Below are 50,986 nucleotides of genomic sequence, written 5' to 3' on the forward strand. Positions count from 1 at the left end.
TGATTTCATTATAAGTCCATTTTTCTTCGCCATAGGGTGGCGCCCAGGACAGGCATGCACTCGACGCGCCGCTGAAGCAGGCGTTTTTTCAGCTCGCGCTCTGCCGTCCGAATGTTCACCTTGTAGATGGCGGCGATTTCCCCGGTTGTCAGAGAGTCATATCTCCTGAACAATTCATCGAGGGACGGGGGGACGGACTTCTCCATCTGCTCCCCGAGCAGTTCTTCCAGGACTTTTACATAGATTTCATAGTCGTGGATGCCTTCCACCATGAGCCCTTCATCTTCAAAGTTGTTGTTGAAGAAGACGAAGCTCGGTGCCTGTTGGACTTCCATCTCCCTGGAGATATAAAGGTCGCACTGGAACGATTTGGCGGCATTGACCGAGCGGAAATCCTGTGTGAACTCGGCTGTGTCGATTCCGACCAGTTCGGCAATCTCCAGAAGGATTTCCGGTGTCGTGACATCGCGCCCTTTCAGGAACCTGTAGTCGAGCAGTCGGGACAGGTACTTGAAACCGGCCCGCTTTCCCTGGAACTCAGCCGCCTTTACGGCCACTGCCGGAAGGGCAGGATGCGGAACCCGTGTATCATGCGGATTCTGGCAGAGGGTCTTCTGTGGTGAGAGGCAGGTCTTCATGATGATGCGGTAGGTGAAGTACTGCTCATACTCCACCTGCAGGCGGCGGAGGATCGGGACCAGTCCATAGCAGTCCGCATCAGTCGGATCGATGAAGACGTACAGTTCAAGCGGTTTGGCCGAGTTCTCCGTTTCCGGCATCTCCGAAGTATTCGGCAGGAAGCTCAAGCGGACCCCTCCTCATCCGGCCCGGTCCTGTTGACCATGTGGTTTGCGGTCAGGATCAGCCGGTTATAGAAGTCTTCACGGACTTTTCCTTCCAGGCCGACCTCGTCCATCGCTTCGGCCATGCACTCGAGCCAGGCCTGTGCGCGGTCATAGGTGATCGGGAACGGCATGTGCCGCGCCCGCAGCATCGGGTGTCCGTGTTCTTCGGTATATAGATTGGGACCACCCAGAAACTGGGTGAGAAACTGTTTTTGCTTTCTGGCGGTTTCAGTCAGGTCATCTGGGAAAATGGGATAGAGCATCGGATGCCGGGCGACTTTCCCGTAGAATGTGTCGACGAGATCGGACAGCAGCTCCGGGCCGATCTCTTCAAAAGGAATGATGGGTTTCCGGGTCATGGTGCATGCTCCTTTGCTAACTCCATTGCCTGTGATTGTAGACTCATTCTATCAACCGGATTCCGGTTCTACAAATAAATCGATTTCTGTCCGGACGGCGGGGACTTTTGTACCCGATAGGAACTGCGTGCGGATTCAGGCTGTGATAGACTGAAGAAAGATGATTTGTATGCAGAGAAAGGACGAAGAAATCGTGACCAATCAGCCAATCGTGCAGAGCGCCGGAATTTCCGGCGATGTTACCGAATTTATCCTGCGGGAAGGGAAGGAGCTTTCCGGATTGCAGCCTGCGGGAAGAATGATTACGGATACCGACTCCGGAACGTTCGTCTATTTGCTGGACGACGGAGAGCGGTTTGTCCATGTTCATTTTCCTGAAGAAATCTGGCCGCAGATGGCCATCGCACTGCAGAACGGACAGACTCCTGTCCTCTCCGCCGGGGAACACCGGATCGAACTCGTAAACTTTGCGGACGAGCTGGAAATGCTGGTCTTCAATATCGAGGGCAACGACAACTACGGCTCGGCTTTCTCGACAGCGGTCGAGGAGGCATTCAGTCAGATCCTGGGCGCCTGAACCGCGCCCGGCCGAACGGGGGATTGACCAATGGGACAATGGGAACGGTTTCTCGAACCGTACAAGCAGGCGGTCGATGAACTGAAGATAAAACTAAAGGGCATGCGTGCGCAGTTTGCAACCGAGATCGAGCACGCGCCGATCGAGTTTGTCACGGGACGGGTCAAGCCGCTCGCCAGCATTTACGACAAAGCGCTTGAAAAAGGGATACCGTTTGAACCCTCAGAGCTGCTGGCGGAAGAGATTCCGGATATTGCGGGCATGCGCATCATGTGCCAGTTTGTGGATGACATCGGAGCGGTCGTCGAAAGCATCCGCCGGCGCAAGGACATGGCCGTAGCGGAAGAGCGCGACTACATCTCCAAGAATAAGCCGAGCGGCTACAGGTCCTATCATATGATTGTCGAGTATCCGGTCCAGACGATCCACGGCGAGATTGTGATTCCCGTCGAAATCCAGATCCGGACGCTCGCGATGAACTTCTGGGCGACAATCGAGCATTCGCTTAACTATAAGTACAAGGGAGATTTCCCCGAGGAGATCAAAGTGCGGCTGCAAAGCGCGGCGGAGGCGGCATTTTCTCTTGATGAAGAGATGTCTAAAATCCGGGATGAAATCCAGGAAGCCCAGCGCTATTTCAGCACTTACAAAGGTGATTCGAGGGATGATCTCGGAAAGTCCGGCAAAGGAGGCGGCGAGCGATGAGGTATTCGATCCAGTCGAGGGGCGATGATCTGTCCAATGATCTTGCAGCCCGCGCAAAACAATACCTGAACGACTTCGGTCTTGTGTACGACGAAAAGGAACCGGACATCGTCCTGACAATCGGAGGAGACGGGACGCTTCTCCATGCTTTCCACAGATACCGGGACCGGCTTGCAGACACGGCATTTGTCGGCGTGCATACCGGTCATCTCGGCTTTTACGCCGATTGGCAGCCTCCTGAAATCGAAAAGCTGGTCATCTCGATCGCGAAGCACGACTATGATGTGATCGAGTACCCGCTCCTGGAAGTGGCCATCCAGTATCGGAATGATATGAACGATGCCGTTTATCTGGCGATGAACGAGTCGACAGTCAAATCTCCTGACGTGACCCTCGTCATGGACGTTGAGCTGAATGGGATGCCGTTCGAGCGCTTCCGTGGTGACGGGCTATGCGTCTCGACGCCATCCGGCAGCACAGCCTACAACAAATCACTGGGCGGGGCGATCATCCACCCTGCGCTGCCGGCCATGCAGCTGACGGAAATGGCATCGATCAACAACCGGGTGTTCCGGACAGTCGGTTCGCCGCTTGTATTGCCGGCCCATCACACTTGTGTGCTGAAGCCGGTGAAGGGGCCGGACTTCATGGTGACGGTCGACCACCTGCATCTCCTCCACAAGGACGTCAAAACGATCAGCTACCGGGTTGCGGACGAACGGGTACGCTTTGCGCGCTTCCGCCCGTTCCCGTTCTGGAAGCGGGTCCATGACTCCTTCATCGACAGCGATGTCCGCTGACAACAGATTCCGTCTTTCGTTCACCGCGGAAGCGGATGGTGTCGGATTAAGGGACTTTCTGGCGGAGAGCGGCATTTCACGCAGGACCCTCACCGCCGTCAAATACAAGGGCGGCGAGATTCTGGTGAATGGCGAGGAAAAGACAGTGAGGCATGACCTGCGCGCCGGGGATGTGGTCACCATCATTTTCCCGCCGGAAAAACCTGCGGAGGGGCTGTTTCCCGAGGAGGGAGAGCTCTCGGTGCTCTATGAGGATGAGGCGCTGCTGATCCTGGACAAGCCTGCCGGACAGGCGACCATCCCTTCAAGGGATGCGCCGTCGGGCACGCTTGCCAACCATGTCGCCGGAAAGTTCCGGACCGAAGGGACGCCGGCGACCGTACATATCGTCACCCGGCTTGACCGTGAAACGTCCGGGATTGTCTGCATTGCAAAAAACCGCCACATCCATCATCTCATGTCGGAGAAGATGAAAGAGGGCGGTGTACACAAACGGTATGAAGCAATTGTCCGCGGCAGCTTCAGCAGACAACACGTTTTCATCGATGAACCGATCGGACGGAAGGAAGGCAGCATCATCGAACGGATGGTGCGCCCTGACGGCCAGCGGGCCCTTACGGAAGTCAGGGTGCTGGAAACAGCCGGAACTCCCGGGGAAGAGGTTTCCAGGCTCTCGGTGATCCTGCATACGGGAAGGACCCATCAGATCCGTGTTCACCTTGCCCATATCGGCCATCCGCTTGAAGGGGATACGTTATACGGCGGCACCACGGAGCGGATCGGCCGCCAGGCGCTCCATTGCGTGGGGCTTACATTCAATCATCCGCTCACAGATGCGCCAATTGAGGTCAAGAGCCCGGTTCCTGATGACATGCTTGCCGTTGCCGGCTTCCGAAGGTGAATGGGAGGGTCAGTTGAATTCACTGAACTTTTCCGGCTGGAACGGCTGCCGGGAAGGGACGCTCACCACCGTTTTTTCGGGGTAGCGGAGAACGCTCAGTTTGCCGCCGAACACACACCCCGTATCGATGTTGACAGTGCTGTTGATGAACCTGCATTCGGAGACGGGCGTGTGTCCGTAGACAATAAAGGGTTTCCCCTTGTATTGTTTTGCCCAGTCCCGCCTGACGGGACGTCCGTCCGGCAGGGTTTCTCCGGTGATGTCCCCGTACAGGACGAATGTACGGAGGCGGCTGCCTTCTTTCCTGCCGATCAGGTCTTCGCGGATTCCGGCATGGGCGATGATCAGTTTTCCATCATCCAGCATCTGATAGAGCGGGAGCGATTCGTAAAAGCGGATATAACGCTTGCGGATATGCTCCCGCTCCTTTCCTGAGAGGGCCCCCAGTTCTGCGACGGTCGTCTCAAGCCCGTGCTTTTGCTGGACATTGTTGCCAAGCATATAACGGTATAGTTTGTTGCAATGATTTCCCGGGGAATAAATCAGCTGCCCGGCATCCTGCAGCTGAAAGAGGAATTTCAGCATTTCGACCGACTTCGGCCCGCGGTCCGTCGCATCCCCGACGAAAGCGGGCAGCCGGCCTTCCGGATGGACGCAGCGGCCGTTTTCCATACGGTAGCCGAGTTTTCCGAACAGTTCTGTAAACTCATCGTAGCAACCGTGAAGGTCGCCGAATATATCCAATTTCAACAAGAAAACACCCCATTCCGCACTGATTTTCAAAAGTCGCTTTAACTTGAGTCTACCCCGCACAGCCATTCTCCAACACGGCTGCGTGAGATTTGGGAATGGATTGACCGAAAGGAGGGCCCGGCATGCCGGAAGCATTGAATGAGCAGGAAGAGACCTATATAGATGAGGATCTGGTCACCCGATTATTGGAGGAGGGGGACCCCGAGGCATTCAGGGAAGAATTCCTCGCAGGCCATCCGTACGACCAGGCGAAATACTATGAAAAAGCCGGGCCCGAACTTCGCCGGAAAATGTATGAATTTCTGTCGCCGAAGGAACTGGCGGAGATATTCGAAGTGTCCGAGATTGCGGATGACGAGTTTGATGTGTACCTGAACGAAATGGATACCCGGTACGCCGCGGATATGTTCGCCGGCATGTATGCGGACAACGCAGTTGACGTGCTGAATGAGCTCGATAAATCCAAGGTCCTGACTTATCTGACCCTGATGGACGACGAGGACGCGGGCGAGATCAAAGACCTTCTGCATTATGAAGAGTATACGGCCGGCGCGATCATGACGACGGAATATGTCACGATTCCTGAAAATTCGACGGTCCGGTCTGCCATGACCATCCTCCGGAACGCAGCGCCGGAAGCGGAGACCATCTATTATATTTTCGTGACGGATGATGAAAACCGCCTGGCGGGTGTCGTGTCGCTGAGGGATATGATCATCGCGGATGAAAACGCGATTGTATCGGATATTATGAATGAACGCGTCGTCAGCGTTTTGGTCAGCGACGACCAGGAAGAAGTGGCACGGACCATGAAGGACTATGATTTCCTGGCGATGCCGGTGGTCGACTTCCGGCAGCATCTTCTCGGGATCATCACGGTCGATGATATCATCGACGTCCTTGAAGAAGAGGCTTCCGATGACTATTCCAAGCTTGCGGGTGTGTCGGATATGGACACGCTTGACCGAAATCCCATCACAGCGGCCAAAAAGCGCCTGCCCTGGCTGATTCTGCTGACTTTCCTCGGAATGGTGACGGCCAACCTGATGGGCCGGTTTGAACAGACCCTTGACCAGGTAGCCCTCCTCGCGGTCTTTATCCCGCTTATTGCGGGGATGGCAGGTAACAGCGGGACACAGGCCCTGGCTGTCGCTGTCAGGGGGATTGCGACAGGTGACATCGAGGAAGAAAGCAAGATGAAACTGCTCGTGAGGGAAGCGGGGACCGGTCTCATCACCGGAACGGTCTGCGGGATCTTCGTTGTCGGGCTGATTTATTTCTGGAAACATGAGCTGGTCCTCGGACTCCTGGTGGGCGTGGCAATCGTCGGGTCGATCTTTGTGGCCACACTTGCCGGTTCCTTTATCCCGCTTTTGATGCACCGCCTGAAAATCGACCCTGCGGTTGCATCGGGCCCGTTTATCACGACGCTGAACGATATTATCAGCATCGTAATTTATCTGGGGCTTGCCACGGTCTTCCTTTCCCAGTTGTGACCAATGTGCACCACCGGGCATACGATGGGGAAAAAGGATGTGAGCCCATGGCAGAACGGGACGGAGGGCCATTGCTGTTCGTGAACGCACCGCCTGCTTATTTTGTAACGGAACCGGTCTACAGCCGGGAGGCGGTTGAGGGTGAAGTTCAGGAAGCGGCGGACGGGGATGAAGAAAGCACATCGGTCTATGAGCTGCCGAAGCGGCCGGAAGAAACGGCCAGACTGCTCACGCAGCTGCGCTTTTTGTCGCGCCCCTTCCAGCGGGAAGTGTACCGCCCGATTCAGTTCCGGCTCAAGAACGGAACCGAGGTGACCGGTGAAATTGAGCAGCTGGAAGACGGCAGGCTCTTCATCAGGGAACAGATCGAGGATGAACAGCATCGGGAGCTGTCCGTTGACGAGTTGGAGGCCATCTGGTGGAAAGGCAAGCCGTTTCCGTATGAATCATGAAAAACCGAACAACCTGAAAGCTGACGGTCATTGAATCCGTCGGCTTTTTTATCTTGTCCATAATTTTTTACACAAATAAAAACACCGCCCGGACAGTTCCGGACGGCGGGACACTCCATGCGGCGGCGATCAGTCGTACGGACACAAGTCAACAAATGCATCGGCGACGCAGATGATGCCGGCGAAGGAGCGGATATCGACAGTGACGCAAAGTCCAGTCGATTTCCAGGTATAACCGTCTTTAAAGACCGCACGAAGCATCACACAGCAGTCACCAATGATTTTCTCAACCCGGAAGCAGGTGAAGTATGGTGGGTCGTACGATGGAGAATCCGTCTTTTCACACATCGGCTTATGGACCTTAAATGCATCTCCGGTCTTCGTCAGCAGGTTGATGACCCGGGTATTGAAAGCGGTAGGGCTGCCGAGACCACCGAGCGGCTTTGTGAAGCAGCTGGTCGGGCAGTCGTCGCAGTAATCATCCGTACCGGCGTCCTGGATGTGCTTTACGGCTTTGACTACGTCGCACAGGCAGTGATCGAAGGAAGAGGAATCAAAATCTTTCTTTCCGCAACAGCTCATTTCTGAACACCTCCTCCCTGTTGGTCTCTGTCTACCATATGCGCCACCCGGGCAGGTGACCGGGCGAACGCACAGATTGCATAGGCATCTGCAGTGGCGGACATACTGAGTAATAAATGGGAGGTGGCGCCTTGAAACGGATGATTGCAATAGCGGGGGCCAGCCTGCTGCTTGCGGGCTGCGGTGCCGGTACCGGAGAGATCCGTGTTTCGGGCGGAGAGCCCGAGGAAAACCAAAAGGTCGAGGAAGTGCTCAAAGAAGAGGACGGCAGAATCGTCTCGGCCGTCGCGGTTTTCGTGGAGGAAGATCTTTTGGTCGGTGTACAGGTTAAACCGCTTAGCCGGTTCTCCAAGACCAAGATTGAAGAAGAGCTCACCAAAGAAATGGAAAAAGCGTTCCCGGAAGAGACTGTCACCTTGTCGGCTGATCTGAAGATTTTTTGGGAAACAGATAAGCTGGACGAGCTCGAGGAGGAAGAAAAGTTGCATAAAAAAGTGGAAACGATCAAATCTCTCTCGAAGGAAGAAACCTGATGGACCGCCAGGCATACTCGCAGCTGGAACAGCAGATCACGCCCAAACCTCCTTTGGCCGTGAATCTGGTGAAGGCATTCGTGACAGGCGGAATCATCTGTGCCATCGGACAGGGAATCATGTACTTCTATATGTATTTCTTTGACTTCACGGAGCGCACTGCAGGCAATCCGACAGTAGCCACGATGATTTTCATCGCCATGCTGCTGACCGGTTTTGGAAAATACAAGCGGATCGCACAGTTTGGCGGAGCCGGGTCCGCCGTGCCGGTGACCGGATTCGGCAATGCCATGATTTCGGCAGCAATCGAGCACCGGACGGAGGGCTACGTGCTCGGGGTCGGCGGCAATATGTTCAAGCTGGCCGGTTCGGTCATCGTGTTCGGTGTCTTTTCCGCCTTTATCGTGGCCCTCATCAAGACGATTCTCGTAAAATTCGGGGTGGTCGGATGGTAGCAAGGGGCGTGATCCGTTTCGGAAGCAGACCGACCATCCGTGCCGCTGCTGTGGCAGCAGGTCCGGCGGAAAAGAAAAACAGTCCGTTCAGCTCTCAGTTTGACCGCCTGTACGATTCGGAGCTGTGCGGCCAGAAGACCAATGAACAGGCCCACCGGCAACTGATCGAAGATGCCTGCGACCTGGCACTGAACAAGGCAGAAAAAACGATCAGTGATGCGGATTATCTCGTTTGCGGAGATCTGGTAAATGAGATGACGCCATCGAATTTCGCGGCCGCTTCAACCGGCCTGCCTTACGTGGGCCTGTTTTCGGCATGTGCAACCTCCACATCGGCGCTCGCCTATGCTGCGCTGCTGACGGAAGCGGGTGCCGCTTCACTGGTGTTGGCAGGAGCGGCTAGCCAGCACAGCGCCATTGAACGGCAGTTCCGGTATCCGATCGAATACGGGTTCAAGAAACCGGAGAATGCGCAGTGGACGGTGACGGCTGCCGGTATTGCCGCCGTCACTCCCCACGAGCAGGGCTATCCGTCGATCAGTCAGGCCACTGTCGGCAGGGTTGTCGACTATGGCCTGACCGACCCGCTGAATATGGGGGCTGCCATGGCACCGGCGGCATTCGACACATTCAGAAGGCATCTGGAAGCGGCCGGAACGGAGCCGGAGGATTATGATGTCATCATCACCGGCGACCTCGGGGCCATCGGGACCGAGCTGTTCAGGAAGATGGCAACAGAAGCCGGGTATTCAGTAGAAGAGGATCGCTGGAGGGATGCCGGAAAAGAGTTTTATGGAGGGGATCCGGCTTTCTTCGCCGGTGCTAGCGGAGCGGGCTGTTCCGCAGCCGTTTATTTTTCAGACGTGTACAACCGGATGATGGAAGGGGAGTACAGGCGTGCGCTTCTGATGGCGACAGGTGCCCTTCTTTCTCCGCTCACCTTCCAGCAGGGGGAAAGCATCCCCTGCACTTGCCATGCTGTCGAGCTGGTAATGGGAGAGGGGGAAAACAGATGACGGCCTCTTTTTTGATTGCATTTGTCGTCGGCGGACTGATCTGCGTCATCGGTCAGCTGCTGTTTGATGTCGCCAAGCTTTCCCCCGGCCATACGCTTTGCCTGCTTGTCGTCTCCGGAGCGGTCCTGGACGGATTCGGGCTTTATGAGCCGCTGATCGACTTCGCGGGGGCCGGCGCGACCATCCCGATCACATCTTTCGGGAATTCACTGACCCATGGGGCCCTCCAGGAGGCGGAAAAGCATGGACTGGTCGGTGTCATCACCGGCATGTTCGAAGTGACGAGCTCCGGCATCAGTGCAGCCATCCTGTTCGGCTTCATCGCTTCGCTCCTGTTCCGCTCCAAAGGCCGTCCTTAATAAATCACCCGCTGCGAGCGTAAACGCAGCGGGTTTTTTTATGGATTCATAAACGGCCGGGCAATCGCCCTCTCACCAATCGGGTTTCCGCCATACCCTACAAGGAACAGGAAAGGGGGGAGTGCAATGTTCGGTTACGGTTACGGCGGCGGCCACGGCGGCGGCTACGGCGGTGGCTGGGGCTGCGGCTTTGGTGGCGGTGGCTACGGCGGCAAGGGCAATGGCGGCTCGATGTTCGTGCTGATTGTCATTCTGTTCATCCTGCTTATCATTGTCGGCAAAAGCTACAACTACTAAGGAGGAAACGGGATGAACGAGTCGCTTTTCAAGAAAATCGAGAACAAGACCGGCGTCTCGATGGATGAGTTGTTTGCGCTGGCCAATGCCATCCAGCATGCCAATTTTCAGGATGAGCGCCAAGTCAGGAAGATCATCCGGAAGGTCGGGAAGCTGGCGAAAAAAGATGTATCCAAGCAGCTGGAGGACCAGATCGCAGAATCCATCTTGAAAAACGGCAACTCCCTTAATGTTGGGGATATCCAACGGATGATCGATAAAAACAGCTAAGCTGCAAGATAAAAATCCGCGTCAGACAAAGTTGTCTGCGCGGATTTTTGCATTAGATCGGTTTTTCCATTACGCGGTGAGGGATGCCGGCGTCCATAAATTCCGGAGAGGTCACGGTGTAGCCGATCTTCTCGTAGAACGGAACGGCATGGTTCTGCGCGTTGAGCCGGATTTTGCTGAGGCCGGCTTTCCGTGCATGTTCTTCCAGCATAACCATCATCTGCTGTCCGAGATGACGGCCCCGATATTCCGGGAGCACACAGACCCGCTCGACTTTGCCGACGCCGTCTCCGATATCCCGGATCCTGCCGGCAGCAATCGGCCGTTCTCCGTCATAGGCGATAAAGTGGACGGCTTCCTGATCCAGATCATCCAGCTCGATATGGATCGGCACGCCCTGCTCCTCCACAAAGACCGCTTTGCGGACGGTAAAGGCATCCTCGCGCTCTGTTTCGGTCGAAGCGAGCTTCAGGCTGACCATCGGTCACTCATCTCCCGACAAAGTAAAGGTTTCGTAGACCGTCCAAGGACCATCCTCGAGCTGGTAGAGAAGATGGACACGATCAATGGTCTCCGTATGCCCGAAATTATCCATCTTGACCTGCCCGATGATGTCGTCGTGTTCACCGTCTGACATCTTTTGGGCAATCGTGATGTGGGGCACGTACTGATGATTTTCAATGTTCTTGATGAAATCGAGACTGAGGGCCTCGCGGAGTCCCAGGATTTCATCGTTCGGCTCGATCTTGAGGTAGATCGCGTTCGTGATCGGGGCAAACGTGCTGGCTCTCATCACTTTCAGCTCGAACGGTTTTTGTTTGGCTGCGACTTCCAGCAATTCGGCGGCCGCTTCCTTCATCTCCTTCCCCTCTAGCGTGAAAGGCCCCAGGATAGTCATATGGGGCGGGATCAGGGCGTAGTGTGCATCATAGCGCTTGCGGTATGTGTTCGCCCTGTCCTGCAATTCTTTGGAAGGGAATGCAACGATTCCGTATTTCATGCGAAGACCTCCTTTATATATTCTCCCATAAGGATATCAGAAAGTTCGCCGATTGGTTAATCTACTTTCCGAAAGCAAACCGGATGGCGCGTTCGAGATCGCGCTGCCAGAACTTCCAGGTGTGCTTGCCATCAAATTCTTCATAGAATGACGAAAACCCTTTTTTCTCGATCAAGTTCCTTAACTTTCGGTTCGGATTCAGAAAATCATCAATCTCACCGTTGGTCGTCGGGACTTCCGTCTCACCGGTTCCGATGACCTGATAGATGTCGAAAGCCGCGGGATCGGAAACCGATTCGACAGCTGCCATGACCTGCCCGTCCACATAGGGGGAGTGGCAGACGACCTTGCCGAAGCTGTGCGGATACTTGCAGGCGGTCATCAGCGAAACCGTGGCTGCAAGGGAGTCTCCGATCAGCCCGCGTCCGGCGGCCATCTGGTAGGTCGGGAACTCGGTATCGATGAACGGCACGAGTTCGTGGGCGATAAACCGGATGTAATCACTGTTGCGGTCACCATCCGGGTGGTACATCCTTCTGCGCTCGCTGACGCTTTTGTAGGGGACACCGACGACGATGAGCCGCTCGATTGCCTCCTCTTCGTAAAGCTTTTCAAGCAGCCTTGTCATCCGGCCGTATTGGAAATAGTCCTTCCCGTCCGATGCGATCAGCACCGAATGTTTATAAAGGTCGGAATAGTTCTCGGGAAGATAGACAAGCAGTTCCATTTCCTCGCCGAGCGCCTGGCTTTGTAATGATAGTTCATTGATGCGTCCTTTTTTCAAACCGTGACCTCCTCATGGAACGTATAAATAAAATTGTAGCATACTGAATATTGCAGGTATAATGTGTGCATGCGTCCAGAAAAGAAAGGGGAAATTGACATGTTTGACCACAGCAGGAAAGTCCCGTCCGCAACCGTTACAAAAGCTGCGAAAGATGCTCTCACGCGTCGTGGAGTCAGCATTGAGGCCATTGCCAAAATCGTCTATGAGATGCAGGCGCCCTACAATGATGGCTTGAAGCTTGCCCACTGCATCGAATCCGTTGAAAGCGTACTCGAGAAGCGGGAAGTGCAGCATGCGCTTCTGGTCGGCATCGAGCTTGATGTGCTGGCGGAGAAAAAAATGTTGTCAGAACCTCTCCAGTCGATCGTCGATTCGGACGAAGGCCTGTTCGGAGTCGATGAAACCATCGCACTCGGCGCGGTCTATACGTACGGCAGCATCGCCGTGACCACATTCGGCCATCTGGACAAAAACAAGATCGGGGTCATCAACCACCTGGATACGAAAAAGGGCATCGGTGTCCATACGTTCCTGGATGACCTTGTCGCGAGCGTTGCCGCATGCGCCTCTTCCCGGATTGCGCACCGCACACGGGATCTTGAGGAGAAAGGGGAAACATTCAAGCAGCTCCCGCCGGAGGATACGGCGCCTGAAAGCAATGTCGATGGCGCACAGTAAACGGGGAAACGTTTCCAAGAAAGCGTTGACATGCGAAAATAGTCTCAGTAGAATGAAAATTAGCATGACCAACTAAATAGAGAAGGGGAGGATCATCCATGAAAAAGAAATTCCGATTCTTGGCGTTCATCGGAATCATCTCGCTATTCATGCTGGCAGCTTGCGGGGGCGGCGACAATGCCGAAGGCGGCGAAGGCGGAGAAAGCGGGGGAGATGAAGGTGCAAGCGACGTGAAGTTCCTCAGCATCCTGACCGGCGGAACGCAAGGGACATACTACCCGCTTGGCGGATCTTTTGCAGAATTCATCTCTGAAGAAACTGGCATTAAGACAACGGCTGAAAGCTCCCAGGCTTCTGCGGCCAACATGACCGCACTTGCTGACGACACGGCTGAAATTGCCTTTGTCCAGACCGATATCGCTTACTATGCGAACAAAGGTGAGCTGATGTTCGACGGACAGGCGATCGACAATGTTTCTGCGCTTGGTTCCCTTTACCCGGAAACGATCCAGCTTGTCACAACAGAAAAGTCCGGCATCAAGTCCTATGATGACCTGAAAGGCAAGAAAATCTCTGTCGGAGCACCGGGTTCCGGTACGTATGCGAACGCAGAGCAGCTTCTTGAAATCCATGGCCTCACAATGGACGACATCGATGCGCAGAACCTCGACTTCGGCGAATCGACGGAAAGCCTCCAATCCGGCCAGATCGATGCGGCATTCATCACTTCGGGCACGCCGACCGGCGCTGTTGAAGGCCTGAACGCAACGACGCAAGTCTACATCGTTCCGGTTGAGGATGCCAAAGCGGATGAGCTGATCGAGAAGTATCCGTACTATGCGAAAGACACGATTCCATCGGGCACATACGGCCTGACAGAAGACGTTCCGACAGTATCCGTAGGCGCAATGCTCGTTATCCAGAACGACATTCCGGAAGATGTCGTCTATGACATCACAAAGGCCATCTACGAAAACACGGACAAGATCACGCATGCCAAGGGCCAGCTGATCAAAGCCGAAAAGGGCCTTGAAGGCATCGGTATTCCTGTACACGAAGGTGCGCAAAAATACTTTGATGAAGTGAACGGCAACTGATTTCGCCGTCTACATGCTGTGAAGCGATGAAGCCGTGCTTCATCGCTTCACTTTGTTCTTTTTGCCGGCGGGTGCCAGGAAGGGGGGCGTGATGCGGAAAGTATTCATCGCTGCCATGCTCATCACGGCGGTTGCAGGCGCTATGACCGTGCCGATATCGGATGCCTTCGTATTCACGGAGACCCGTTCAGAAAATCCGGCCATTCATTACATACGGCAGACGGAAAATGATCGGTTCTTGATCCGGTATACCCATTCGATCCATCTGTCTGACGTGGTAGAAACCTACGAAGTCACCGGTGACCGCCAAATCCGCCTTGTCAGGATGGAATATGAAGATCTGGCAATCGGCATGCCCGGCCATGCGGAGGAGGGGGAGACCTTCACTGCCGAGGACGGCCGTTATACACTCGAATATGAAAATCGTGTGCTCGACTCGTTTGTCCTTTTCGTGGCGGATATCGATTCGGATCTGGAATTCCTGTATGGCGGCCGCGGCTATGACCTGAAGAAACTTCTCGAACGGGGATCTTCCTACCGTTTCGAGTTTCGAAAATTGTCCCTATTGGAGTTGTTGAAAGGAGTGAATATGAATGGCGGATGAAAAGACGAAGAAGGATGAACAGAACCTTCAGCTGTCAGAAGAGGAGCAACAGGAGCTGCTGAAAAAATATGATCCGGAATCCAACACGCGTGACGTGCGGGGGATCATGAAGAAAATCGTGTTCTTTGGACTTTTGGCGTTTTCTGTTTTCCAGCTGTACACTGCGATTTTCGGGCAGTATACCGCGTACATCCAGCGTTCTGTCCACCTGGGCTTCGCCCTGTCACTGATTTTCCTGCTGTTTCCATTCCGCCGGAAATCGGCGAAAAAGGATCGTGTTCCGTTCTACGATATCATTTTGGCGCTGCTCTCCGTCGGCGTGGGCCTGTATTGGCCGCTTCAGTACAATGAATTGGTCTTGCGAGTCGGACGGGTGACCGACCTGGATATGACGGTCGCGATCCTGGCTGTCTTGCTTACACTGGAGGCGTCCCGGCGCGCGGTCGGCCTGCCGATTACGATTATCGCCTCGGCATTCCTGATCTACGCATTCACCGGGCCGTACTGGCCGGGATTCCTCGCACACCGCGGGCAAGACCTGTCGGCACTTGCCCAGCTGATGTTCTATACGACTGACGGAGTGCTCGGCACCCCGATCGGCGTGTCGGCCACGTTCATTTTCGTCTTCCTCCTGTTCGGGGCCTTCCTTGTAAAGACGGGGGTGGGGCAGTATTTCAATGATCTGGCTGTGGCATTGGCCGGGAAGCTTACAGGTGGCCCGGCGAAGGTGGCCATTTTCTCGAGTGCTCTCCAGGGGACCATCTCAGGCAGCTCTGTCGCGAACGTGGTGACTTCCGGTTCGTATACGATTCCGATGATGAAAAAGCTCGGTTACCGCAAGGAATTCGCGGGTGCCGTTGAGGCCTCTGCTTCCACCGGCGGCCAGCTGATGCCACCGATCATGGGGGCGGCAGCTTTCCTGATGGTCGAGTTTATCGGCGGCATCACTTACTGGGAAATCGCAAAGGCTGCTGCCATTCCGGCGCTGCTTTACTTCTCGGGGATCTGGATCATGACTCACTTTGAGGCAAAGCGGGTCGGTCTGTCCGGGCTTTCGGATGACCAGCTTCCGAACCGGAAGGAAGTGCTGAAGAAGATTTACCTTCTGACCCCGATACTCGGCATCATCATCTTCCTGCTGATCGGCATCCCGACGATGCAGGCTGCACTGTGGGGGATCGTCCTGACGATCGTCGTCAGTGCGTTTGACAAAAAGACCCGCCTGAACTTTAAGGACATGATCAATGCGCTTGTCGACGGGGCGCGGACCGCGCTTGCTGTCGCGGCTGCAACGGCCTGTGCCGGCATCATTGTCGGGGTCGTCGTCAAGACCGGGCTAGGGCTGAGCTTGGCCAACGGGCTGATTTCCGCCTCAGGCGGACACCTCTTCCTGACGCTGTTCTTCACTATGCTCGCGGCCATCGTGCTCGGGATGGGCTCGCCGACAACCGCGAACTACGTCATCACCTCGACCATTGCGGCTCCGGCGGTCATTGCACTGCTGATGATCGACGAGCCGGCAGGCGCCGCTGTTCCGGTTGTCGTGGCGCTGTCTGCGCACCTGTTCGTGTTTTACTTCGGTATTATTGCGGACATCACACCGCCGGTCGCTCTCGCAGCGTTTGCTGCATCCGGTATTTCCGGAGGAGATCCGATCCGGACCGGTGTCAATGCGGCAAAGCTTGCAATTGCAGCGTTTATCATTCCGTATATGTTCGTCTACAACCCTGCGATGCTGATGATCGATGCCAGCGTCATTGAAATCATCTGGGTGACCGCAACCGCGTTCGCAGGCATGCTTGCAGTCGGTGCCGGCTTCGTCGGCTTCTGGTACCGGAAACTAAACTGGCTGGAGCGGATCCTTGCTCTTGCGGCAGGCGGAATGCTCATTTTCCCGGAAGGCATGACAGACGTGTTCGGACTCGTCCTGTTTGTCATCCTTCTTGCTATCCAGTTCATGACACGTAATAAGCGCGACAGAGAAACAGTCGCCGCCTAATGCCAAGAACCCCTGCAGGAAAATCTGCAGGGGTTCTTTTTCATCTGTTCAGTTTGCTCCGGTCATTTCCAGGCCACGCTGTTTCATCAGATGCTGAAGCGCGGAGCGGAATGTCGAAAAGGATTTCAGCTTATTCACGAGCGGCAGCCCGGACATGGTCACTTCCCGCGCAAAGTGGGGAGTGAACCCGACCGTGATCACCTCGATGCCCATGAGACTAAGTGAAGCAGACAGTTCTTCGATGGCCTTACCGAAAACCGAGAGGCTGTCCGGGTTTTCAATGGAAAGGGCGGTGAAGTCGAGAATCGCGGTTTGCGTGTTGGTCGCGGCAACATGATTCAGTACTTTTGATACGACATTCCGGGAAAATTCAGGCGTCAGTTCACCGGCAAACGGGATCAGGATCGTATCCGGCAGGATGGAAGGAATAATCGGCACCATGATCTGGCTGACCAGACTCTCCAGTTCTGCTACTTGTTCTCTGAGCTGGTCAATGGTTTGCTGCATTTCTTCCCGGGTCATTTGCTCATTCATTTTTGATTCCTCACTGGTCTATTTTTATTTGCTTGATATCTATGACTATTATACGGAAAATCCGCTGGTTCGCCATCTTTTGCATAGGAGAGGGGAAGGTGTCACCAATAGAGGACCCTCTGAAGAAACCGGGTAGGATATCAAATCTAATGGAGGGATAATGGATTTTGATGTCGAATTGAATCGACAGTATAAAATGGCAAGGGGATATGGATGGTGGAAAATGAAATGACGAACCTGGGGACAGTCACCTATCTGGGGGATAGCCGGGCTAGCATACGCAGGAAAGTGGAACTGCTTCTCGACGAATTACCGGCAGGAATCGAAATGGCGCAGTCGGGGGATGCAGAGGCTGCTGCTGTTTACCTGTCTGCAATGTATAAGGTACTGTCAGCTGCGTTGGAAGAAGAAGCGATCGCCTATGAGAAGTATCTGAAAGGGCAGGTCTGATGTTGTGCGAAAACCGTTTTTCCTGTAATGAAGGAAATCACACGGACAATAAAAAACGTCCGATCCCATTAAGAGATCGGACGTTTTTGTGATGATTCCGACTGGGCTCGAACCAGCGACCTCTACCCTGTCAAGGTAGCGCTCTCCCAGCTGAGCTACGGAATCAAATCTGGGATGTTTGCTTGTTGTTCTCTCAAGCACATTTACAATAATACAAGGGGAGGGGGAGAAAGTCAACGGCATCTTTAAAGTAAAACTTTTCAGACTTTTACAGGTCCGGACTTTATAGATGGATAAGGACCGTCCCCCGTGACTAGTCTGCACGCTGGACGGTCCTTATGTATACTCTGCACGTTTACCGGCTGACGGCAAATATCGCATCGTCACTAAGTTATTGCTCCTGCGGGACGACTTCTTCTTCTTCCGAGAAGTAAAGGAAGTTTTCTTCTTCCAGCTCGGTGATCCGCTCCCGGTTCAGTCCCATCTCAAGATTTCCCGTAAACATATGATCCCACCATTGTTCTTGTTTCATCATGTCATTTCCTCCTTGATCTTTTCGTTGTTTGACCTTCTATACCCCGCGTAATCGGAATCCGAAACAGAGTGAGGAACAAAACAAGCCGGAAGACCTATTTTTCTATCTAGCCGGGAAAGAGGAGCGTATGAAATTGAAAGGTGCGATACTTGCCGCCTGGTGGCCGGGATGCATGGCGGGCCGGCAATGTTTTGCCTGCCCGTACCCAAAGGTTGCCCGAGTCTGCAGCCGATTATGAGCTTCAAAAAAATTTAACAATCCGGCAGGGTCATCAGGAAGGAAACAGTATCCCCCAGTTTAAGTTTTGATATCCGTGCCTGCCGGCGATAAGATGAAGAAAGAATGAAGGGAGTGGTTGAAACATGGCATTTACGGAGACGCAGGCAGGCGGCATCGTCGCCCGTCAGAGGAATTTCTACTGGACAGGCAAGACGAAAACAGCCCGGTTCAGAAAAGACCGGCTGATGGATCTGCACGGTGCAATCCGGGATCGGGAAAAAGATATTTCAGATGCACTCTCGAAGGACCTGGGCAAAAGTGAATTTGAATCCTACATGACAGAAATCGGTTTTGTCTTATCCAGTATCCGGGAAATGGCGTCCAATATCGAGGAATGGATGAAGCCGGAACCGAAAAAGACACCGGTTCATTTCCAGCCGGGAAAAAGCTTCGTCATCCGGGAGCCATGGGGAACGGTGCTGATCATCGGTCCGTTCAACTATCCGTTCCAGCTCGTCATCGAACCGCTTGCCGCAGCGATTGCCGGCGGCAATACTGCTGTCCTGAAACCTTCCGAAACGACACCGAATGTATCTGCCGTCATCCGCAAAATGATCGCGGAGACGTTTCCGCCCGAATATGTGACGGTCGTCGAGGGGGGCAAAGAAGAGACGTCTGCGCTGATACACGCGCCGTTTGACTTCATGTTCTTCACGGGGAGTGCAAAAGTCGGGTCGATTGTCATGAAGGCTGCCGCCGAGCGGCTTGTCCCCGTCGTCCTTGAACTCGGCGGCAAAAGTCCGGCCATCGTAGACCAGACTGCGGACCTCCGGACAGCGGCGGAGCGGATTGCCTGGGCGAAATTTACGAATGCCGGGCAAACATGCGTCGCGCCGGATTATTGCCTCGTTCATCACACAGTGAAGGATGCGTTTCTCGAGGAATTAATAGAGGCGATCAGGGGCTTCTATGGGGCGGATCCCGCGAAGTCCCCCGATTATGCCAGGATTGTGGATGAGCGGCAGTTCGACAGGCTGCGGAAAATGATTGATGAAGAGCGCGGCCGGATTCTTTCAGGCGGCCAGATGAACCGGGATACCCGGTTTATTGAGCCGACCGTTGTTGACAGTCCGCCTGCAGGCAGCCGGGTGATGGAGGAAGAGATTTTCGGCCCGATCCTGCCGGTCTACAGCTACTCGAGCCTGACGGCGGTGATCCGGTCGATCCGGGAGCGTCCGAAACCGCTTGCCGCTTACCTGTTTTCGGAGAACCGGGGCGCGATGGATCACTTTCTCTCCGAGCTGCCATTCGGCGGAGGCTGCATCAACGATGCCCTCTCCCATGTCGGCAATACCGCACTGCCATTCGGCGGTGCAGGCCCGTCCGGCATCGGCAGCTATCACGGCAAGTACGGGTTCGATGCATTCACACACGAGAAGGGCATTCTGAAGCGGGGAACGTCCTTCCCGGTCAGAATTGCATTCCCGCCTTACGGAAATCGCCTCAAGCTGATCAGGCGATTTCTGAAATGATGCAGGCGAATCGTGACGGACACCCCATGTAGGCGTATAATGAAAGCTGGACTTTTCAGTCGGGGGGAACACATTCTCATGAACCTATCTTTTGACCTTGAACACTCACTCAAGATTCTGGAAGACCTTGTAGAAACTCCGAGCCCGTCCGGCTATACGAGGGATGTCATGAAGCTGGCCGAAACCTATCTGGCCGAAAGCGGGGCGGAGCTGACACGGACGAATAAGGGTGCGGTCATCGCAACATTCCGCGGTGAAGATGACAGCAAAAGCCGGCTGATCACGGCACATGTCGATACGCTCGGGGCGATCGTCAAGGAAGTCAAACCTTCCGGGCGTCTGAAGCTGGATAAGATCGGCGGTTTTAACTGGAATGCCGCGGAAGGGGAATACTGCACCGTCCACGCGGCGGATGGCAGGAAGATCCGAGGGACGATTCTGATGCACCAGACGACTGTCCATGTGTACCGGGATTCCGGGAAGGCAGAGCGGAGCAGCGACAACATTGAGGTCCGGCTGGATGAGCGGACCGGCAGTGCGGATGACACGAGGGCGCTCGGAATCGAAGTGGGGGATTTTGTATCGTTCGATCCCCGTTTCGAGAAAAGCGGCGGCTACATCAAATCCCGCCATCTCGATGACAAGGCGAGCACGGCCCTTCTTCTGGAGCTGGCGGCCAGGCTGAAGGAGAGCGGAACGAAGCTTCCCCATACTCTTCACCTCTACATTTCCAACAATGAAGAGATCGGATTCGGCGGCAACGCCTCGGTGCCGGAGAATGCGGTTGAGTACATTGCATTCGACATGGGTGCGATCGGTGACGGACAGTCTTCCGATGAGTATACCGTTTCAATCTGTGTAAAGGATTCGAGCGGTCCGTATCATTACGGACTGACCCGGCACCTTGCGGATCTCTGCAAAAAGGAAGGCATTCCGCACAAGCTTGATATCTACCCTTATTATGGCTCGGACGCCTCAGCGGCAATACGCGCGGGGTTTGATGTCCGGCATGCGCTTTTTGGTCCGGGAATCGAATCGTCCCATGCACTTGAAAGGACGCATACGGATTCTCTTGAGGCGGCGGCGCGTCTGCTGAGGGCTTACATTCTTTCGCCGCTTGCGGAAGATTGAGGAGGAAACAACATGGAAACAACAGAATTGCTGGCACATCTCCCGTTCAGTGAAGTGATCGGGACCCCTCCGGTTGAGGTGACAGATATTACAACCGACTCCAGGGCGGTCCAGCCGGGCGGCGCATTTATCTGCATCAACGGATATACCGTCGACGGACACGACTATGTGCCCCAGGCACTTGCTGCCGGTGCCAGGCTCATCATTGCGGACCGTCCGGTCGAGGCGGACCCGGATAAAGCGGCGGTGGTCATCACGGATGACACGGCACGCGCGGAAGGTCTGGTTGCATCCGCCTTTTTCGGGCATCCGTCAAAATCAGTCCGGATGATTGGCGTCACCGGCACCAATGGCAAGACGAGCGTTGCCAACATCATCGACGGCATTCTCCGGAACAGCGGCCGGAAGTCGGCCTCTTCCGGCACGATCGGCTTTAACCTGAACGGCGTGCTTTATGAATCGGCCAATACGACGACAGATGCACTCACCACACAGCGCATGATCCGGCAGGCTTCAGCGGAAGGGTGCGAGGCGATGACGATGGAAGTCTCCTCCCATGGCCTGGTAGAAGGGCGCCTGTCCGGAACGGAATTCGATATAGCGGTTTTCACGAATCTGACCCACGACCATCTGGACTACCATGGAACGATGGAGCATTACGGGTATGCGAAAGGGCTGCTGTTCGCGCAGCTCGGCCAGGATACAAGCAAGCCGAAGTTCGCTGTCCTGAATGCGGATGATCCGTGGTCGGACCGGTACCGGCAGATGACGGCGCACCCCGTGCTCACGTACGCTGTGGACTCGGAGGCGATGTTCCGTGCACGTGATATCCGGCTGGAGGCCGGGCGCACCGTCTTTCTGATGGAGACGCCGGAAGGGGAGCGGCAGGTTGTGATGAACCTGATCGGCGGGTTTAACGTATACAACGCGCTGGCATCCGCAGCTGCGCTGTATGCATATGGACTTGGGCTGGATGAAATCATTGCCGGCCTCGGCGCACTGCCTGCCGTGAAGGGACGCATGGAACGCGTGGAGACGGACCTTCCGCTCACAATTTATATCGACTATGCGCATACACCCGATGCCATCGAAAAAGCGATCGCTTCGGTCCTACCCTATAAGAAGAACAAACTCATCTTCCTTGTCGGCACAGGCGGCAACCGCGACCGGTCAAAGCGGCCGATCATGGCGGAAAAGGCATCGGTTGCGGATTACGTCATCCTCACGACGGATGACCCGCGCCATGAGGATTATGAATCGATTACGTCCGAGCTTGCTGCAGGCATGACACATGAGAATTATGCCTGCATCGGTGACCGGGAACAGGCGGTCCGCCATGCAGTGGAAGTGGCCGGCGAAGGCGATATCCTCCTGTTCGCAGGCAAGGGCCATGAAGACTTCCAGATTATCGGGAACACCAAATATCCGCACAGCGATGCCGAAATCGCACTGGATGAGGCGGAAAAGAAGTTCGGGCGGAAAGCAGGCGCCCGGGACTGACCCGGAAGCAGATGATCGAACGTGGGAACTCCGGCCGGAAAGGTTCGCCTTTCCGGCCGTTTCCGTTAATATTGCTTGAAATTCTCTTTTCCGGTCCCTATGATGGGGAAAGCTGAAACAGATGAGGAGAAATGACAATGGAAGACCAATTAAAACAAGAGATTGCATCGCGCAGGACATTCGCCATCATCTCCCACCCGGATGCCGGGAAGACGACGATGACCGAGAAACTGCTGTTCTTTGGCGGCGCGATCAGGGACGCGGGTACCGTAAAGGGGAAAAAGTCCGGCAAGTTCGCCACATCCGACTGGATGGAAATCGAGAAGCAGCGGGGAATTTCCGTCACTTCCTCGGTGCTCCAGTTCGACTTTGACGGCAAGCGGGTCAACATCCTGGATACCCCGGGCCACGAAGACTTCAGCGAAGACACCTACCGCACGCTCATGGCGGTCGACTCTGCCGTCATGATGATCGACTCGGCAAAAGGCATCGAGCCGCAGACCATCAAGCTGTTCAAGGTCTGCCGGATGAGGGGGATTCCGATCTTCACATTCATCAACAAACTTGACCGCCAGGGCCGTGAGCCGCTCGAGCTCATGGAAGAGCTTGAGGAAGTGCTCGGCATCGAGTCTTATGCGATGAACTGGCCGATCGGCATGGGCAAGGAGTTCATGGGAATTTATGACCGCCACAACCGCCGGGTGGAGCTGGCGCGGACCGAAGGGGACGGACGGTATCTGGAAGTCGGGAAAGACGGCGATTTGGCCCAATCCCATTCGATCCAGGAAACTTCCTACTACCAACAGGCACTTGAAGATGTCATGCTCCTCGATGAGGCAGGAAACGACTTTGATGAAGAGCGTGTCCGCCGGGGCGAGCTGACTCCAGTCTTTTTCGGTTCCGCACTGACGAACTTTGGTGTGCAAACATTCCTGGAGACCTATCTTCAGTTTGCGCCGGCACCGCAGCCCCGGAACACGGCTGACGGCGGCAGTGTCAACCCGTACGACGATGAGTTCACCGGCTTCATCTTCAAGATCCAGGCGAACATGAACCCTGCCCACCGCGACCGGATCGCATTTGTCCGGATTGTTTCGGGAGAATTCGACCGCGGGATGCAGGTGACTGTTCCCCGGATTCCGAAAACCTTCAAGGTCAGCCAGTCCACACAATTCCTTGCAGATGACCGGGAGACGGTCAACATGGCGGTGGCAGGTGACATTATCGGGCTCTATGACACCGGTAACTATCAGATCGGCGACACGATCACGGGCGGCAAGGCGAATTTCGCGTTTGAACCGCTTCCGCAGTTCACTCCGGAACTTTTCGTCAAAGTGTCCCCGAAGAACGTCATGAAGTCCAAGCACTTCCATAAAGGAATCCTGCAGCTGGTCCAGGAAGGCGCCATCCAGTACTATAAGACGCTCCATACCGAGGAAGTCATCCTCGGAGCGGTCGGCCAGCTGCAATTTGAAGTGTTCGAACACCGCATGAAGAACGAATACAATTCCGAAGTGGTCATCCAGCACATCGGCCAAAAAGTCGCCAGGTGGATCGAAAATGAGGGGGATGTAAAAGAATCCATGACAGGCCCGCGTGCCATGCTCGTCAAGGACCGCTACGAGAACCTTGTTTTCCTTTTCGAAAACGACTTTGCCCTGCGCTGGTTCCAGGATAAACACCCTGATATCAGGCTATACAGCCTGCTCTGATCCATTCCGATGCATGACATCCGGATTTTAAAGACGGCAGCTGACCGGTATCCCCGAGAGGGAGGCCGGATCGGCAGCCGTCTGTTTTTGTCTTCGTGCGCAGGGCGGCAATGCCGAACATTGAAGTAGAACCATACGTTCCGGTATGATGGACATAGCTTTTTGAAAAGGGGAAAAAAGGATGAAGATAAGCGGTTTTTCCATCAGGCGCCCGGTCTTCACGACTGTGACGATGCTCCTCGTGCTCATTCTGGGGGTCGTTTCGTTCATGAAGATTCCGCTGACGCTCATACCCGAACTCAATCCTCCGGTAGCGGTCGTTGTGACAAGCTATCCCGGAGCGGGCCCTGAAGAAGTAAGCGAGAAAATCACCAAACCGCTGGAGAACAGCCTATCCACGCTGCCCGGTCTGAAATCGGTCCAGTCGACATCACAGGAAGGCGCGAACCTCATTTTCCTCGAATTTGACTGGTCGACGGAGATTGATGATGTCCAGATGGATGTTCTGCAGCGGATCGACCAGACCCCTGTTCCGGACGATTCCGGAAAACCGCAGTTCATGAAGTTTGATCCGTCACAATTCCCTGTGATTCAGCTGTCCCTCCGCGCGGACAGCGAGTCCGGAGACATCCGGAAAATCGCTGAGTCGCTCGAGACCGAGCTGAGAAGGACGGAAGGGGTTGCAAGCGTCACCGTTTCCTCTTCTCTTGTAGAGGATGTTCAGATTGTCCTTGATCCGGTGAAGATGGAGGAATCCGGGCTTGCCCAGCAGGATGTCGTTCAGTCCATCCAGGCGAACAATGTCTCCATGCCCGGTGAACCGGTTGAGACGGAGGACGGCAAGCGGCTGACGACACGCATCATCAGTACGCTTGGCTCAGCGGAGGAAATCGGGGACCTCGTCCTGACGGTCAATCCGATGGACGGCACGGAGATCAGGGTTTCCGATATCGGCGAAGTCAGTCTGGCCGCCGATGACGGAGGTATGGAGACAAGAACCAATGATGAGCCGTCTGTTATCATGTCGGTCCTTCAGGAATCCGGTGCAAACACCGCTGATGTCTCTGCGTCCTTCAAAGAGTCCCTGGACTCACTTCTCGGAAAGCCGGAATTCGAAGGGGTCACCGCCGATATCCTCTTTGATCAGGGGGATTATATCCAGCTGGCCATCGGCAATATCGGGCAATCCCTGATCCTCGGCGGAATTTTTGCCATGCTGGTCCTGTTCCTGTTTCTGAAATCGGTGCGGAGTCCGATTATCATTGGCGTGGCCATTCCATATTCCGTCATCGTTACATTTGTGCTGATGTACTTTTCGGATTTTGCACTGAATATCCTAACGCTCGGTGCTTTGGCACTCGGAATCGGGATGCTCGTGGATAACTCCATAGTTGTGATCGAGAACATCGAGCGGCATCTGGCGATGGGCAAGAAACGCGGACAGGCAGCGCTCGACGGCACAAAAGAAGTGGGCGGGGCCATTACAGCATCCACACTCACGACAATCGCTGTTTTCCTGCCGGTCATTTTTATCTCCGGTCTGATCGGCCGGATCTTTACAGAATTTGCAATGACGATTTCATTCAGCCTGCTGGCATCCCTGTTTGTGGCGCTGACCGTCATCCCGATGATGGCTTCCCGCATGCTCAAAAAGCCAAAACGGGATCTGGAGACGAGGCGCAGACGTTCAAAATCCTACAGGAATTTTGAACGCTCGGTAATCTGGTCCCTGCGGCACCGGAAAACGGTCTTGGGACTGACGACGGTTCTTCTGGCGGTCAGTGCCCTGGGGCTGTACAAGGTAGGAACCGAATTTCTGCCCGCGACTGATGAAGGATTCGTCAGCATAGCGGTGAATCTGCCGGACGGTGCGTCCGCAGAAGCAACCGGAGAAGTGATCCGGAAGATTGAAGAAAGGCTGAAGCAGGAAGAGGACGTGGAAGTCTATGTCAGTCTCACCGGCGGGACCCAGCAGGGGCTCGCACAAGGGTCCGGGGAGGCAGACAAAGGAGAACTTTACGTCAAGCTGAAGCCGCTGGACGACCGCGACCGTTCGGTATTCGAATTTGTCGATGACGTACAGCCGGACATCCAGGAGTACGGGGATGAAGATACGGAAATCACCTTCAACCTGCAGACGGCAGCCGGCTCCTCACCGAACACGCTGACCTTCACGATGACGGACACGGATAAATCGCGCCTGGAGTCAGCAGCGGAACGGACAGTTGACCGCCTGTCGGATGTCGAGGGCGTGACGGACGTGACCAATGACCTGACCGAAGGTGTGGATGAGATCCTGATTAAGGTCGACCGCGAGTCGGCATCTGCGAACGGGTTTGCCCCTGCCCAGATCGCCTCCACCGTGAATGACCTGACCCGTGGAGTAACGGCAACACAGATTGTCGGTGAGGATGGCGATGTACAAGCCGTTCAGATCCGGACAGGCGGGAATCTTGACAGTGTAGAAGCAGTAGGGCAGCTGAAGCTCCGTGCTCCGTCGGGCACCTTTGTCACGCTTGAGAGCCTTGCGGATATTGAAATTGCAGAAGGCCCGGCCGCAATCCGGCGGGTTGACCAGGCAAACGCGGTGCGCTTCACCGTCCACTATGCATCTTCCTGTACACTCGGTGAAGTAACTGCGGATGTTGAGGACACACTGGAAAATGCCGATCTGCCGGAGGAAACCGACATTTCCTACAGCGGGGACCGCGAACTGTTCGAAGATGCGATTGACGACATGATCATGGCCGTCATCCTGGCGGTGGTCCTCGTTTACATCGTCATGGCGGCACAGTTTGAATCGTTCAAGTATCCGCTGGTCATCATGTTCACAGTACCGCTCATGATCATCGGGGTGTCGCTCGGCCTGTTCCTGGCAAATATGCCGATCAGTGTTTCGTCGGTTATCGGAATTCTGATACTGGTCGGGATTGTCGTGAACAACGGGATTGTTCTCGTCGACTATATCAACCAGCGGAAAAATGAAGGCATGCCGTCTTTTGATGCAATTGTCGTCTCTGTCAAAGACCGGGTGAGGCCGATTCTGATGACAGCACTGACCACCATCCTTGGACTCGTACCTCTTTCGCTTGGCATCGGGGAAGGGACCGAAATCAACCAGCCAATGGGCATTGCGGTGATCGGCGGGCTGATCACATCCACCGCACTTACCCTATATATCGTTCCGGTTGTATACAGCCTCTTCGACCGGGAGACAAGAAAGATGAGAAAATCGGAGACATCCGCGCGAACAATGTGATACAATAACTTCTGGGAAAACTGAATGATCTTTGACTTAGTGTCAAAGGGGAGTAGCTATAGGGAAACCTATTTCATAATCGTCATTACATGGTACTGCCATCGGTTATGATAGCCTGAATCCGGGAATTACTGGAGGAGGGCTTAGCAAGACCTTTGCCCTTTTTTCGGGGTAAAGGTTTTTTTGTTTTCCATAAAAAGGGAGGGAACTGAATTTGGAAGCCATTTTACTGGAATACGCATGGGTGCTAGTCGTTCTCGTCGTCCTCGAGGGCCTGCTTGCAGCGGATAACGCGGTCGTCATGGCGGTCATGGTTAAGCATCTGCCTCTGAAACAGAGGAAAAAAGCCCTGTTCTATGGACTATTGGGAGCTTTCGTCTTCCGCTTCGCAGCACTCTTCATGATCACCATCCTCGTCGATGTATGGCAGATCCAGGCGCTCGGTGCAGCCTATCTGCTATTTATTTCCTTCAAGAATCTCTATGATATGAGGAAGAAGCACGGTGAAGATGAGGACAATCTGAAAGAGCCGAAAAAACAATCCGGCTTCTGGATGACCGTCCTGAAAGTCGAACTTGCGGATATTGCGTTTGCCATCGACTCGATGCTGGCTGCCGTAGCCATTGCGATTACGCTGCCTGAACTGGGTGACTTCGACATCGGCGGCATCAATGGCGGCCAGTTCGCGGTCATGTTCTTCGGGGGGCTGATCGGACTGATCATCATGCGATTTGCCGCGACATGGTTCGTCAAGCTGCTGGACCGCTATCCGGCGCTCGAGGGAGCGGCCTTCGCCATTGTCGGCTGGGTAGGGGTCAAGCTTCTCGTACTGACACTCGGCCACCCCGAGCTCCAGATCATCGATCCGCATTTCCCGCATTCGACGATTTGGAAAACGATCTTCTGGTCGGTGCTGTTGCTGATAGCAGTGGTCGGCGTCCTCATCGGACTGAAAAACGACCGCAAAAAACAAGCTTGATCAAAAGAGACTGCCGCATCAGGCAGTCTCTTTTCCTATTGGCTGCGACATTCTCCTACCCCCCTAAATCGGCAGGAATGGCCGAATAATATGAACAGGCGCGAGTTGACCGCTTTCCTATTTACGGGAATGCCGATACAATCAATTTATCGAAATCATGGCGGGAGAGGTCAAATCGTGCTGATAACGACGTTTAACGGTTTCATGAACCGGAAAAACCGCGATGCTGCCGGTGTGGAGGAGCGTGTCCTGCTCGCCCAGAACGGTTCGGAAGAGGAACTGGATGGACTGCTGCGGGCCTACTCGCCGTTCATGAAAAAGGCTGCCTACCTGGCATGCAACCGGTATATCGACGAACATGATGATGAATACAGTATCGCCCTCGGCGGTTTCCATGAAGCAGTCATGAAGTTTGACCGCTCCCGGGATGCGTCTTTTATGACATTTGCCCATCTCGTGATCAGGCGCAAGCTGATCGACCATCTGCGGAAAGAATCGAGGAGCGGCCTGGCCGGACACCTTGCCAAAGGGGAGGAAGATGCGGCTGCCGCTGCCGATGCAGTTTCCTACACCTATTTTTCCGAACAGCAGGAGGCGGACGCACGGCGCGAGGAGATCCAGATTTATTCTGAGCTGCTTGCCGGCTTCGGACTGTCGTTCAGCGAGCTGGCAGAAGTCTCTCCGAAGCATGCGGATGCCAGAAAAACAGCAATGGACATTGCCATGATCGTCTGCAGTTCTGAGGAGATGGAAATCGAGACCTTGCGCAAGAAACGGCTTCCGATCAGGAAAATCGAGAAGCTGGTGGGCGTCTCGAGAAAAACGATTGAGCGTCACCGAAAATATATTCTCGCGATGGTGGTCCTTCATCACAGTGACCTGCCGATGCTCCAGGAGTATTTAAAAGGATGGATGCCCGAATGAACAAGATCAAGGGGATCGTTGTCGAACAAAATAAAGGAAGTGTGGTCATTCTTACTCCTGACGGCCGGTTTATCAAAGGTGAATCGGAAAACCGGGAAATCGGATCAGAAAGTCTGGTTGTCCCATCGGAACCAGAGGGCCGCCTGCAGACTTTCACACGGAAACCGGCGGCTGCTGCACTGCTTGCCGCAGCCGTGCTGATCCTTCTGTCGGCACTTTTCCTGCCATTCAGGGAGCCGGCGCTTGCCTTTATCCAACTGGAAGTGAACCCCGCCGTCGAGTTCGGGATCGACAGTGAGGGGAAAGTCCGGGAACTGACACCGCTCAATGATGACGGATCGGCACTGATCCGGACATTCGGAGACTGGGACGGCAAAAATGTAACCGTGCTGCTCGGGCGCATATTCGCCGAGTACGGTGAAGCCGACAGGGAACTGACAGTCACATCGGTGGAGTCAGAGGATGGAAAGCTTGCCGCCATAGTGAACCGGACCGTTCACTTTATCCGGGACACAGCGGAAGAAGAAGGGATGCTGCTCCAGTTTTCGGAGGCTGACCGGGGTATGAGGGACCGGGCGATGAGTGAAGGCGTACCGATCAGCCGCCTGCTCAATCAGAACGATCCGGCAGTCGGGCCTTCACCGGCCAAGCACGACCAAAAGAAGACGGGTGAGACGGAAAAGCCATCACCTGCAGGAAACAACGGGCCGCCAAAGGAAGACAGCCGTAAGCCGGATGCTGTTGACGGACCGGCTCAGGACACTCGGCCAAAGGCTGCAGAAACAGAGAAAATACAGCCGCCCGGAAATTCGGGCCAGGCGCCGGGCATCAGAAAAAAGGAGACCCCTCCTCCGGCTTCCAAAACACAGGGGATACCGGAAGAAAAGAAGAAACCGTCTGTTCAGCCTAAAGGGGAAGGACAGAAAAAACCTGCCGGCCCGCCTCCGGAAAAAGAGGTGCCAAATGGTAAGCCGGAAAAATCCGCAAAACCGGAAAAAGCAAGCCCTCAACAGGGACCCGCAATCCGGAACAATGTCGGTAACCCGCCTGCGCATGCCGGGCCAGACAGGAAAAGCACTCCTCCAGGCCATGCCGGACAGGATAAACAGACCGGACCGCCTGCGCATGCCGGCCCGAAGCAACAAGAAAAGCCAGACGGACAACCGGGTGCCGATCGGGAATCTCCGTCCAAGAAACAAGAAGCCCCGGAACAGGACCATTCGTCAAATACAGGTCAGAAGAATAAGAACAGCGGAAACGGGAAAGGTGGAAATGGGAACGGCACCGGCTTATAAGCCGGCGCTGTTTGCCATCCGCCTTTCTTTTTTCGGGGGAATTCTATAAAATGAGACATCATGTGCGGCGCGACGGAAAGGACACGGGATTCCTATGCCATTAAATGAGCTGACACGGAGGCAGAAGCTGCTGGCCAGGATAAGGAACCAAAAGCTGACGCCTGCCCGTGTTCTTGTCATCTATTATTTCTTTGCAATTACAATCTCGGCCATTCTTCTTAATCTGCCCGGCGTACACCGGCCCGGAGTGGACATCAATTTCATCGACGGCCTGTTCACCGCAGTAAGCGCAGTGAGTGTGACCGGCCTGTCCGTCATTGATCTGAGCGCCACCTACACAACATTCGGTATCATCATGTTCATGGTGGTCCTCCACTTCGGAGGAATCGGCGTCATGTCGATCGGAACCTTTTTCTGGCTGCTGATCAGAAGAAGGATCGGCCTTCGGGAAAGACAGCTGATTATGGTTGACCATAACCAATACAGCATGGCCGGAGCCGTTAAGCTGATCCGTGAAATCATGAAAATCATGATCCTCATCGAACTGGTCGGCGGAAGCATATTGACTCTTTATTTCACGAAATACTATGAGTCATTCCGGGATGCCCTCCTGAATGGTATGTTCCATTCAGTAACAGCCACAACAAACGCCGGCTTCATGATCAGCAGCGAATCCATGTCCCCTTATTTTAATGATTACTTCGTCCAGCTTGTGACGATGGCGCTGATCGTGCTGGGGGCGATCGGCTTTCCGGTGCTGATCGAAGTCAAGCGGTTTCTGTCAAACAAGGAAGCGTCATTCCGGTTTTCTTTGTTTGCCAAAATCACCACGGCCACATTCGGTATTCTCCTGGCAGCGGGAACCCTGGTCATCCTTCTGATTGAATCTTTCCATTCGTTCAGGGGCATGCAGTGGCATGAGGCGCTTTTCGCGGCGATGTTCCATTCCGTCTCTGCCCGGTCGGGCGGGCTGACCACGATGGACATCACACAGTTCTCTGAGGCTACGGATGTATTCATCAGTTTCCTCATGTTCATCGGCGCTTCCCCGAGCTCGGTGGGCGGAGGGATCCGGACGACCACGTTCGCCATTGCAGTCCTGTTTCTCATCAACTTTGCAAGGGGCAAGGACATCATTCAGATTTTCGGAAGGGAAATAAAACTGGTCGATGTGTACCGGTCCTACGCGGTGATCCTTATCGCCGGCTTTCTCGTGCTCGTCTCGGTGATGGTCATGTCGATCACGGAAGATAACATTCCGCTTACCGCCCTGGTTTTTGAGGTTACATCCGCATTCGGAACCTGCGGCATGTCGCTCGGGATCACGGAGGATCTGAGCGTTGTCGGCAAGACAATCCTCATGTTCCTCATGTTTGTGGGCAGGGTAGGGCTGATCTCATTCCTGTTCACATTGGGCGGCAAACCTCAAAAATTGAATTACCGATATCCGAAAGAGCGAGTCATCATCGGCTGAATCCTTCCGGCAGGGCATTTGTCCTGCCGGATATTTATGCGACACAATGAATATATTTATTGGGACCTTGACCTCCGTCTCCTAATATGAGTAAATAGTCTTATATTAGGAGCGGTAAAAATATGGAATAATCAGAATTAAAACACAGAGATCATGCTTGCCGAAATCATGATCCTTAATTTTCTTTCATATGCTAGTCCAAAACGGAGAAAGGCCGGTGTGGGACGTGCCAACGAAATCAATAATGGAAACACTCGACTTCCTGTTTGATGAAACAGATGACGCAATTGTCATGGTCAACCGGAATAACGAATGTCTGCGTTCTAATCCAAAGGCTGTCAAAACACTCGGTCTCTTCCCTGGAAGCATGATGGACAAGGTGCTCCAGAATGGGCAGGAAGCCGGCTGGTCGACATTCATCAGCCAGGTGAATCCCGGCCGGAGGGTGACCTCGCGATTCGGTTTGGAGAATCCCGCCGGGAAGGCTTTTCCGGACATCGAAGTGATCGGGACGGTCTTCAGGCATTCCAATGATGTCATCCTGCGTTTTAAGCTTGGGGAACCGGCAGGCGGAGATCACGGGGGAACACAAGCCTACCAGAGCATCTTCCGCCATGAGGTGAACTGCTATCTGGTATTCGGGAAAGACGGAACCATCCGTGATGTCAATGATCGGATTCGGCACTTCTATGGCCTTCAACCGGATGAGCTGATCGGGCGCCCTCATACAGAATTGCTTCATATTGGCCTGAGCGATGAAGAGTTCCAGCTTGTGAAGCAGGGTCTCGAGAAAAACGGACAAGCTGAATTCAAGCACCATTTTGTAACCAATGACGGGGAAGAGCGGTTCTACCACGTTTTTGTCTACTTTGAACAGCATGAAGAGTTCATCGTCGCGACGGTCCGTGACGATACGGAAAAAGTCTTTCTGAAGCGCCAGATGGAACATAGCGGATCCCTTTCTGCAATCGGACAGCTGGCAGCAAGCATCGCCCATGAGCTGAAAAATGCCATGACCTCCGTCAGGGGATTTACAGAGCTGCTGAAACTGTCCGCCGAAGGGGACTCGGTCCGGTATGTAAATGTGATTGACAGTGAAATGGACAGAATGGAATCGCTAATGGCTGAGTTCCTGACTCTTTCAAAACCGACGGATCAGGAGGATGAGGTGTTCGACCTTGATAAATCCCTGAGTGACGTGGTGACGGTGATGGATCCGCAGGCGACCATGAGGAATATTGCCATCTTCCTGGACAACCAGGTAGGGGGACCTGTCCTTGTAAAAGGAAAAAAACACCGCATGAAACAAGCCTTTATCAACTTGATCAAGAATGCGCTTGAGGCCTCCGGAGAAGGGACGACACTGATTGTCTCCCTTGAGCATTATGACGACGGGCATATTGTCGTCGCGTTCGGCGATGAGGGCAGCGGGATGACCGATCTTCAGATCAAACAGGTCTTTCTTCCGTTCTTCACGACCAAGCGGGAAGGGACAGGCCTGGGGTTGCCGTTCGTCCTCGAGACGGCGGAGTCGATGGGCGGCCATCTGTTCGTCAAATCGGAGCTTGGCAAGGGGACGCGGATCGAGCTGCTTCTTCCTGTCCATGATAGGCCTAACGTCCAGACCGATGCCGATGGGGCCATCCTCATTTCCTAGGCGCCGGCTGACCCGGTTTTGACACATTTCGGAATGGCATCCTATAATGAATTGATCAGTAACATCGGCAGGGGATGAAAGTATGCAGGAAAACGGCAGTGAACAATCATTGAAATTATTTGTGGTTCTTTCGAGGGCACATAAAGTGATCTCTGAAAAAGCCAACAGGCTTTTTGCGGAATACGGGCTGAATCCGACAGAGTTTGCGGTGCTCGAGCTCCTTTACCATAGGGGCAGACAGCCGATCCAGAAAATAGGCAGCAAAATATTGCTTGCGAGCGGATCGATGACTTATGTCATCGACAAATTGCAGAAGAGGGGCTACCTCGAACGGACCATCTGCGAAACCGACCGGCGGGTCACATTCGTCGACATCACAGCGGAAGGCAGGGGACTATTGGATAAGATTTTCCCTGTCCATGAGGAGAGTCTCCACGAATTGATGGGGGCGCTCAGCCCGGAAGAAAAAGAGACGGCAATCGAACTGTTAAAAAAACTCGGACTCTCGATCAAGGATCTTTCCAAGTGAACACAAGTAAAAGAAAAAAGACCGGTTGCCCGGTCTTTTTTCATTCGCCAATTTATTTTTGTCCGATTGTCGATCCCATGGTGAGAAGGGCATCGGTCTGGTCGGCTTCCGGCTTGTCGAAGACGGTCAGGCGCACGGTCATGCCGTCCTTTACAAAGACCGCTCCGGTCGTGAGGCCCTCCTCGGTTTCAAGCTGCCTGATGACCAGATCATCAATACCGGACGATCCCGCAAGGCTGTACTCTCCGGAAACGTCAGCCGCCTCTCCGCCGTCATACTCCAGTGAGCCGATCATCTGCTCGGTGAGCATCGTGTAGTCTGCGTCGGCACCGAACGTTTCGATCCTCATGAAGACCTGCTCGTCCTCGTTCCAGTAAAGAACATCCTTGTTCGGCTCTTCCGAAGTGAGCTGATAGCCGTCCAGCACGTAGATGGAATAGTCCATCTCGTCACTTTCCGTCAGCATCGCCTGGCCGGCCTGTTCGCTGCCGCCGGACTGATAGGTCAGTTCCCGCTCAGGGCCGCGTTCTTCCTGCTGACCGGCGACTTCCTGCTGACCGGCGACTTCCTGCTGGTCTTCTGCGGCTTCATCATCAGGAGCCTGGCCTGCAGTTTCTTCTTCGCCGGTTCCGGTACCTTCATCGGAACTTTCATTAGTTTCGGAAGTGTCGGCCTCCTGGTTCTGATCTGCCGCTTCCTCCTGTTCCATCTCGGTATCACCATTGTTGCCAGCCTCATCTTCGGCTGTGCCGCATGCGGCCAGCATAAGAACGGCGGCCGCCGAGAGGGATGCATGTTTCCATTTGCGTTGCATGATTGCAGATGCCTCCTTGTCTGTTCTCTGTAAACCGGGCTGTCCGTAAAATCTGTCCGAATGATCGGTCGGTATGTATCGGATCAGTCGTTGGTGCCGTACAATATTTTATAGCGTTTATGGTTGACCACGGTTTTTTCTTCCACGTCGAGCTGCTTAAAGTTTTCCATGAACGTCAGGTCGACGATGACCGAGTTTTCATTGACCTTCTCCACTATACCCTGGAGTCCGTCTTTAAACTCGATGATGTTTCCCACTTCGGCAATTTTCATCCATATCGCCCCTTCCGGTTGATTACCTAACAGTTTGCCTTATATTCTCTTTTGAGTAAAGAATTTTTAGCAGTTTTTGTGACGATACTGTCCTGGTAAGGGAGGCTTCTATGAAACAGTCCAGAGATGAGCAGATTGAGATGTTGAGGGAGAGGATGGCCCTCAGTGCAAAGGAGAAGGGGCGGGGACATCCGGAAACAATAGGGCTGAGCCGGCAGCTGGATGAACTGCTGAACCGCTATGCCTCCGAGCGGGCAGGAATGTCCGGGCCGGAAAAAAGGAATCTTTCGGAGAAAATGAAAAAAATGATTTTCTGATGTTTAGACTGACCAAAATCAGGATATATTACTTTTGAACACAGCAACATTCTCATTTCCCCCTTTACTTGGACGGACCGCGATGCGGACCGTCCCTTTTTTGCGTTCGCTCAGTGAATCCGTTTGCTACAATAGAGGAAACGAATGGGGGGATGAATGGTGGAAATGAAAAAAATCGCATTTATCGGATCCGGGGTGATGGGGGGGCCGATGGCAGGCCATCTGATGGAAGCCGGTCACAGCCTGACCGTGTATACGAGAACGCGGGAGAAAGCTGAGGCCCTCGTCGGAAAGGGCGCAAAGTGGGCCTCCAGTCCGTCGGAAGCGGCTGATGGAGCGGATGTCATCATGACAATGGTCGGCTATCCACATGACGTGGAGGAGGTTTATTTCGGGGAGCAGGGAATTTTCCGTACGGTGCGGAGCGGGGCCATTCTCATCGATTTCACGACTTCATCGCCGAAGCTCGCAGTACGCATTGCAGAGGAAGCCGGATCAAAAGGATGCATGGCCATCGATGCACCGGTTTCGGGAGGCGATGTCGGTGCACGGAATGCGACGCTGTCCATCATGTGCGGAGGGCCGGAGGAAGCGTTCCGCGAGATTCTGCCTCTTCTGGAAGCGGTCGGACAAAACATTGTTCATCACGGGCCGGCCGGTTCCGGGCAGCATGTGAAAATGTCCAATCAGGTCGTCATCGCCACAAGCATGATCGGTGTCTGTGAGTCGCTCGCCTATGCTGTAAAAGCAGGGCTTGATCCCGAGCGTGTGCTTAAGTCGATTTCAGCCGGCGCGGCGGGCTCCTGGACGCTCAGCAATCTGGCGCCGCGTATGCTGAAGGGAAACTTTGAACCGGGATTCTATATTAAGCATTTCCTTAAGGATCTCCGCATCGCCCTGGACGAATCAAATGCGATGGGGCTCGAGCTGCCGGGTGTCGCACTCGCAGAGCGGATGTACTCGGCACTTGCCGAAACAGGATCTGAAGATGAGGGGACACAGGCCCTGTACAAGCTTTATCAGTAAAGCACGGCTCACTGATCAAACCAGGACCGGTGCCGCGAAGGCGCCGGTTTCTGATTTCGCCGGTTTCCGGCAGACGGAGATTTTTTCTGTTCATGCTTTCCGGGAATGTTTCGTGGCGGCGCATTGCGTGACAGGCCTTCAGGAAATGGCCGCCCGGAATCCCCGGGTTTGAGCCCGGTATAGTCCTGGAGAATTTGCTTGGCTGCTTTTAGCCCAAGACGGACCTTCGGGTTCCGGTAGTCCGGATCCGGTTCACCGAGATGGGGGAGCGCCTTCATTTCTTCCCGTGTCGGGGGCAGGTGGAAATGAAATTCCCCGCAGGTGATGAGGACCGCCGACTGTCTCCTGCTGAACTTCGGGTTCGGGACGGACTGGAGCCCGACTTTTTCTGCAAGGCCGTTTTCCATCATCTTATCAAGTGCCGCCTTTTTCAGTTTATATAGAAATTCATTGTCGGGTGCCGTCTTGGCATGCTTGTTGATGATATAAATGGCGCCGGCCAGCTGCTCCCGGTTATTCGGACTGTGGTCCATCCCGTTCTCCTCCGTTCTTTTGCTTGATTTGCATCCATCCTACCATGTCCGCACCGGATTTCACAGAAGCGGAATGAATCAGCAGAAAATCGGACAGGTTAACGGAAAACGGGAAGGAGGAAACGGGATGGATATCTGGTTGTGGCCGACGATTGCGGTCTCGCTGCTGATTCTTGCCATCGGACTCGCTTCATTCAGGAGGTTGGACCGGACCGTGGCGGAAACGGAAAATGGCGAAGACAGGATTGCGGAAGAGGTCATGGACCATCCGTTTACGCTAAATCCGATCCTGATCGTCATCGCCGTGGCGGCAGTATTTATCGGGATGGTCATTGCTTATTATGCAGTGACATACTGAACCTTCATACAGGATGTCCGGGAGCGGTTGAGTCCCGGGCATCCTGTTTTTGTAAGCTCGTCAGCCGGATGCGGGTTATGATATGATGGAGACGGGGAAACCAAAAATTGAAGGTTGACAAAGGGGTCGGATCCTAATGATTTCCGTTAACAACACAGAGTTTCTTCATGAGCCCATCCGCGACCATGTCATCTCATCCGAAAAAGTAGCCCATGTCCAGGTCGGCAACAATGCCGAGCATGCGCTCCTTGTGCTGACGAAGACGGGCTATTCGGCAATTCCGGTACTGGATCATGAATACCGGCTGAGAGGCCTGCTCAGCATGGGGATGATCACCGAATCGATCCTCGGTCTGGAGCGGATTGAATACGAGCGGCTGTCCGATATGAAAGTCGATGAATTGATGCAGACGGATCTTCCGATTGTGGGGATCGACACAGAATTCAGAAGGGTGTTCGATCTGTTGATCAACCATCCATTCCTGTGCGTGGAAGACGAAGAAGGCATGTTTGCCGGAATCATGACACGCCGTGTTCTGATGAAGAAACTGAAAAAAGCGGTCTATACGATGCCGCGCTGATCAGTCGGTTCCGGATCTGTCCGGAGCCGTTTTTTTATGTTCCGGATTTTCCCGATGCCAAACAAAAGAAGTTCATCATTCGTCAGGCGGACGGAGGTGCCCGGATGGAAAAGGGGAATAGAAGAGTATCCCGGAATTTGTCCGGTTTACAGGAAGGATTGAAGACCGATGAACGTGAATGAATTCAATATTATCAAGACGCTCGCCGAGGAAGGCAATATGCGCAAAGCGTCGGACCGGCTGTTTATTTCACAGCCCGCACTGTCCCAGCGGCTCCGCTCCATCGAAAAAGAATGGGGCGCACCGCTGTTCATCCGGTCATCCAAAGGACTGATCCCGACACCTGCAGGAGAGCACGTCATACAGTTTGCAAGGGAAACGCTTGCCCGCTATGAAGAAGTCACAGAAACCCTTCAGGCAATGGTCCATAAGGTGCATGGGACACTTAAGATCGCCTGTGCATCGATTGTCGGGCAGACCTGGCTGCCGGCTGTGCTGAAGGACTTTGTCACCGAGTATCCGGACGCGAAGATTTCCCTTATGACCGGTTGGAGCTCTGAAATCGTCAGGGCCCTTCATGAGGGGGAAGCCCATGTCGGCATCGTCCGCGGCCATTCCGACTGGAAGGGGGCCAAGGTCCATCTGTTCAGGGACCATCTTTATCTGGTGGACACGGTGATCCGCTCCGTCGATGAGATACCGGGAACGGAAAGGCCGTTTGTCCAGTTCAAGAGTGATTCGGATTATTACGAAGAAATCAGAGAATGGTGGCAGAGGCATTTCCAGTCGAGTCCGGGCCGCCAGATTATCGTCGATCAGATTGAAACGTGCCGCCAGCTTGCCTTAAACGGCATTGGCTATGCCGTGCTTCCCTCCATCACATTACGTGCAGACGACCCGGTCAATAAAATCCCTCTCACTGACGGGGATGACCGGTTCGAGCTGACGAGGGACACCTGGCTGATCGGCTATGAACAGGCACTCACCCTGCCGCAAGTCGAGGCATTCAAGGAAACGGCGCTCAGGCACGCGGAACGCGTCAGGTGAACCGGAACCGGAAAGGGCGCAAAAACGTCTCAGAGTACAGCTGAGTCAAAAGGGGATGGGGCAGTTGAGAGCAGTGAAAAGGGGAACGGCTTTATTCATAGTTGCGGTGGCCATGCTGCTGGGGGCGGGTCCTGCTGCGGCAGCGCCTGAGCTGACCGTCAAGGCTACTGGCGGCATAGACGGAAAGGCCAAGGAAGAAAGGGCCATGCCGGTCGTCGTGGAGATCCGGAATGACGGGGACCCGTTCGAGGGGGATCTGATCGTTGATTTCAGCAACAGCTATGAATCCGGCACAGCCATGGCGGTCGGCCTGAAGATCGGAACGGGTGAGACGGAGACGGTGAGGGTGACGGTCGATTCGCCAAATTCCTACTCCTTCTCTGAACAGCAATTCCGTTTTTTTGACGGAGGCTGGAAAAACGGCAGGGAGATCCGCTATAAAGGCGACCGCCGTCCGAATGTGAACTTTTATTATATGGAAACTTCATTTGCAGTCGCTCTTGCCGAAAGTGCGGACCGTCTATCGGGGCTTCAGGACCTGAGCTTCGGCACTACGCCGGAGTCCGAAGTCATTGGGCCGCTGGGCAGGGATGCCACCCTTCCTGCGGATGCGGCCGGATGGGAGGCGGCGGACCTGATCATCGCGGATGACGGGTTTCTGGCCGGGCTTTCAAAAGACGACCAGGAGGCCATCGCCGGCCGTATCCGGGCGGGTGCGACGCTCCTGATCGGAATGACTGATGATCCGGCCGATGCGGGGCTGTTCAAGGGAGCATTGCCGCTTGAACAGCAGGGACGGTCTGAGCTTCCGCCCGAGGCGCTTCGGGAATCGGGTACGGAAACAGCGGTCCCGGCATTCGAGGTGACATTAAAAGAGGGTGCGCAATCCCTTGGAGAGTGGGAAGGGCGTGTCCTTGCGGCCTTTTCTGAATACGGGGCGGGCCATATTGTCCAGACGGCATTTTCATTCGGGGATGAGCCGCTGGCTACCGCGCCCGAAACCGCCGGATTCATCGGGGTGATCCTTTCGGGAATTCCGGGGAGCACTGCCGCTTATACCGGCATGTACGGCAACCCCGCAAATGATTTTGTCCATCTGGGCCAAAGTGCAACGGAGCGTTTCGAGACCTTCAGGATTCCGGTTGCGGCCGTTATTCTCATCGTGATGTTCTACATTGTCCTGGTCGGGCCGGTCCTTTACTTGGTCCTCAAAAAAAGGGACCGGCGGGAGCAGGCATGGTGGATCATCCCGGCGGCCGCGTTCCTGATCTCTGCAGGGATATTTGCTTACGGTGCAAAGGACCGCCTGTTCCATCCCCAGTTCAGGCAGGCTGCCCTGTTCCTTTCTGACGGCAGCGGAACGCTGACCGGCATGTACACGGGATCCGTACTGACCAATCGGGGAGGGGACCTGGAGGTTGCCGCTTCGTCTCCGATGACCCTCTCGGCTGCAGGGGGAAGTGCCCCATTCTCCGGCGGTTCGGGAAGCTTCGGGCATGCAGTTGCGGAACAAGCACCCGGGGGAACATTGCTGACACTGAGGGATATGCCGTTCTGGTCGGTCCGCACGGTCCATGGGGAAACCCGTATTGCGGATGCAGGCAGTCTCGAGGCAGACCTTACAGTTTCCGGAGGCAGCCTGACAGGCACGCTCACCAATGGCTTTTCATTCCGCCTTCGGGATGTCTCTGTCTGGAGCGGAACGAGTTTAATCCCGCTCGGTGATCTTGAGGCAGGGGAGACTTTGGAGATTGATGCGAAAGTTCCCGGCAGCGTGCTGTTTCCGGCGGCTTCAATGGCAGGTCCAACCGGTGGCCGATACGGAAATCCGGATGATGGGAGGGCTGGAAATATGGTGCAGGCAGCCGGTTATGCCCTGGATGGAAGGCGTCCTGCGCTCGTCGGGCATACCGCCTCTCCGCTGGCCAAAGTGGGTCTGGAAGGGAAGCCGGAATACAGTTCGGTTTCGGTCATCGTGCAGCCGTTCGACCCGGAAATCCGGCTGTCCGGCCCCTTCCGCATCCCGTCATCCGCGATCAGCGGGCCGGTTTCCCCTGAGCATCCGGACGGGTATGTGGAGCAGTATCCGGACGGCGAGCTGTTCCTGTCGCCCGGGACGTTCCTTTATGAGCCGTCCGTCCCGGCCGTCTATGCACAGCCCGGAATCGGCTGGAACTCGTTTAAAGTCAGCGTTTCCGATGGGGCCGGTGTCTCCATCCTGAACCGGTCGTCCGGCGAATTTGAGGAGCTCTCGGCCGGTACGAATGAGCTTGCTCCTGTTGCGGACTTTATCGGGCAGGATGGTGCTTTCCATTTCCGTATCGAGAGCTCGCACGACGGCGGACATTCAAGGCTGCCCGAAATCGAATTGGAAGGAGTGGCATCGCCATGATCGAAACAAGGAACCTGACCAAGTCATACGGCTCTTTCCGTGCCCTGCATGAACTGAACCTGGAAGTCGGGGAGGGGAACGTATTCGGTTTTGTCGGCGCAAACGGTGCTGGCAAGTCGACGACATTTTCGATTCTGGCGACCCTGCTGCCTCCGACTTCGGGAGATGCCTTTGTCGGAGGTCACAGCGTGCGTACGTCCCCTGCGGAAGTGCGCAGGCTGATCGGCTATATGCCGGATTTTTTCGGTGTGTATGACCAGCTGAAAACAGAGGAGTATCTGGACTTTTATGCGGCCAGCTACGGCATTCCGGCCGGAGGGCGAAAAGTTCTGATCGGCCAGCTGCTGGACCTGGTGAATCTCTCGGAAAAGAGGGACGCCTATGTCGACTCCCTGTCACGGGGGATGAAGCAGCGGCTGTGCCTGGCCCGAAGCCTGATCCATGACCCGAAAGTGCTGATCCTTGATGAGCCGGCATCCGGGCTTGACCCGAGGGCGAGGGTCGAAATGCGGGAGATCATGAAACGGCTGAAGGATATGGACAAAACGATCCTTATCTCATCCCATATCCTCCCTGAGCTGGCGGAGATGTGTGACGAGATCGGCGTCATTGACCGGGGGCGGCTGCTGGCCAGGCAATCCGTACGGGAGATCCATTCCATGATGAAAGGGGACCGGATCATCACCGTGAAGCTGAACGGCCCTGCCGCTGCTGCGGCAGAATTCTTCGAAGAAAGGCCGTTTGTCTCGGCAATCAGCAGGGATGATGAGGCGGGCGAGGTCACATTCTCGTTCAGCGGTTCCCGGGCGGAGCAGGAGGAACTGCTTGCTGCGGCCGCTGCCAGTCCGCTCGGCATCCGTTCCTTTTCCGAAGAGGAGACCGACCTCGAAGACGTGTTCCTGTCACTGACGAAGGGAGGCGGGGCGCAATGAAGGCCGACCTGTCCAATCCGGTGCTGATGAAGGAGATCAAGCTCCGGTTCCGCTCGCCGAAAAGCTTTGTGGGTATTCTTTTTTACCTTGCTGCGATGAGTCTGTTTGTCATCGGCTTCATGTACATCATGACGCAGGACGGATCATCCGGAGGATATCTGGACCCCGCACAAAGCTATATGCTGTTCACGATGCTGACTTTTATCCAGCTTGTTCTGGTCCTCTTCATCACACCGGGACTGACCGCGGGAGCCATCAGCTCAGAGCGGGAAAAGCAGACGCTCAACATGCTGCTGACCACATCGCAGTCGTCATTCCAGATCATTATCGGCAAACTTCTGTCATCGATCGCTTTTCTGGTTCTGATGCTGGCATCCAGCCTCCCTTTGTACAGCATCGTCTTCCTGTACGGCGGTGTATCGCCGAAACAGCTCCTTCTGCTCATGTTCTACTTCCTGCTGACCACGGTTGCAATCGGAAGTCTGGGAGTGATGTTCTCCACACTGATCAGGAAAACGATCGTCTCGATGATCGCGACTTACGGTTCGGTTCTTGCCCTGCTCGCGGTCACCGGTTTTCTCAGTGTTTTCTTCGCCTCACTGAGCCAGGGGGGCACATCTCCCGGTGCTCATCTGTTTGCGGCGATCAATCCGGCTGTTCTGACCGCCTCTCTCCTCGCACCGGATTCCGGAGATTTCCTGCACGGGATGACCGGTCTGAGGTGGCCGATCTGGCTGATTTATCTTTTGGTTTATCTGATTGTGACAGCAGTTGCTGTTTTCGTATCGGTGAAATCACTGCGTGTCAATATGGCAAGCGGAAAGTAAAGGAGGGGTGGGATGGACAGCAGGCGAAAGCTGGACGTTGCCGTCGCGCAAGTGCGGCGCAGGCTCATGGCGGAATGGTTCGTGAGGACGGCTGTCCGGGGGCTGGCTGCGGGCGCGGTCATGGCCGCGGCAGTGTTTGCTGCCTCCCGTCTGTTTGTCTGGCCGGGTTACGCGGGCTATGCGGGCATTGCAGCAGCGCTTGCTGCGGTCGCGGCATTTGCATATGAATGGCGGAGGTCGCCGTCGCGGCAGGAGGCTGTGAGGCAGTTGGATTCGTTTAGCCGGGACAATGTCATCCTGGCCGCAGAGACGGACGGAACCCGTGAAAACCCTCTTTCTTCGGCCCTTGCGGATGCGGCCGCGGATGCTGCCGGCGGAGCACTGGGCCGGTTCCGGAAAAGGAGGGGGCGGTGGACGGAGCGCACGCCGCTCCTGGTCGCGGGCATCTCCGCCGCTGCCCTGGCAGGACTTGCCCTGTTTCCTTCCTCCGCACAGCTGGAAGCGCAAGAAGCCGAAAAAGAGCGGGAGATCATCGAGGATCTCGCAGACGATGTAGGCGATCTCTCGGAAAGGGCAGAGGATCCGGGAATGGAAAAACGGCTTGCTGATCTGGCCGATGACATCAGGTCCGCCGAATCTCCGGAAGAAGCGGTCCGCGAGGCGGTCAAGCTTCAGCGTGAATTGTCCCTCCGGGAACGCCTCAGGGAACGTCCGGGAGACAGCCCGGGCCCGGCAGCCGGAGAACGCAGCCTGACACCCGGCGAGGCTGCAGCGGCACTGGCCGAATTGTCAGGGGATGCCGAAGAACAGCTGGCCGGCATGGGGCGGACGTCAGGGGCAGGAGCACATGCTTCTTCCGGAAACGAAGGGGCCGGTACTTCCGAAGATTCGGGGGGAAAGGAAGGCCGGCCGTCGGAAGGAAGCGGAAGTGCAAATACGGGAGCGGATGGTGAAGGGGATTCATCCGGCGGAAATGGCGCCGGTGAATCAGAAGGCAATGGAGGCGGAGCGCAGGACGGGGGTGGGAACAAAACGGAAAGCGGCAATGGAAGCGGGGCAGCGAATGGAACTGGGTCCGGGTCAGGAGAAGATGGCGGAGAAAGTCCGGGTTCCGGCAGCGGGGGCTCCGGCCAGGGCCCGGGTGACTGGGATCGGAATCTCGTCAGTACGCCCCAGTCTCCGCCCGAACCCGGGGACACGGTGCTGGACGCAGGCCCTCAGACAGAAGGGAAGTCTGCTGCAGAAAGCCTTGTTCCCGCAGAAAAAGGGGAAGTCCGGCCCTATGCGGAGGTGCAAAGCGAATACCGGGATGCCTATGTGGAACATGCAGGCCGTCTTGGCCTTCCGGAAGACCTCCAGCAAGTCCTGTCCGATTACTTTTCGTCGATCGACACGAGGGAGTGAGAAAAATGGCGTTTACGAAAGAGGATTACAACGAAATGAGCCTGAAAATCGTCCAGGTAAAGGAAGAGGTGGGAAAGTTCATCGTCGGGCAGGAGGAGTCGGTGGACTTTATCCTTTATTCCATTCTTGCCGGCGGCCACACCCTTCTTGAGGGATTGCCGGGACTTGGGAAAACGATGCTGATCCGGACGTTTTCCGAAGTGCTGGACCTGGGCTTTTCCCGAATCCAGTTCACGCCGGACCTGATGCCCTCGGACATTACCGGGACGACGGTGATTGAAGAGGCACCGGACGGACGCAAGAACTTTGTCTTCCGCGAAGGCCCTTTGTTCAGTGAGATGGTGCTTGCTGACGAAATCAACCGTGCAACTCCGAAAACTCAAAGTGCGCTGCTCGAAGCGATGGGAGAGCGGACGGTGACCACGCTCGGAATCACGCGTCCGATGAAGGACCCGTTTTTTGTGCTTGCCACACAGAATCCGATTGAACTCGAAGGAACCTACCCGCTTCCAGAAGCGCAGCTGGACCGATTTCTCTGCAAGGTAATCGTTCCGCTTCCGGGTAAGGAAGAACTGAAGGAAATCATCCGCCGTACGACGGGAAGCCCGGCAGGAAATCTCCGGAAACTGCTGGGACCGGAAGATATCCGGCGTGCCCGTGAAATGGTTCGGGAAGTGATTTTGCCCGAGGAAATGCTGGACGTGGCAGCCCGGATCGTCACCGGCACGCATCCGTCCGATTCACCGTTGGATGAGGTGCGCCGATGGATCCGTTTCGGCAGCGGTCCCCGCGGACTGCAGAGCCTGGTGCTTGCGGCGAAAGCACGGGCGCTGGCTGAAGGACGTTTCCATGTGTCAATCGGCGACCTGAAAAACTGTGCGGTTCCGGTACTGCGGCACCGGCTGCTGTTTAACTATGAGGGTGAAGCGGCGGGCATGCCCGCGGATGAACTGATCACCCGGCTGGCCGAACTGTCCGCCGGTGGCCCGTCATGACGGAAGCATTTTTTTCGTCTTCCGATACGATTGCCGCCGGCCGGCTCAGGCACCTGGCCCGCACCGCTCCAAAAGGGATGCATCACGGGCGGAACGCATCGGGAAGTAGCGGGGCATCGCAGGATTTCTCGGATTTCCAGCCCTATGCACCCGGTGATGATATCCGCAATGTCGACTGGAACGTCTACGCAAGGACGGACCAACTGTTCATCAAGCGTTTCATGGATGAGCGCGAGCTCCGTGTGTCGGTGATTTTGGATGCCAGCCGGTCAATGGGCGGCGGCCGGTGGCTGTTTGCAAGGAGGCTGTGCGGGATGCTCGGCCTGATGGCGCTGGCGGCCGATGACCACCTGCACTTCATCACCGCAGGAGAACCTGCGCCATCCGTCTTTACGGCAAAGGGCGCGCGGAACAGGTACCGGTTCCTGGGTCACCTGGAACAGCTGCAGTCCCCCGGAGGGAGCGGCTTTGCGGGTGCGGCAGCATCAGAAAATCTTTTGGGCGCATCAGTCCGGTATATCGTGACGGACGGCCTGGAGCCGCCTGCATCGTTCCGTCCGCTGTTCCGCAAACTCAGGAAAAGCGCGGGCGAGGTCAGGATGGTTTTGGTGTCGGATGACCGCCCGGACATGCCAGCCGGGACCCGTGATGTCCGTTTTGTCGATTCTGAGACCGGCAAGGCAGTGGATGTCACCCTTACGGCAAGCGCAATGCACAGGCAACAGCAGCTGAGGGAGCGGCATTTTTCAGAGCTTGCTGCCCTCTGCCGGGAGTACGGCATTGCCTTGCTGGAGGCGGTGGAACAGGAAGGTGCAACGGATTTTGTGTCAAGAAAGATGAGACGGGCGGGCTGGGCCCGCTGAACAGGGAGGAGATCGAGTGGGTTTCGGTTCAATCGGCATGATCTGGACGCTGGTTATTCCCGCCATCGTCCTCCTTTATTATTTCTTCAGGAAGAAGTATGTGGAGCGCACGGTGCCGTCCGTGCTTTTCTGGGAAGAGTCAAGGAAGCATACAGAAAGCTCCCCTTTTGTCAGTCATCTGTCCCGGAACGCCCTGTTCTATCTGCAGATGGCAGCCCTTCTGCTGTTCGTGCTGCTGCTCATGAAACCCGGCATCACAAGTTCCGGCGATTCTTCCGGACACCTGATCGTCGTCGCGGACACCTCCGCCACGATGCTGGCCGAAGAAAACGGTGAGCCGCTGATCAAACGGCACAAGGCCCGGATGGAATCACTGATCCGGGATCATGAGGGAGCGCGGTTCACCGTCATCCGTGCGGGCGGCACCCCAGAAGTGTTGCTGCAGGCTTCGGAAAAAATGGATGAAGCACTCCGCACTGTCCGGAGCCTCAGTCCCACCTACGCCCATCAAGATCTGGCCGCGGCTCTTTCCCTTGCCGGAACCGCTGCCGGCGGGGAACACGCGAATGTGCATGTCTTCACCGACGCGGCAGCCCCGGAAGATCTTCCGGCCGCCGTGCCGGGTGTGGTCTACAGCGTTCATGCCGCCTCGGACCTTCCGGATAATGTATCGGTCGGCCAGTTCGGCATTGCACAGGGGAAGGACGGGCAATCCGCCATTGCCGTCGTGACAAATGGCTCTAAGGCAGACTACGAGGTGGCGCTGTCCCTGGAAGATGAGCAGGGCAATCCGGCCGTAGAATCCCGTGTACTGACCGTAGGGAGCGGAGAGTCCGAACGGGTCGTGTTTGACGGGCTGCCGCCTGTCCGGGGCCTGAAGCTCACGGCGGAGTCAGGTGACGGCTATCCGGCGGACAATATCGCCCATGCCGTCTCCGGCGGAGGGGAATTGCCGGTCTTTGTGGAGGCCGGGCTGCATGAGCTGGTACATAAGGCCCTGCAGGCGACCGGTGCCGATGTGACCGCTTACGGAAGGGAAGAGGCGGAACAGCTTCCGGAAGAGGCGATTGTCGTGACCGGTTCAGAAGAGACGTTCCTTGCCCGCCGGGGGCGTACCGTCCTGTTCGGGCGTGAGGGGAATCCGGAAGAAAACCCGGTGTTCATTCCGGCGTCCGACGATCCGCTTTTCGCTTTTTCTCCGGGAGAGGAGATTTATGCAGCGGGACTTTACCCGCCTTTTGAAGACATGGAGTCCGTCGCCGGACCGGAAAGCAATCCCCTGGTACAGAGGGCAGCTGACGGAAGGATTGCCGTGCTGGCCGACCCGTCCATGACGGACTGGCCGCTCCGTCCCTCCTTCCCGCTGTTTCTGTGGAGCGTCATTGACAGCTATTCCCGCGAGCAGTCCGGAGCCGGCACCTTCCTTCCCGGTGAAAGCCGTCCGGTCACGCCTTCTCTCGAAGGGGGCTGGCAGCTGTTCACCGCAGGGGGGGAGTACATGGCCGAATTCGGCGCCGCCGGGGCGGTGACCGCGCCGGATCAGCCCGGGCTGTATGTTCTCCGGTCCGGAACCGAAGAGCGTTACCTGGCCGTCGTACTTCCGGATGAAGAACGCACGGTTCAGGCGGGCCCTTCGTTTACCGCCGGTGAAAGAGGAGAGGGCGGCAAAGCGGGACCCGCCGAAAAGCGTGAGCCCGTCCTGTTGTTCGTCCTTCTGATCCTGTTTCTGATTCTCGCGGAATGGGAGGTGCAGCGCCGCCATGGACTTTCGTATTGAAGATCCGGTTTATCTGCTGCTCCTCCTCCCGGTGCTCGGGTATCTGTTCTGGTCATGGAACCGGGAGCGGATCAGGAACGGGCGCAAGGCCCTGGTGCTGCTGATTTTGCGAATACTGGCATCTGTCTTGCTCATCATCGCGGCAGCGTCCCCATATCTCCTGATGCGCGCCGGGGAGGAGCGTGTGTTCTTCCTGGTGGACCGCTCGGCCTCCATGGAAGGGTCAGAGGAGGAAACTTCGGCATTCCTTTCCGGTGCTATCGGCCGGCACCCCGACCGGGATGTCACAGTGCTTTCGTTTGCAGGGGAAGTATCCAATGATCTGCCGGAATCCGGGAGCGCCGGGGAAACGGATCTGGAAAGCGCACTCCGTTATGCGGGAGCCGCCGCAGCAGGACATCCTGCCAGAATTGTCGTTTTGTCGGACGGCAGGGAGACGAAAGGGGATGCACTCGGATATGTCCGGAGCCAGCTGCCGGCCGGGGTGACCGTCGATGCGGCCGTTGTCGCCGCACCGGCAGCTGAAGATGTCTCCGTCTCTTCATTCACTGTCCCGACTACCGGGAGGAAAGGGGAATCCCAGCAGCTTGAAGTGACCATCCGTTCGACCGCCCCGGCAGTTGCCCGACTTGTCCTGTTCCGAAATGATCAGCCGATTGCCGAGCGGGATATGGATCTGGCAGAAGGGGAAAACCGTTTCACATTCAGTGATCTCCAGGTCGAAGAGGGACTTGTAAAATATGAAGCGCAGGTCATCATGGAAGGTGACGGCATCCAGGAAAACAACCGGATGGCTGCCGTCACCGAGATCGAAGGACCGCCCCGTGTACTGATCGCAGAGACCGCCGGAGATCCGAGCCCACTCGGAGAACTGATCGGAAAAAACGGAGTCAGCACACAAACCGTCCGGGCGGACAATCTTCCCCGGGATCTCTCATCCTATCTTCAATATGATGCCGTCATCTTCGACAATGTCCCCGGACACCTGGTCGGGGAGGGGCGGATGAAAGTCATCGAGCAGGCCGTCAAGACGTTCGGCCTCGGCTTCATGATGGTCGGCGGAGAAGAAAGCTTCGGTCTCGGAGGCTATTTCCGGACTCCGATTGAGGACATGCTTCCTGTCGATCTGGATGTGACCGGCAAACAGGTCATCCCGTCACTGGGTCTCGTCATCGTCATGGACCGTTCGAGCAGCATGAGCGGGCGGAAGCTGGATCTGGCAAAGGAAGCGGCTGCGCGGTCCGCCGCACTCCTCAGGGAAGACGACATGCTCGGATTCATTGCATTTGACAATAGTCCGTGGGAGGTGATCGAGCCGTCACCGCTGGACGATCCGGATGAAGCCACGGGGAAAATCATGTCGGTCACGCCTGGCGGCGGCACCAATATTTACCCTGCAGTCGCACTGGCCTATGAACGGCTCCGCGGCCTGGACCTGGAACGCAAGCACATCATCCTTCTGACGGACGGGATGTCCGCTCCGAGCGGCAATTACGCGTCGCTTGCAGAGGCCGGCGATGCCGACGGCGTGACGATGTCGACCGTTGCAATCGGCACCGATGCGGACAGGCGGCTGCTCCAACAGCTCGCGGAACAGGCTTCGGGCCGCTATTATGAAGTAACCGATGCCGATTCGGTGCCGTCCATCCTGTCGAGGGAGACGGCGATGCTGTCGAGGACCTATATCGTCGATGAGCCGTTCACGCCCGCTGTACGGGGGGGAACCGAATGGGATGCGCTGTTCCGCAACGGACTTCCGCAGATAAACGCTTATATTGCGACGACGGCAAAGCCGGCTTCAGAGGTCATCCTTGAGAGCCCCCAAGAAGACCCCATCATCGCGGAAGGCCGGTACGGCCTGGGCAGGACACTGGCCTATACGTCCGGATCCGGGGCGTGGAGCGGAGGCTTCCCGTCCTGGGACCGCTGGGGGGAACTGTGGACCACCGCCGTGTCGCGGATCCTCCCCCAATACCGAAGCGAACCGTTCGACATCCGCAGGAATACGGACGGTTCATATACCGTAACAGGATCGGCTTCCATGCCGTTCCTTGACATTGCAGTCGCCGATGAAAAGGGCCGCGAGCTCGGGACTGCAGTTGAACCGGTACGGCCGGGCACCGCACGCGTGCGGATACAATCCGGTCCGGGGCTCTTCTTTTTCAGAATATCCGGGGACGGGGAGAACGTCTCGACAGCCGGCATCACGATTCCGTATGGGGATGAATACCGGCCGGGACCGCCGGACGCGGAGCATCTTGCCGCCATCGCCGAAGCATCCGGCGGGCGCGTTCTGGAATCGGCCGAAGAGGCCCTCCGGCCGCCGGAATCGTCCAAAAAAGACATCCTCCCTGCCTGGGACTGGTTTGCCCTGGCGGCGATGCTGGTCTTCTTTGCGGATATCACACTGCGGAGATTCGGAATGCCTCGTATCCGGAAACCGGGCCGAGCTTCAAAAAGGCTTGGAGATGCAGCGGTGAACAGGGATGAAACGAGCGTGGAAAAGCTGCTGAAAGCAAAAAAACAGGATCAATAAAATGGGACGAAGAAAAGA

53 protein-coding genes and 1 tRNA gene are annotated in these 50,986 nt (G+C 55.5%); 41 read left to right on the top strand and 13 right to left on the bottom strand.

Annotated features, from left to right (window positions below):
* Positions 1-8: 8 nt before the first annotated feature.
* The gene (locus C772_RS13700; RefSeq protein WP_008300908.1) at positions 9-806 is read right to left on the bottom strand and encodes a DsbA family protein; all 798 of its coding nucleotides are present in this window, start codon (positions 804-806) and stop codon (positions 9-11) included.
* Positions 803-1,204: a globin domain-containing protein gene (locus C772_RS13705; protein ID WP_008300909.1), complete on the bottom strand. Its 402-nt coding sequence runs from the start codon at positions 1,202-1,204 to the stop codon at positions 803-805. The genes C772_RS13700 and C772_RS13705 overlap by 4 nt, the downstream gene beginning before the upstream one ends.
* A gap of 169 nt (positions 1,205-1,373) precedes the next feature.
* Between C772_RS13705 and C772_RS13710 the strand changes: the two genes are divergently transcribed.
* Genes C772_RS13710 through C772_RS13725 form a run of 4 tightly spaced genes read left to right on the top strand, consistent with a single transcriptional unit; the run spans position 1,374 to position 4,187 of the window.
* Entirely contained in the window at positions 1,374-1,781 is a 408-nt protein-coding gene (locus C772_RS13710) for a UPF0738 family protein (protein ID WP_051059460.1), read from the top strand.
* Between the two features lie 30 nt (positions 1,782-1,811).
* On the top strand, positions 1,812-2,486 hold the full coding sequence (locus C772_RS13715; protein WP_008300911.1) for a GTP pyrophosphokinase: 675 nt from the start codon (positions 1,812-1,814) through the stop codon (positions 2,484-2,486).
* Positions 2,483-3,286, top strand: a complete 804-nt coding sequence (locus C772_RS13720; protein ID WP_008300913.1) for an NAD kinase — start codon at positions 2,483-2,485, stop codon at positions 3,284-3,286. Before C772_RS13715 ends, C772_RS13720 begins: the two co-directional genes overlap by 4 nt.
* Entirely contained in the window at positions 3,255-4,187 is a 933-nt protein-coding gene (locus C772_RS13725; RefSeq protein WP_008300915.1) for an RluA family pseudouridine synthase, read from the top strand. The genes C772_RS13720 and C772_RS13725 overlap by 32 nt, the downstream gene beginning before the upstream one ends.
* Before the next feature lie 9 nt (positions 4,188-4,196).
* Here C772_RS13725 and prpE read toward each other — a convergent pair whose 3' ends face one another.
* Positions 4,197-4,937, bottom strand: a complete 741-nt coding sequence (gene prpE / locus C772_RS13730; RefSeq protein WP_035002474.1) for a bis(5'-nucleosyl)-tetraphosphatase PrpE — start codon at positions 4,935-4,937, stop codon at positions 4,197-4,199.
* A 125-nt stretch (positions 4,938-5,062) separates the two neighbouring features.
* On the opposite strand from prpE, the gene mgtE reads away from it, so the two are divergent.
* The gene (gene mgtE, locus C772_RS13735) at positions 5,063-6,436 is read left to right on the top strand and encodes a magnesium transporter (RefSeq protein ID WP_008300919.1); all 1,374 of its coding nucleotides are present in this window, start codon (positions 5,063-5,065) and stop codon (positions 6,434-6,436) included.
* A 47-nt stretch (positions 6,437-6,483) separates the two neighbouring features.
* The gene (locus tag C772_RS13740) at positions 6,484-6,888 is read left to right on the top strand and encodes a hypothetical protein (protein ID WP_008300921.1); all 405 of its coding nucleotides are present in this window, start codon (positions 6,484-6,486) and stop codon (positions 6,886-6,888) included.
* 129 nt (positions 6,889-7,017) lie between these two features.
* On the opposite strand, the gene C772_RS16200 is transcribed toward C772_RS13740, so the two are convergent.
* Positions 7,018-7,470, bottom strand: a complete 453-nt coding sequence (locus C772_RS16200; RefSeq protein WP_008300922.1) for a CotY/CotZ family spore coat protein — start codon at positions 7,468-7,470, stop codon at positions 7,018-7,020.
* A 131-nt stretch (positions 7,471-7,601) separates the two neighbouring features.
* Between C772_RS16200 and C772_RS16205 the strand changes: the two genes are divergently transcribed.
* From C772_RS16205 to C772_RS13775, 6 genes are all read left to right on the top strand, one after another.
* Positions 7,602-8,003, top strand: a complete 402-nt coding sequence (locus tag C772_RS16205) for a hypothetical protein (RefSeq protein ID WP_008300923.1) — start codon at positions 7,602-7,604, stop codon at positions 8,001-8,003.
* Positions 8,003-8,458, top strand: coding sequence for a stage V sporulation protein AC (gene spoVAC, locus C772_RS13755; protein WP_008300924.1), 456 nt, complete (start codon positions 8,003-8,005; stop codon positions 8,456-8,458). Before C772_RS16205 ends, spoVAC begins: the two co-directional genes overlap by 1 nt.
* Positions 8,452-9,474: a beta-ketoacyl-[acyl-carrier-protein] synthase family protein gene (locus C772_RS13760; protein WP_008300925.1), complete on the top strand. Its 1,023-nt coding sequence runs from the start codon at positions 8,452-8,454 to the stop codon at positions 9,472-9,474. The genes spoVAC and C772_RS13760 overlap by 7 nt, the downstream gene beginning before the upstream one ends.
* Positions 9,471-9,833: a stage V sporulation protein AE gene (gene spoVAE / locus C772_RS13765; protein WP_008300926.1), complete on the top strand. Its 363-nt coding sequence runs from the start codon at positions 9,471-9,473 to the stop codon at positions 9,831-9,833. The genes C772_RS13760 and spoVAE overlap by 4 nt, the downstream gene beginning before the upstream one ends.
* A 126-nt stretch (positions 9,834-9,959) precedes the next feature.
* Positions 9,960-10,130 carry a sporulation protein YjcZ gene (gene yjcZ, locus C772_RS13770; protein WP_008300927.1) on the top strand — a complete coding sequence of 57 codons (171 nt, stop codon included), beginning with the start codon at positions 9,960-9,962 and terminating at the stop codon, positions 10,128-10,130.
* Between the two features lie 12 nt (positions 10,131-10,142).
* The gene (locus tag C772_RS13775; protein ID WP_008300928.1) at positions 10,143-10,400 is read left to right on the top strand and encodes a stage VI sporulation protein F; all 258 of its coding nucleotides are present in this window, start codon (positions 10,143-10,145) and stop codon (positions 10,398-10,400) included.
* A 52-nt stretch (positions 10,401-10,452) separates the two neighbouring features.
* On the opposite strand, the gene C772_RS13780 is transcribed toward C772_RS13775, so the two are convergent.
* From C772_RS13780 to C772_RS13790, 3 genes are all read right to left on the bottom strand, one after another.
* On the bottom strand, positions 10,453-10,881 hold the full coding sequence (locus tag C772_RS13780) for a GNAT family N-acetyltransferase (protein ID WP_008300930.1): 429 nt from the start codon (positions 10,879-10,881) through the stop codon (positions 10,453-10,455).
* A gap of 3 nt (positions 10,882-10,884) precedes the next feature.
* Entirely contained in the window at positions 10,885-11,400 is a 516-nt protein-coding gene (locus C772_RS13785; RefSeq protein ID WP_008300932.1) for a 2'-5' RNA ligase family protein, read from the bottom strand.
* 61 nt (positions 11,401-11,461) lie between these two features.
* Positions 11,462-12,184, bottom strand: coding sequence for an alpha/beta hydrolase (locus C772_RS13790; protein ID WP_008300934.1), 723 nt, complete (start codon positions 12,182-12,184; stop codon positions 11,462-11,464).
* Between the two features lie 99 nt (positions 12,185-12,283).
* Between C772_RS13790 and C772_RS13795 the strand changes: the two genes are divergently transcribed.
* The 4 genes from C772_RS13795 (at position 12,284) to C772_RS13810 (ending at position 16,565) form a co-directional block, all read left to right on the top strand.
* Positions 12,284-12,865 carry a phosphatidylglycerophosphatase A family protein gene (locus C772_RS13795; RefSeq protein WP_035002481.1) on the top strand — a complete coding sequence of 194 codons (582 nt, stop codon included), beginning with the start codon at positions 12,284-12,286 and terminating at the stop codon, positions 12,863-12,865.
* A 98-nt stretch (positions 12,866-12,963) separates the two neighbouring features.
* Positions 12,964-13,962 (top strand): TAXI family TRAP transporter solute-binding subunit, encoded by a 999-nt coding sequence (locus C772_RS13800; RefSeq protein WP_008300938.1) that lies wholly within the window; start codon positions 12,964-12,966, stop codon positions 13,960-13,962.
* 91 nt (positions 13,963-14,053) lie between these two features.
* Entirely contained in the window at positions 14,054-14,566 is a 513-nt protein-coding gene (locus C772_RS13805) for a DUF1850 domain-containing protein (RefSeq protein WP_008300941.1), read from the top strand.
* Entirely contained in the window at positions 14,556-16,565 is a 2,010-nt protein-coding gene (locus tag C772_RS13810; protein WP_008300943.1) for a TRAP transporter permease, read from the top strand. Before C772_RS13805 ends, C772_RS13810 begins: the two co-directional genes overlap by 11 nt.
* Positions 16,566-16,613: 48 nt before the next feature.
* On the opposite strand, the gene C772_RS13815 is transcribed toward C772_RS13810, so the two are convergent.
* Positions 16,614-17,099 (bottom strand): STAS domain-containing protein, encoded by a 486-nt coding sequence (locus C772_RS13815; RefSeq protein WP_008300945.1) that lies wholly within the window; start codon positions 17,097-17,099, stop codon positions 16,614-16,616.
* A gap of 213 nt (positions 17,100-17,312) precedes the next feature.
* Here C772_RS13815 and C772_RS13820 point away from each other — a divergent pair, with 213 nt between their 5' ends.
* The gene (locus C772_RS13820) at positions 17,313-17,549 is read left to right on the top strand and encodes a hypothetical protein (protein ID WP_035002483.1); all 237 of its coding nucleotides are present in this window, start codon (positions 17,313-17,315) and stop codon (positions 17,547-17,549) included.
* Positions 17,550-17,641: 92 nt separating this feature from the next.
* Here the strand turns inward: C772_RS13820 and C772_RS13825 are convergent.
* Both C772_RS13825 and C772_RS16760 read right to left on the bottom strand, forming a co-directional pair.
* Positions 17,642-17,714 (bottom strand) — tRNA-Val (locus C772_RS13825).
* A 226-nt stretch (positions 17,715-17,940) separates the two neighbouring features.
* On the bottom strand, positions 17,941-18,084 hold the full coding sequence (locus tag C772_RS16760; RefSeq protein WP_008300950.1) for a hypothetical protein: 144 nt from the start codon (positions 18,082-18,084) through the stop codon (positions 17,941-17,943).
* Positions 18,085-18,446: 362 nt separating this feature from the next.
* On the opposite strand from C772_RS16760, the gene C772_RS13830 reads away from it, so the two are divergent.
* The 11 genes from C772_RS13830 (at position 18,447) to C772_RS13880 (ending at position 34,295) form a co-directional block, all read left to right on the top strand.
* Positions 18,447-19,835, top strand: coding sequence for an aldehyde dehydrogenase (locus C772_RS13830; protein ID WP_008300951.1), 1,389 nt, complete (start codon positions 18,447-18,449; stop codon positions 19,833-19,835).
* 78 nt (positions 19,836-19,913) lie between these two features.
* Positions 19,914-20,966, top strand: coding sequence for a M42 family metallopeptidase (locus C772_RS13835; RefSeq protein ID WP_008300953.1), 1,053 nt, complete (start codon positions 19,914-19,916; stop codon positions 20,964-20,966).
* Positions 20,967-20,978: 12 nt separating this feature from the next.
* A complete protein-coding gene (locus C772_RS13840; RefSeq protein WP_008300955.1) occupies positions 20,979-22,466 on the top strand; it encodes a UDP-N-acetylmuramoyl-L-alanyl-D-glutamate--2,6-diaminopimelate ligase in 1,488 nt (495 codons plus the stop codon).
* Between the two features lie 137 nt (positions 22,467-22,603).
* On the top strand, positions 22,604-24,178 hold the full coding sequence (locus tag C772_RS13845; protein ID WP_008300957.1) for a peptide chain release factor 3: 1,575 nt from the start codon (positions 22,604-22,606) through the stop codon (positions 24,176-24,178).
* Positions 24,179-24,359: 181 nt separating this feature from the next.
* On the top strand, positions 24,360-27,437 hold the full coding sequence (locus tag C772_RS13850; RefSeq protein ID WP_008300959.1) for an efflux RND transporter permease subunit: 3,078 nt from the start codon (positions 24,360-24,362) through the stop codon (positions 27,435-27,437).
* A 214-nt stretch (positions 27,438-27,651) separates the two neighbouring features.
* Positions 27,652-28,416, top strand: a complete 765-nt coding sequence (locus tag C772_RS13855) for a TerC family protein (RefSeq protein ID WP_008300961.1) — start codon at positions 27,652-27,654, stop codon at positions 28,414-28,416.
* Positions 28,417-28,593: 177 nt separating this feature from the next.
* Positions 28,594-29,340 carry an RNA polymerase sigma-I factor gene (gene sigI / locus C772_RS13860; protein WP_008300962.1) on the top strand — a complete coding sequence of 249 codons (747 nt, stop codon included), beginning with the start codon at positions 28,594-28,596 and terminating at the stop codon, positions 29,338-29,340.
* Positions 29,337-30,635 (top strand): anti-sigma-I factor RsgI family protein, encoded by a 1,299-nt coding sequence (locus C772_RS13865; protein WP_035002486.1) that lies wholly within the window; start codon positions 29,337-29,339, stop codon positions 30,633-30,635. The genes sigI and C772_RS13865 overlap by 4 nt, the downstream gene beginning before the upstream one ends.
* Before the next feature lie 94 nt (positions 30,636-30,729).
* A complete protein-coding gene (locus tag C772_RS13870; protein ID WP_008300967.1) occupies positions 30,730-32,109 on the top strand; it encodes a TrkH family potassium uptake protein in 1,380 nt (459 codons plus the stop codon).
* Positions 32,110-32,326: 217 nt separating this feature from the next.
* Entirely contained in the window at positions 32,327-33,766 is a 1,440-nt protein-coding gene (locus C772_RS16210; RefSeq protein WP_008300968.1) for an ATP-binding protein, read from the top strand.
* An 82-nt stretch (positions 33,767-33,848) separates the two neighbouring features.
* A complete protein-coding gene (locus C772_RS13880; protein WP_008300971.1) occupies positions 33,849-34,295 on the top strand; it encodes a MarR family winged helix-turn-helix transcriptional regulator in 447 nt (148 codons plus the stop codon).
* A gap of 52 nt (positions 34,296-34,347) precedes the next feature.
* Here C772_RS13880 and C772_RS13885 read toward each other — a convergent pair whose 3' ends face one another.
* Entirely contained in the window at positions 34,348-35,109 is a 762-nt protein-coding gene (locus C772_RS13885) for a hypothetical protein (RefSeq protein WP_008300972.1), read from the bottom strand.
* A gap of 83 nt (positions 35,110-35,192) precedes the next feature.
* Positions 35,193-35,381, bottom strand: coding sequence for a YkvS family protein (locus C772_RS13890; protein WP_008300974.1), 189 nt, complete (start codon positions 35,379-35,381; stop codon positions 35,193-35,195).
* 110 nt (positions 35,382-35,491) lie between these two features.
* Between C772_RS13890 and C772_RS13895 the strand changes: the two genes are divergently transcribed.
* On the top strand, positions 35,492-35,698 hold the full coding sequence (locus C772_RS13895) for an aspartyl-phosphate phosphatase Spo0E family protein (protein ID WP_008300976.1): 207 nt from the start codon (positions 35,492-35,494) through the stop codon (positions 35,696-35,698).
* A 156-nt stretch (positions 35,699-35,854) separates the two neighbouring features.
* Complete coding sequence (locus tag C772_RS13900; RefSeq protein ID WP_008300978.1) at positions 35,855-36,724, top strand: NAD(P)-dependent oxidoreductase; 870 nt, start codon at positions 35,855-35,857, stop codon at positions 36,722-36,724.
* 8 nt (positions 36,725-36,732) lie between these two features.
* Here the strand turns inward: C772_RS13900 and C772_RS13905 are convergent, their stop codons facing one another.
* Positions 36,733-37,257, bottom strand: coding sequence for a YkyB family protein (locus C772_RS13905; RefSeq protein WP_008300981.1), 525 nt, complete (start codon positions 37,255-37,257; stop codon positions 36,733-36,735).
* A gap of 127 nt (positions 37,258-37,384) precedes the next feature.
* Here C772_RS13905 and C772_RS13910 point away from each other — a divergent pair, with 127 nt between their 5' ends.
* From C772_RS13910 to C772_RS13960, 11 genes are all read left to right on the top strand, one after another.
* Entirely contained in the window at positions 37,385-37,615 is a 231-nt protein-coding gene (locus C772_RS13910) for a hypothetical protein (RefSeq protein ID WP_008300983.1), read from the top strand.
* Between the two features lie 136 nt (positions 37,616-37,751).
* Positions 37,752-38,195 (top strand): cyclic-di-AMP-binding protein CbpB, encoded by a 444-nt coding sequence (cbpB, locus tag C772_RS13915; RefSeq protein ID WP_008300985.1) that lies wholly within the window; start codon positions 37,752-37,754, stop codon positions 38,193-38,195.
* Positions 38,196-38,363: 168 nt separating this feature from the next.
* Positions 38,364-39,242: a LysR family transcriptional regulator gene (locus C772_RS13920; protein WP_008300987.1), complete on the top strand. Its 879-nt coding sequence runs from the start codon at positions 38,364-38,366 to the stop codon at positions 39,240-39,242.
* Between the two features lie 64 nt (positions 39,243-39,306).
* Complete coding sequence (locus C772_RS13925; protein WP_152419780.1) at positions 39,307-41,634, top strand: hypothetical protein; 2,328 nt, start codon at positions 39,307-39,309, stop codon at positions 41,632-41,634.
* Positions 41,631-42,566 carry an ABC transporter ATP-binding protein gene (locus C772_RS13930; protein WP_008300991.1) on the top strand — a complete coding sequence of 312 codons (936 nt, stop codon included), beginning with the start codon at positions 41,631-41,633 and terminating at the stop codon, positions 42,564-42,566. The genes C772_RS13925 and C772_RS13930 overlap by 4 nt, the downstream gene beginning before the upstream one ends.
* Positions 42,563-43,393, top strand: a complete 831-nt coding sequence (locus tag C772_RS13935) for an ABC transporter permease (RefSeq protein WP_008300992.1) — start codon at positions 42,563-42,565, stop codon at positions 43,391-43,393. Before C772_RS13930 ends, C772_RS13935 begins: the two co-directional genes overlap by 4 nt.
* Before the next feature lie 12 nt (positions 43,394-43,405).
* Entirely contained in the window at positions 43,406-44,797 is a 1,392-nt protein-coding gene (locus C772_RS13940; protein ID WP_008300993.1) for a hypothetical protein, read from the top strand.
* 5 nt (positions 44,798-44,802) lie between these two features.
* On the top strand, positions 44,803-45,792 hold the full coding sequence (locus C772_RS13945; protein WP_008300994.1) for an AAA family ATPase: 990 nt from the start codon (positions 44,803-44,805) through the stop codon (positions 45,790-45,792).
* Positions 45,789-46,655 carry a DUF58 domain-containing protein gene (locus tag C772_RS16215; RefSeq protein WP_008300995.1) on the top strand — a complete coding sequence of 289 codons (867 nt, stop codon included), beginning with the start codon at positions 45,789-45,791 and terminating at the stop codon, positions 46,653-46,655. The genes C772_RS13945 and C772_RS16215 overlap by 4 nt, the downstream gene beginning before the upstream one ends.
* Before the next feature lie 16 nt (positions 46,656-46,671).
* A complete protein-coding gene (locus tag C772_RS13955; RefSeq protein WP_008300996.1) occupies positions 46,672-48,432 on the top strand; it encodes a vWA domain-containing protein in 1,761 nt (586 codons plus the stop codon).
* Complete coding sequence (locus tag C772_RS13960) at positions 48,416-50,968, top strand: VWA domain-containing protein (protein WP_008300997.1); 2,553 nt, start codon at positions 48,416-48,418, stop codon at positions 50,966-50,968. Before C772_RS13955 ends, C772_RS13960 begins: the two co-directional genes overlap by 17 nt.
* The last annotated feature ends 18 nt before the right edge of the window (positions 50,969-50,986 follow it).

The organism is Bhargavaea cecembensis DSE10 (genome assembly GCF_000348905.1).
In the GTDB taxonomy this organism is placed as follows: Bacteria; Bacillota; Bacilli; order Bacillales_A; family Planococcaceae; genus Bhargavaea; species Bhargavaea cecembensis.

Coding starts and splice junctions, on each gene's coding strand:
- C772_RS13705 (WP_008300909.1), bottom strand. CDS start 1,204: ATGACCCGGAAACCCATCATTCCTTTTGAAGAGATCGGCCCGGAGCTG.
- C772_RS13710 (WP_051059460.1), top strand. CDS start 1,374: ATGCAGAGAAAGGACGAAGAAATCGTGACCAATCAGCCAATCGTGCAG.
- C772_RS13715 (WP_008300911.1), top strand. CDS start 1,812: ATGGGACAATGGGAACGGTTTCTCGAACCGTACAAGCAGGCGGTCGAT.
- C772_RS13720 (WP_008300913.1), top strand. CDS start 2,483: ATGAGGTATTCGATCCAGTCGAGGGGCGATGATCTGTCCAATGATCTT.
- C772_RS13725 (WP_008300915.1), top strand. CDS start 3,255: ATGACTCCTTCATCGACAGCGATGTCCGCTGACAACAGATTCCGTCTT.
- mgtE (WP_008300919.1), top strand. CDS start 5,063: ATGCCGGAAGCATTGAATGAGCAGGAAGAGACCTATATAGATGAGGAT.
- C772_RS13740 (WP_008300921.1), top strand. CDS start 6,484: ATGGCAGAACGGGACGGAGGGCCATTGCTGTTCGTGAACGCACCGCCT.
- C772_RS16200 (WP_008300922.1), bottom strand. CDS start 7,470: ATGAGCTGTTGCGGAAAGAAAGATTTTGATTCCTCTTCCTTCGATCAC.
- spoVAC (WP_008300924.1), top strand. CDS start 8,003: ATGGACCGCCAGGCATACTCGCAGCTGGAACAGCAGATCACGCCCAAA.
- C772_RS13760 (WP_008300925.1), top strand. CDS start 8,452: ATGGTAGCAAGGGGCGTGATCCGTTTCGGAAGCAGACCGACCATCCGT.
- spoVAE (WP_008300926.1), top strand. CDS start 9,471: ATGACGGCCTCTTTTTTGATTGCATTTGTCGTCGGCGGACTGATCTGC.
- yjcZ (WP_008300927.1), top strand. CDS start 9,960: ATGTTCGGTTACGGTTACGGCGGCGGCCACGGCGGCGGCTACGGCGGT.
- C772_RS13775 (WP_008300928.1), top strand. CDS start 10,143: ATGAACGAGTCGCTTTTCAAGAAAATCGAGAACAAGACCGGCGTCTCG.
- C772_RS13780 (WP_008300930.1), bottom strand. CDS start 10,881: ATGGTCAGCCTGAAGCTCGCTTCGACCGAAACAGAGCGCGAGGATGCC.
- C772_RS13785 (WP_008300932.1), bottom strand. CDS start 11,400: ATGAAATACGGAATCGTTGCATTCCCTTCCAAAGAATTGCAGGACAGG.
- C772_RS13795 (WP_035002481.1), top strand. CDS start 12,284: ATGTTTGACCACAGCAGGAAAGTCCCGTCCGCAACCGTTACAAAAGCT.
- C772_RS13800 (WP_008300938.1), top strand. CDS start 12,964: ATGAAAAAGAAATTCCGATTCTTGGCGTTCATCGGAATCATCTCGCTA.
- C772_RS13805 (WP_008300941.1), top strand. CDS start 14,054: ATGCGGAAAGTATTCATCGCTGCCATGCTCATCACGGCGGTTGCAGGC.
- C772_RS13810 (WP_008300943.1), top strand. CDS start 14,556: ATGGCGGATGAAAAGACGAAGAAGGATGAACAGAACCTTCAGCTGTCA.
- C772_RS13815 (WP_008300945.1), bottom strand. CDS start 17,099: ATGAATGAGCAAATGACCCGGGAAGAAATGCAGCAAACCATTGACCAG.
- C772_RS13820 (WP_035002483.1), top strand. CDS start 17,313: ATGGTGGAAAATGAAATGACGAACCTGGGGACAGTCACCTATCTGGGG.
- C772_RS16760 (WP_008300950.1), bottom strand. CDS start 18,084: ATGATGAAACAAGAACAATGGTGGGATCATATGTTTACGGGAAATCTT.
- C772_RS13830 (WP_008300951.1), top strand. CDS start 18,447: ATGGCATTTACGGAGACGCAGGCAGGCGGCATCGTCGCCCGTCAGAGG.
- C772_RS13835 (WP_008300953.1), top strand. CDS start 19,914: ATGAACCTATCTTTTGACCTTGAACACTCACTCAAGATTCTGGAAGAC.
- C772_RS13840 (WP_008300955.1), top strand. CDS start 20,979: ATGGAAACAACAGAATTGCTGGCACATCTCCCGTTCAGTGAAGTGATC.
- C772_RS13845 (WP_008300957.1), top strand. CDS start 22,604: ATGGAAGACCAATTAAAACAAGAGATTGCATCGCGCAGGACATTCGCC.
- C772_RS13850 (WP_008300959.1), top strand. CDS start 24,360: ATGAAGATAAGCGGTTTTTCCATCAGGCGCCCGGTCTTCACGACTGTG.
- C772_RS13865 (WP_035002486.1), top strand. CDS start 29,337: ATGAACAAGATCAAGGGGATCGTTGTCGAACAAAATAAAGGAAGTGTG.
- C772_RS13870 (WP_008300967.1), top strand. CDS start 30,730: ATGCCATTAAATGAGCTGACACGGAGGCAGAAGCTGCTGGCCAGGATA.
- C772_RS13880 (WP_008300971.1), top strand. CDS start 33,849: ATGCAGGAAAACGGCAGTGAACAATCATTGAAATTATTTGTGGTTCTT.
- C772_RS13885 (WP_008300972.1), bottom strand. CDS start 35,109: ATGCAACGCAAATGGAAACATGCATCCCTCTCGGCGGCCGCCGTTCTT.
- C772_RS13890 (WP_008300974.1), bottom strand. CDS start 35,381: ATGAAAATTGCCGAAGTGGGAAACATCATCGAGTTTAAAGACGGACTC.
- C772_RS13895 (WP_008300976.1), top strand. CDS start 35,492: ATGAAACAGTCCAGAGATGAGCAGATTGAGATGTTGAGGGAGAGGATG.
- C772_RS13900 (WP_008300978.1), top strand. CDS start 35,855: ATGGTGGAAATGAAAAAAATCGCATTTATCGGATCCGGGGTGATGGGG.
- C772_RS13905 (WP_008300981.1), bottom strand. CDS start 37,257: ATGGACCACAGTCCGAATAACCGGGAGCAGCTGGCCGGCGCCATTTAT.
- C772_RS13910 (WP_008300983.1), top strand. CDS start 37,385: ATGGATATCTGGTTGTGGCCGACGATTGCGGTCTCGCTGCTGATTCTT.
- cbpB (WP_008300985.1), top strand. CDS start 37,752: ATGATTTCCGTTAACAACACAGAGTTTCTTCATGAGCCCATCCGCGAC.
- C772_RS13920 (WP_008300987.1), top strand. CDS start 38,364: ATGAACGTGAATGAATTCAATATTATCAAGACGCTCGCCGAGGAAGGC.
- C772_RS13930 (WP_008300991.1), top strand. CDS start 41,631: ATGATCGAAACAAGGAACCTGACCAAGTCATACGGCTCTTTCCGTGCC.
- C772_RS13935 (WP_008300992.1), top strand. CDS start 42,563: ATGAAGGCCGACCTGTCCAATCCGGTGCTGATGAAGGAGATCAAGCTC.
- C772_RS13940 (WP_008300993.1), top strand. CDS start 43,406: ATGGACAGCAGGCGAAAGCTGGACGTTGCCGTCGCGCAAGTGCGGCGC.
- C772_RS13945 (WP_008300994.1), top strand. CDS start 44,803: ATGGCGTTTACGAAAGAGGATTACAACGAAATGAGCCTGAAAATCGTC.
- C772_RS16215 (WP_008300995.1), top strand. CDS start 45,789: ATGACGGAAGCATTTTTTTCGTCTTCCGATACGATTGCCGCCGGCCGG.
- C772_RS13960 (WP_008300997.1), top strand. CDS start 48,416: ATGGACTTTCGTATTGAAGATCCGGTTTATCTGCTGCTCCTCCTCCCG.